Origin of the sequence: Hymenobacter sp. BT559 (assembly GCF_017571525.1) — a bacterium.
Classification (GTDB): Bacteria; Bacteroidota; Bacteroidia; order Cytophagales; family Hymenobacteraceae; genus Hymenobacter; species Hymenobacter ginsengisoli.
In genome coordinates this window covers 57054-103946 of record NZ_JAGETY010000017.1, presented here as the reverse complement: position 1 = coordinate 103946, position 46893 = coordinate 57054, and the positions used below count along the sequence as shown (strand labels likewise).

Annotated in this window: 36 protein-coding genes (1 of these 36 cut by a window edge); 16 read left to right on the top strand and 20 right to left on the bottom strand. The window is 56.7% G+C overall.

Translation table 11 applies throughout. The annotated features are described in order from the left end of the window. Positions 1-290: 290 nt before the first annotated feature. Positions 291-962 (bottom strand): recombinase family protein, encoded by a 672-nt coding sequence (locus J4D99_RS19405; protein ID WP_208133402.1) that lies wholly within the window; start codon positions 960-962, stop codon positions 291-293. Positions 963-1072: 110 nt separating this feature from the next. Here J4D99_RS19405 and J4D99_RS19400 point away from each other — a divergent pair, with 110 nt between their 5' ends. After that, positions 1073-1735 carry a recombinase family protein gene (locus J4D99_RS19400; protein ID WP_208133401.1) on the top strand — a complete coding sequence of 221 codons (663 nt, stop codon included), beginning with the start codon at positions 1073-1075 and terminating at the stop codon, positions 1733-1735. Positions 1736-2074: 339 nt separating this feature from the next. Here J4D99_RS19400 and J4D99_RS19395 read toward each other — a convergent pair whose 3' ends face one another. The 9 genes from J4D99_RS19395 to J4D99_RS19355 form a co-directional block, all read right to left on the bottom strand. After that, positions 2075-2815 (bottom strand): DUF6602 domain-containing protein, encoded by a 741-nt coding sequence (locus tag J4D99_RS19395; protein WP_208133400.1) that lies wholly within the window; start codon positions 2813-2815, stop codon positions 2075-2077. After that, on the bottom strand, positions 2802-4949 hold the full coding sequence (locus tag J4D99_RS19390) for a ThiF family adenylyltransferase (protein ID WP_208133399.1): 2148 nt from the start codon (positions 4947-4949) through the stop codon (positions 2802-2804). The genes J4D99_RS19395 and J4D99_RS19390 overlap by 14 nt, the downstream gene beginning before the upstream one ends. Next, a complete protein-coding gene (locus tag J4D99_RS19385; RefSeq protein WP_208133398.1) occupies positions 4942-5931 on the bottom strand; it encodes a nucleotidyltransferase family protein in 990 nt (329 codons plus the stop codon). The genes J4D99_RS19390 and J4D99_RS19385 overlap by 8 nt, the downstream gene beginning before the upstream one ends. 124 nt (positions 5932-6055) lie before the next feature. Continuing rightward, positions 6056-6277 carry a DUF2188 domain-containing protein gene (locus J4D99_RS19380; protein WP_213019589.1) on the bottom strand — a complete coding sequence of 74 codons (222 nt, stop codon included), beginning with the start codon at positions 6275-6277 and terminating at the stop codon, positions 6056-6058. A 322-nt stretch (positions 6278-6599) separates the two neighbouring features. Beyond that, a complete protein-coding gene (locus tag J4D99_RS19375) occupies positions 6600-7124 on the bottom strand; it encodes a hypothetical protein (protein ID WP_208133397.1) in 525 nt (174 codons plus the stop codon). Positions 7125-7132: 8 nt separating this feature from the next. Beyond that, positions 7133-7888, bottom strand: a complete 756-nt coding sequence (locus J4D99_RS19370) for an ImmA/IrrE family metallo-endopeptidase (protein ID WP_208133396.1) — start codon at positions 7886-7888, stop codon at positions 7133-7135. A 4-nt stretch (positions 7889-7892) separates the two neighbouring features. Further along, positions 7893-8249, bottom strand: a complete 357-nt coding sequence (locus J4D99_RS19365) for a helix-turn-helix domain-containing protein (RefSeq protein WP_208133395.1) — start codon at positions 8247-8249, stop codon at positions 7893-7895. 279 nt (positions 8250-8528) lie between these two features. Continuing rightward, on the bottom strand, positions 8529-9764 hold the full coding sequence (locus J4D99_RS19360) for a hypothetical protein (RefSeq protein WP_208133394.1): 1236 nt from the start codon (positions 9762-9764) through the stop codon (positions 8529-8531). Next, the gene (locus J4D99_RS19355; protein WP_208133393.1) at positions 9742-12285 is read right to left on the bottom strand and encodes an N-6 DNA methylase; all 2544 of its coding nucleotides are present in this window, start codon (positions 12283-12285) and stop codon (positions 9742-9744) included. The genes J4D99_RS19360 and J4D99_RS19355 overlap by 23 nt, the downstream gene beginning before the upstream one ends. A gap of 136 nt (positions 12286-12421) precedes the next feature. Between J4D99_RS19355 and J4D99_RS19350 the strand changes: the two genes are divergently transcribed. The 9 genes from J4D99_RS19350 (at position 12422) to J4D99_RS19310 (ending at position 28997) form a co-directional block, all read left to right on the top strand. Next, complete coding sequence (locus tag J4D99_RS19350; RefSeq protein ID WP_208133392.1) at positions 12422-13438, top strand: helix-turn-helix transcriptional regulator; 1017 nt, start codon at positions 12422-12424, stop codon at positions 13436-13438. Between the two features lie 125 nt (positions 13439-13563). Continuing rightward, positions 13564-15705, top strand: coding sequence for a class I SAM-dependent DNA methyltransferase (locus tag J4D99_RS19345; protein ID WP_208133391.1), 2142 nt, complete (start codon positions 13564-13566; stop codon positions 15703-15705). After that, entirely contained in the window at positions 15705-16841 is a 1137-nt protein-coding gene (locus J4D99_RS19340; RefSeq protein ID WP_208133390.1) for a restriction endonuclease subunit S, read from the top strand. The genes J4D99_RS19345 and J4D99_RS19340 overlap by 1 nt, the downstream gene beginning before the upstream one ends. 32 nt (positions 16842-16873) lie before the next feature. Then, a complete protein-coding gene (locus tag J4D99_RS19335) occupies positions 16874-20197 on the top strand; it encodes a type I restriction endonuclease subunit R (RefSeq protein WP_208133389.1) in 3324 nt (1107 codons plus the stop codon). A 33-nt stretch (positions 20198-20230) separates the two neighbouring features. Next, on the top strand, positions 20231-21058 hold the full coding sequence (locus J4D99_RS19330) for a DUF2971 domain-containing protein (protein ID WP_208133388.1): 828 nt from the start codon (positions 20231-20233) through the stop codon (positions 21056-21058). Positions 21059-21060: 2 nt separating this feature from the next. Continuing rightward, entirely contained in the window at positions 21061-22860 is a 1800-nt protein-coding gene (locus tag J4D99_RS19325) for a DUF262 domain-containing protein (RefSeq protein ID WP_208133387.1), read from the top strand. Positions 22861-22871: 11 nt separating this feature from the next. After that, on the top strand, positions 22872-23912 hold the full coding sequence (locus J4D99_RS19320; RefSeq protein WP_208133386.1) for an HNH endonuclease: 1041 nt from the start codon (positions 22872-22874) through the stop codon (positions 23910-23912). 273 nt (positions 23913-24185) lie between these two features. Continuing rightward, entirely contained in the window at positions 24186-28277 is a 4092-nt protein-coding gene (locus J4D99_RS22270; RefSeq protein WP_208133385.1) for a DEAD/DEAH box helicase, read from the top strand. 18 nt (positions 28278-28295) lie between these two features. Continuing rightward, the gene (locus tag J4D99_RS19310) at positions 28296-28997 is read left to right on the top strand and encodes a hypothetical protein (RefSeq protein ID WP_208133384.1); all 702 of its coding nucleotides are present in this window, start codon (positions 28296-28298) and stop codon (positions 28995-28997) included. A gap of 234 nt (positions 28998-29231) precedes the next feature. Here the strand turns inward: J4D99_RS19310 and J4D99_RS19305 are convergent, their stop codons facing one another. The 6 genes from J4D99_RS19305 to J4D99_RS19280 form a co-directional block, all read right to left on the bottom strand. Beyond that, positions 29232-29498 carry a hypothetical protein gene (locus tag J4D99_RS19305; RefSeq protein ID WP_208133383.1) on the bottom strand — a complete coding sequence of 89 codons (267 nt, stop codon included), beginning with the start codon at positions 29496-29498 and terminating at the stop codon, positions 29232-29234. 92 nt (positions 29499-29590) lie between these two features. Next, positions 29591-30970: a Fic/DOC family protein gene (locus J4D99_RS19300; protein WP_208133382.1), complete on the bottom strand. Its 1380-nt coding sequence runs from the start codon at positions 30968-30970 to the stop codon at positions 29591-29593. Continuing rightward, positions 30970-31242, bottom strand: a complete 273-nt coding sequence (locus J4D99_RS19295; protein WP_208133381.1) for an antitoxin VbhA family protein — start codon at positions 31240-31242, stop codon at positions 30970-30972. The genes J4D99_RS19300 and J4D99_RS19295 overlap by 1 nt, the downstream gene beginning before the upstream one ends. Before the next feature lie 79 nt (positions 31243-31321). Then, the gene (locus J4D99_RS19290; RefSeq protein WP_208133380.1) at positions 31322-33574 is read right to left on the bottom strand and encodes a type IV secretory system conjugative DNA transfer family protein; all 2253 of its coding nucleotides are present in this window, start codon (positions 33572-33574) and stop codon (positions 31322-31324) included. A gap of 37 nt (positions 33575-33611) precedes the next feature. Further along, entirely contained in the window at positions 33612-34643 is a 1032-nt protein-coding gene (locus tag J4D99_RS19285) for a DUF5712 family protein (protein ID WP_208133379.1), read from the bottom strand. 50 nt (positions 34644-34693) lie between these two features. After that, the gene (locus J4D99_RS19280; protein ID WP_208133378.1) at positions 34694-35209 is read right to left on the bottom strand and encodes a BfmA/BtgA family mobilization protein; all 516 of its coding nucleotides are present in this window, start codon (positions 35207-35209) and stop codon (positions 34694-34696) included. An 892-nt stretch (positions 35210-36101) separates the two neighbouring features. Between J4D99_RS19280 and J4D99_RS19275 the strand changes: the two genes are divergently transcribed. The 6 genes from J4D99_RS19275 (at position 36102) to J4D99_RS19250 (ending at position 41004) form a co-directional block, all read left to right on the top strand. Further along, positions 36102-36869: a ParA family protein gene (locus J4D99_RS19275; protein WP_208133377.1), complete on the top strand. Its 768-nt coding sequence runs from the start codon at positions 36102-36104 to the stop codon at positions 36867-36869. Next, on the top strand, positions 36869-37312 hold the full coding sequence (locus tag J4D99_RS19270) for a hypothetical protein (protein ID WP_208133376.1): 444 nt from the start codon (positions 36869-36871) through the stop codon (positions 37310-37312). Before J4D99_RS19275 ends, J4D99_RS19270 begins: the two co-directional genes overlap by 1 nt. Before the next feature lie 870 nt (positions 37313-38182). Beyond that, positions 38183-39127, top strand: a complete 945-nt coding sequence (locus J4D99_RS19265; protein ID WP_208133375.1) for a replication initiation protein — start codon at positions 38183-38185, stop codon at positions 39125-39127. A 54-nt stretch (positions 39128-39181) separates the two neighbouring features. Further along, positions 39182-39553 (top strand): hypothetical protein, encoded by a 372-nt coding sequence (locus J4D99_RS19260; RefSeq protein ID WP_208133374.1) that lies wholly within the window; start codon positions 39182-39184, stop codon positions 39551-39553. A gap of 116 nt (positions 39554-39669) precedes the next feature. After that, positions 39670-40083 (top strand): hypothetical protein, encoded by a 414-nt coding sequence (locus J4D99_RS19255; protein WP_208133373.1) that lies wholly within the window; start codon positions 39670-39672, stop codon positions 40081-40083. A gap of 456 nt (positions 40084-40539) precedes the next feature. Further along, positions 40540-41004 (top strand): hypothetical protein, encoded by a 465-nt coding sequence (locus J4D99_RS19250; protein WP_208133372.1) that lies wholly within the window; start codon positions 40540-40542, stop codon positions 41002-41004. A 448-nt stretch (positions 41005-41452) separates the two neighbouring features. Here J4D99_RS19250 and J4D99_RS19245 read toward each other — a convergent pair whose 3' ends face one another. From J4D99_RS19245 to J4D99_RS19230, 4 genes are all read right to left on the bottom strand, one after another. After that, the gene (locus J4D99_RS19245) at positions 41453-42547 is read right to left on the bottom strand and encodes a DUF3500 domain-containing protein (RefSeq protein ID WP_208133371.1); all 1095 of its coding nucleotides are present in this window, start codon (positions 42545-42547) and stop codon (positions 41453-41455) included. A 271-nt stretch (positions 42548-42818) separates the two neighbouring features. Further along, entirely contained in the window at positions 42819-43508 is a 690-nt protein-coding gene (locus tag J4D99_RS19240; protein WP_208133370.1) for an MlaE family ABC transporter permease, read from the bottom strand. Positions 43509-43652: 144 nt separating this feature from the next. Next, entirely contained in the window at positions 43653-44834 is a 1182-nt protein-coding gene (locus J4D99_RS19235) for a glycosyltransferase family 4 protein (RefSeq protein ID WP_208133369.1), read from the bottom strand. A 281-nt stretch (positions 44835-45115) separates the two neighbouring features. Continuing rightward, a protein-coding gene (locus tag J4D99_RS19230) for an efflux RND transporter permease subunit (protein WP_208133368.1) crosses the window boundary here: on the bottom strand, positions 45116-46893 show its 3' portion. It continues 571 nt past the right edge of the window; 1778 of the gene's 2349 nt are visible here — the last part of the coding sequence; the start codon falls outside the window, past its right edge — the gene reads right to left on this strand; it ends in the stop codon at positions 45116-45118.

Genomic DNA, 46893 nt, shown 5'->3' with positions numbered 1-46893 from the left:
CCCCATAACATTAGAATCTTACTCCGCTCTTTTCCTTTACTGACCCAAATTAGGGGTCGTGTCTGAACATAGGATAATTCTTACTTATCAAGCTTGCGTGTGCCAAACCGATGCAAAGCATAAGTTTAGGTACGATAAGCATTGGATACCGTACCCAAGTAGCTGGTTTCGCTTAGCCCAGATAGGTAGCGATAAGGAAACAGCAATGCTACCTATCTATACTTCTAGGCACTGACTTAGCTAGATTGCAGGAAGTCAAGTAGAGGCCCTACGTCAGAGCCAGAAGCTTATTAAGCCGTAGCAGCAGGTAACAGGCGCTGCACCGTGGTGGCCTGAAACGCCTTTCCGCGCCGGGTACGATAGCCCGCCTCGTTCAGCTTGGTGGCAATTTGCCACAAGGTCTGCCCTTTGGCCCGCAAGAGTTCCGCTAACTGCGCCGCTTGCCGGTTAGCCTGGTGCTCACGAGCGTTGCGCTGCATCGCTGCCTGTCCTTGGGCAATGACGGCCCTCGTAAAATTCTGCGGGCTGCCCAACTGCGTGCCTCGCGCCTTCTTGGCGGCGAGCGCGTCGATGGTCCGCTTGGAAATGGTCTCCCGCTCGTGCTGGGCAAGCACGGCGAATAGGCCTACGGTAAGGGTGTTCGCGTCGGGCATGTCGCAGCAGACGAAGTCTACCCCTGAATCGCGCAGGGCGAAGATGAACCCCGCGTTGCGGCTCAACCTATCCAGCTTCGCAATCAGCAGCGTGGCCCCTACCCGCCGGGCCTCGGCGATAGCCGCGTGCAGCTGGGGCCGGGAGTTCTTCTTACCACTTTCAATCTCGACGAACTCTCCCACTAGCTGGGCCGGGTCGGCGACGAACGCTTGCACCGCCGCCCGCTGCGCTTCCAGCCCTAACCCAGAGGTGCCTTGCTTTTGGGTGGAGACTCTATAATAAGGAGTGTAGCGACGAGCGGTCGACATCAAACGGGAACGAAAGGGAAGAAAAACCCTGGCAAGTTACGGATTTTACATATTGTAAACGTCCGTTTAACTTTTGTGACAAAACTCAAAACCGGGGTAGTTTTGTACCAATGACCACCTATGTCGCCTACTTCCGCGTCAGTACCGTCCGCCAGGGCCAGTCCGGCCTCGGCCTCGAAGCTCAGCAAGCCGCGGTGCAAAACTTTCTGCGAGGTGACGCCCAACTCGTGGCCACCTTTCTCGAAATCGAGAGTGGCAAGAAAAACGAGCGGCCCCAATTGGCCGCGGCTATTGCCCGCGCCCGGCAGGAAGACGCGGTGCTGCTGGTGGCCAAGTTGGACCGACTCGCGCGCAACGTGGCTTTCCTCGCGACGCTTATGGAAAGTCGGGTGCGCTTCCAAGCCGTTGACTTGCCGGCCGCCGATGAGTTTACCCTGCACATTATGGCGGCCGTGGCCCAGAAGGAGGCCTCAGCGATTTCCACTCGCACCCGCGATGCCTTGTCCGCCAAAAAAGCGCGGGGCGCGCAACTCGGTACGCCCGCTAATTTGACCCAGGCCGCGCGAGAGAAATCGTGGGCAGCGATGACCCAGAATGCCCAATCCAATCTGAATAATCGGCAGGCGGCACAGCTGGCCGCGCTGTTGCGGGCCACGGGGGCGACGTTGCGCAACATTGCCGAGCAGCTCAACCAGTCTGGTTACCACACACGGTATGGAAAGGCGTTTCATCCTATGGGGGTGCAGCGCCTACTAACCAAACCGGCGCAGTAGTCTGTATTATGTACAGCAAAGCTCCCAGGCGCCATTGTTCTCAATCTAGGGCTGCCGTGCTGGTAGTCTAGGATGCGGTGATTCCTTCCAGGTGCTCGTTTAGAAAACGCTAGACCCCACTGAGACGCCTTGCAGAGGTAAGTTCTTCCTATTTTATGTCGGTGCTGAGATTATTGCAACGATGAATGCAGCAATAAAACTATTGCAATTTGCAGTTATCTCTCGTAATAACTGGCTTCCGATTTAGGGAAGCGTACATGTTGACCTAAAACTGAATAGTGACCCGCGCAGCGGAGATAGTAACTAAAAATTGTTTTGAAGCAACTCTACCTTAGTATTTTAAAGCGAACTAAGGACTCGTGCATATTCCTCAATTTCAATAGCTGGCACTGTGCCCAGACGTTGTAAACGGGCGAGTAATTTTAGGAAGAAATAAATCAATGCTTCTTCTTTCGTGCTGAATTCACGCTTATGATTTTCCTCTTTGCGGTATTCTAAATTGAATGTTCCCTTTTGGAGTACACACCCTATATCAAGCCGACCGTATGACTCATAGCTATCAATAGCCTTTACGAAGGGTTCACCAAATGTATCTTCCCATTCACTATCAAGACATAATAGTCCACCGAGGATAGTAAATGGTTTGCGTGGATCGGTGATGCAGCCGTCAGCATGATAAATTGGTGCATTAGTTCGGTGAAGTAAGCGGACTGACTTAATCTTATTGGCAGTATAATCCAAGTACTTTTTATTCATTGTCTGTTTTACTTCAAATACTGCATATACACTCTCGGCAGGAATGTACATTGCTCCGCCCATTTTAAATACAAAAGGTGAATACTGGCGGTCATAAATAACCAAATCAATCTGGTCGCTAAGCTTTCGGTTAGAATCGACAATAAATGCTTTATCCACGCAATAACGTTTTGGCAAATACTCAGAAAGCCAGTTTCGCCAACTATCTTCCGTAACATCCCCCTTTGTACCAGGATGACTAACAAACTCGCGGTTTGTCACAAGGTAATTAGTCATCGTATTCTGCATACTTGCAAATGCGCCGCGTAAATCAAAATCTGCCATTGTTCTGATAGGCGTACAATTGCCCCTGATAATGAATAAAAAAATGATGTTGTACTTTATGAGCTCGGGTTTGCACTATTAATAGCAGTGGCGACTTGATGCCAACCTGCGCATGATTCGCTACTTGAGCAATAGTGCGCTTATCGGTTGGGCTTGGCTGCGCTGGCCCGTTGGGGTGTGAGTGCCAGTCTCCGAGATATTGTAGTGCAGTTGGCAACTCTCGTAACTGCCTGTTAATACATCCTGCATCAGGCGTAAACGAAGTTGCCGAACTGCGGTACTTGGTTGGCACAATAATGCGGCTGACAATGGCCCCTTTACCGGTTGCAGAATAGCTGCCGACGAGCACACCTCCAAATTCGCTTGGTTGATGCAAAAGGGTCAGCCGATGGATTTCATCCAAGCAATGGCTTGTCACTACTAGGTGCAGGCCTAATTCTGGCTGGATGTAGTGGTGGTCGTGGCTGACTAAAATTCCCTGGCCAAGTTTACGATGCAGGCTAAAAGAACGAAAATCCTCATCGCTTTTTCCCATTGTAGAAAGCTCACCCACAGCTACTCCTATTAGCGCATCAATATTGGCGGCTGTAGCTCGAAAAGTAGAATGCCAACAACCTGTGCCCTCCCGAAATTCTGGGTGTATCGGCCGTTGTAGCTGAGCTAATAACGCGGCACGTCGCTCCTCCAGCGGAAAACTGGTACTACCTGCTACTACAATTAATTCCTCCGCGCCTTCAGTGACAGACAGATGTATTACTTGCTGCGCCGTTGTTGCAGCTCTTTGCAGGGTCCACAGGGCTTGATTGTTTGCTGAACAGTCGAATATTAGGTCAAAACCGCGTAGCCCCTCTACCAACTGCTCCCACCCCTGCCCACCGGGTGCAGTAGCTGGCATTGACTTGTGTAACGCAACTGTTACAAAGGGAGAAAGTGCGAATAGGTGCTGTCGCAAAGCTCTACCCTTTGGGGCCATTGCATCACGAAAGCGTAGGCGACTGCGACAAACATTACCAGGCGCAACCACATCAAAATCAGCCAAACCTACACGACGTAATCCACCGCGAACCAGCTGTTCAGCTAGCGTACTGCCTACTGCCCCGATTCCAACGATGAGTACCCGTGGCTGTGTCAATGCTGGTGCTAGTTGCCCCCTACCAAAGAATCGAGCATATGCCGCATTACTAGAATCTCCCCAATCGAGGGCCTGCTGGTCTAAAGTTTTCAATCGCTTCTCCAGTTCCTTCGGCGATTTATCGTGTTTCAGTATATTCAGCGGTATCGAGAGCACGTCCCACGTTATTTCTGGCCCGTCAGTGCCTGGAATATGGTAGCCTACTGCTAACAAGAATCTTCTGCCTAACGCTGGGGAAGACTGCTTACGAAAAGTTGGACTGATTGCCTGCTGGCGCAGTACCACAAAGAAATCTTCGGGAAGTAACGGCACCAATTCATCCCATCGACTGATACGTAGTTTACGCTCTATTACTGGCTCTTGCCGCAATAAGGCCCACAAGCCAGTGTAGGTAGCTCCTTGGCATTGGTCAGAAGTCCAGCGAGCTTTTAGATGCCCTAGCCCACTGCCTAAGAAAACGGCTGGATACTTGGGTAAAGCTACCGGGTCGCTTGCCGCTCGCAAAAGCCAATATTGAAATGTTCCGCTTTGGCGGGCCTCAAACCTAGTCACCGAGTTATCAGCTGGTTCTTCATCAAACAACAGTTGACCTCCGCCCGCTTCTTCTAGTGGAATGTATTCGTAAAGTTCATCAGCTACTTCGCGCACGTAGTATTGGTCTAGCCATCCGTGCAGGCGCTCCAGTTCTAGCGTTAATCGGGTATGCAAGTGATTTACTACTGGCGTTGCTAAGCAAAGCGTCCCCCCGTGCTCTGGTAATCGAGCTACATTCTGGTGGGGATAGCCCCGAAGTTCCTGTGGATAAAACAGAACCTCGCCTTGAGGATATGCTTCCGGCAAGTGTACTGTGAACGTAACGGGTTCTTTGGCCGTGGCAACTACTACACGCCCGACGTACCGCGCCGCTGCTTGTTCAAATACGAACGGTATAAGCAGCGATACGTCGGGCAGCTCCGCGAAGAAAGCATTGTAAAACGCTACGTCTTCATCGTGGTTAAGCATAGGTAGCGGGCGGATAAATAGTCTCGCGGACGTTTGGCTTCTGGCTGTAGCGATTGCTAGCCGAAGAGTCCTCAGCCTTCTTCTCTTCGCAGGGAAATTTAGGATTTTCGGGAAAGTAGAATTTTAGTTTAGATGCGTCACTATCAATCTGAGTAAGTGCCCGCTTCATATCCCGCGCTAACTCTGTTTTGTGCTCGTCCGAGAGGCTGGCCGCAACGTTGTTACTGGAATTGCCAGGGTCAGCTAAATTGATGGTTTCGATGTTATCTCGAATAAACTCCATCGTTAATTTTAGCCTTTCCCAACGGGCGGCGGGCACATTATCCTCACCTTTAGTATCGAAAGCCTTAATTGTCAGCAACTCCAACAAAAAGGACTTTAGATTCGGGAAGTGCGCAAACTTCCATGCTTTCAACAGTCGAATAGTTTCACGCTCCTTTTTACGACCCTTGATATGCTCGACCTGCTTAGCAATATTCGTCTTCATGCGCGTCGATGACTCCTCTGTTTTCAGGTGCAGATTCAGGTCGAAGCAGTTCGGGTCATCGTCGCTGATACGGCGGCCGGGGGTGATGTCGAAGTTGAGAGTTTCACCATCCACCGAAAAAAACAGGCCCACTGATACTTTTTGGGGGCGAGTTTGAAGTAAGTCGCCTACATCATCGCTAAACTCGTTACTTTCCAAATAATCAAGTACTGCATCGTACATACTTTGCAGCGTTTCAAAAGCTTTGCGCTTAAAATTGAGGCACAAGTCCATATCGAACTTGATATTGATTGCCGTGTGCTTGGCATAGGAGCCCGAATGCTGAATACAGGCTAGAGTGGTGCCGAACTTCTTATTAAGCGCAGCTTGTACAGCATCGCGCTTTTTGCGGTATCGGTCTGCTAAGCTGTTGTTGTCGTTGATAAGGTCATCTTCGAGGTTGATGCCGTAGGAGCGGTGAACACAACCGAGATACTCGTCTTTATTTAAATCCATTGTCGGGTTATTGCAATTGGTTTAAAGTCTGGCCAATATGAGCCACGTTTGTAGCATCAGCCAGATGAAACAGACAAGAGTCTACCGTCAAGGCATGCCCCTGCCTGCTCACCGTTATGAAAAACTAACCCTTGATGCTGCGAGGGTCATGGCCGTGGCTATCGGATGCTCGGATGCGGCCGTTAGGGCGGTGAATGACCAACTCGCTGCCGTTACGGGCGGCCTGCGGTCGGGCTACTGCGATGGCCTGGGCCTGCGTGGGCTTGATGACGGATGCGCGCTGAGCACCGGCCGTGATAACGGCGAAACCGTTGGATCGGGGGGTAACGTGGACGTTCTTAGGCATGATTACTGACTGTTTTAGAAGGAATTACTACCCCTGACGGAGGGGCACACCGAGTCAGACAATCGAACGCGATAGTGCTAGTTGCGTAAAACGCAATTACTTTCGCAAAACGAATTGTCGAAAGAGAGAGGACCACGGGCAATAAGCTGGTGGGCCTCGACGAGGGCAAGCAGGTGCTGACCTGAGAATCTAGCCTGTTGCGCTTGTGCAGTAGAAGCCGGCCGTCACACTCCCGTGGCGGGCGGTTTTTTTGTGAGTTGGTGATGCTTACATGGGCAAAGGGGGTTACCTAAAGTGTACTATAACTGGGGCTATTTCTCAACTATAGGCCGTTGGCCTGCTTGAATTGTTGGTAAGTAGCGTAGGGCATTTTACCCCCAGCGGCTCGTACTTCCGCGATGAACTCGTTACACTCTGGTATAGTGAGGTGCTGGCCAATAACGGCTAGGTGAAGAATATCTGAGGTAGTGTAGTACTTAATACTATACTGTTCGCAGTAAGCGCGAATGTCGCGCAGGTTGCTACTGGCAATATAGTGGGCGTGGTGGCGGGCTAGTGCCATGCATGCGCTTTCACCTTTACCAAACGTGCGCTGCAGCATAGCGTATTCCAACGCTAAGGCTAAGTCATTATCGGGCAGCGCTATCTGCTCAACTTGACAAAAGCGAATGAAGTTGTCGAGGGTTGTATTGAATTTGCGCACTACCCGCAGTTCGTCTTCCACCTGGGTCAGCAGAGCCAAGCGGCCAGGAAACACGACGTTGAGCAGCGCCATTCGGTTGCCAGTTAGAAAATGGCTGACTACGTCGGCATCAACCAGCACCTTGGGTAGAGGGTTAGGGGGCATGGAAAAGATTAGGCGTCAGCGGCGGAGTCGAGGTCGGCACCGGAAGGCAGCGCGAAATCGTGCAGAAAGGTGGCGTGCTGGGTTTCGGAGATGCGCTCCTGTTCAAAAAGGCGTGAAGACAACGGCAGGTAGTCGCCGATGGCTTCACGCTTAGCGGGGCGGGTATTATCGTAGAGGTCAGTGGGGTACCCAAGGTTGCGAGCCGAGAGTATGACATTTTTGCCATAGTCCTCCTGCTCCTGCGGCCGGAGGTAGTCCAGCTCAACCAAACGCATAAGCATGGCTTTGCGGGAGCACTGAAACTCCTGCTCTAATTGCACGATAGTGGACAAGGGCAGGCTGGCACCTGGGGTGAGGTCGGCAGCGGCCTGCATTATGCGGTACTTGGGCATAAGTAGGCAGGCAGCGAAATAGTCAGCATTGCGCTCCTCCGGGTCATTCTGACCATTGAAGCGAGCAGTATGACAATAACGAACGTGAAAATCGGCTTGCACGAATAGGTGGTACAGTTCGTGCGCAATGGTGAAATTTTGCCGGCCGCGGGCCACACTAGAATTAACGAGCATAAAGCGCTCGCCATCCTGCTTGAGAGCCATACCGGAGAGTGCACCTTCGGAGCCAAGCGGCTTGAATACTGCCACTACGCCTAACTGATGAAGCAGTAACTCCAGGTTGAGACCCAAGCCCTGACCTAGACCGTGGATAGCCCGGAATTTCTCGGCCTGGGCCTCAATGGGCCGGATATCGAATTTGGCGGTTTTCATGGACTTACTCAGCGTCTTCGATACGCTTCATCTTGAGATAGTTGGAAACAATGCGACGAAACCCGGCGATGTGCTCTAAGTCGGTGGGCTGAAAGTCACCCGCGGCCCGGAAGGCAAAAGCCGCATTAAGGGCAAGCGCTTCAGGGCTGGGGGATAATAGGTCGGCTAGGTCAACTCCGTAGAGCGTGGCGAGTTTCTCAAGTAACACAAGCCCTGGTTGACGCCGGTCGTCTTCAATATGCGCCAGTAGAGAGCGGTCGATATCTAGGTAGGTGGCGAGCTGTTGCTGGGTAAAGCCATTGCTGAGACGCAACTGCTTTATATTGGCGCCCAGACTGTTAACTGGTGCTTTTACTGACATAACTGGGGCGGGCCCTATGGCCCTCTATTACTGTGGTGTCACAAACATACACAATAACTCACAAAAAAGTTGCAGTCAGTGTGACAGGAAGATTTTTACCGGAACCCAGCTGCAGGACAGTATGCACAACCTATTGAGCGGGCACGACTGTAAGATGCGGCACTTCAATGGCAGCAGTTATGGATGCAGATGGTACGGGACCGGTGGCCGCGAGTGAGAAATCCGGCGTTGCAGCACGGATATTAGACGGAGTATGAAATCGCTAGTAAATCAATAGAACTATGCCCCGGCTGGTCGAACAGTTTTGCGTAAGCTTTGTACCACCTGCTGATACCTACCTGGTCTATCGCTCAGCTTTAAGACGGCTTCAACTTCATCCCCGATTTGTAAGGATTGAGCTTGCATAGCACTTTGATGAATTAGCGCTTTTTCACCGGATGGAACAGCGGTAAACTCACCACTACCGTTAAGAGGAGAAATCCCGGTTACAGTGCCAGAGGTATAGCTGTTTGTGCTGGTAGTGATAGTATCCCAGGCATTCTGATAGGTTTGCAGCAGCGCAGGCTTATCAATTACCTCTTTGAGCCACACTAGCAAGTCGAGTAGCTGGTAGGTTAGAGCTGCCAGCAAATAGGGCGTTCTTACTGTTTCGCGCAGCGTTTGCAACTGGATTTTAGCCTCTTGGCGCTGCCCCTGCGTAATCAGCGCGTTTTGCTGATAATGCGACCCATTGCTGGTCAACTCAATGAGCGTGTGCAGTGATTCGGTCAGGATTTTAGGCAGCGTTGCCTGGCGCAGTTTGACACTATCGCCCCCGTGGGGAGGGTTCATGGGTTGGCCGGAAGCGCTGGCAAAGAAATAATACGCAGCCGTTAGGTTAACCTCGCTACCTTTGAGGCATTGGTCGGGCAGCAGCTGCTGGCTGTGGGCAGCGTAGAGAAATGCTTCTACTAGCTTCCGCAGCGTATTAAATAAGCTGTCGTCGTCATGGTCGGTAGATGGTTTCTCTAGCCCCTGCAATACCTTAATGAGTAGAGAACCTGCGTTTTCACCAAGCAACTGTTTGCTACAGGCGGCGAAAGCGGGAGCATAACGGTGGCGTAGCTTGGTTTCGGGTAGCTCGTCAACGGCTTTTTTAATATCGTTGAACAGGCGGTCTTCGTCGTCGCCACCTTTCTGGTAATAGTTCTCGTAGGACTCGCCAAACGATGGGTCGCTAACCAGTTTCTCTTGCCCCGTTAGGATGAACGACGGAAAATACTTCCGGTGGCTCAACTCAGCTAGTTTTTGGAGTGCTTTACCTAATGCGCGTTCGTGCTCAGTACCAGCAACCTGGTCTTCTCTTTCGAAAGAAATAGCATCCAGTAGCACCGCGTCAAAATCAGTTAGATGCTGTTCCAGGTAAGCAAAACCTTCTTGATTAGAGCGAAAATGCGTAATATGAATGTCGGCATCAAGGGCGTCGCCTACTAGCCCTTTTGGTGGATTATCGTCAATCCAGAGAACTCGGTACATCATCGGAAGAAATAGGGTCGGGGGTTTGCAACTCAGACGCAGCTACTGGCAGCGTAATTACATAGGCTACTGTATAGCCGTTTAGGTTAGAGGGCTGCACCGTGATGGAGCCGTTGAAATAGTCTACAATTTCTTTTACCTCGTAGCCACCGATGCCTGAGCGGCCAGTAGCACCGGCCTTGGCACCTCTAATAAATAGACGGTCTACCTCCCATCCGGCAGGCAGAGGCGCGCCGTTGTTGTGGATAGCAATAGTAAGCTTATCACCAAAGGAACCCTGGACCCAAATCTGCACGCTATTCTGCTCAGCGCGGGTGTTAGCGAAGCCGTGCCGGGCGCTGTTATCGAGGATATTATCGAACAAGCGATTGAGTAGTGACTCATTAGCCTGCACGTAAAATTTGATGAGGCCGAAAAACGTCTCTTCATTACCAGCTACGCTAGCTAAGTCCAGCAGGGCAAGCGTGAAACACTGGTCAGTTGCCTGCTTCCGTTTAACCAGCCGGTCAAGGAAATCCAGTAGGTCGATTGACTCGAGCGCATAGCTCCGCACATTGAGCTCCGCCTCGTCGCGGTGAACGGTTTCGTAGATATAGTCGCGCGCCTGCTTCATCGCTTCAATCGTGTGGCGCACAGTGGTTACGGCATCGGCAGGATGCATGAGGCTATCCAGAGCGAGCAGTTGGCCGGCCATATTATAGCGCTCGATAACGCGCTCTAGCCGCCGGAGCCCGGAAGCCAGCTCCTGCAGCGGGGTACCGAGCGCGTGCTTTAGGGAAGCAAACTGGGCGTAGGCCTCCTCCTTGACCTGCTGCGTGGCTTGCACTGCATCCTTTTCCTTTTCTTTGATTTGGAGCACCTGCTCGCGCGCATGGGCAACAATCTCCTGCTGCTCATCCAGGGGGGGTAGACGCAGAATCAGCCCTAGCAAATCGTCCTTGCGAATGGACGGCATAACGGCCCCGGTATTGAATGCCTTCACCTGTTTGCGAACGAATTCGGAGTTGAGCTCCGAAATCAGATAGGCCAAGTCTACCGCGTCCGAGTGCAGGTGCAGCGGCTTGATGTAGGGCGGCAGGTACACCACCTGCTCAGGCTGATGCACATACCAGGTCGGCTTGAGCGAGCCACCCTGCAAGGCCACCAGCAGGGCAGTCTGGGTAAGCGGCACGAGCTGGCGCCGGCCCAACTCCTCGACCGGCACCAGGTCGGTGGTAAGGGTGAACTCGAAGTTGTCGGACCTCAAATCACGGATGCGGATAAGGCGGCCTTCGGGCGGGAGGACGCGCTCGCTACGGGTGGGCAGCTGGCTAACTACTTGGATAAGCCGGGCTTGCTTTCCGACCGGCTCCTGCGGAGTAAGGTAACGGCGGGCACTGAGCTCGAAATACTGGGCGGCCAGCTCCTCAGGAGCGACGTAAAGCGCAGCCTCTGAGCTGGGCTGCCGGAAAGCCTGGAGCAGGCCGGGCACATCGAGCACGGCTTGCCGCCCCTGGCGCTTGGTGTACTCTTCGGCGTCTAGCAGCAGGACTCGGCTTTGGGGCCGCTGGTTTCGATTGAGCAGCAGCAAGGCAAAGGAGGCCGTCGTGTTGTGCAACAGGCCAGCCGGAAACTCAATGACGGCTTCTAGCACATCGGAGGTCACCAAGCTTTCGCGCAGGAGACGGTGTTCGCGGATGCTGTGCCAGAGGAAACTAGCCGGAACCGCGATTATGGCCTGCCCGGCAGGGGCCAGGCTCTGCATGATTTGCTGGACCAGCGCAATATCAAAGGCCTGGGTTACGGAAGAGCCACTCAGGCCCTCAATCCGGTCGGTTCGGAACATGGGCCGGGGCACCAGAATCATATCCCAGCGTCGGTGGGAGGGCCACTGGCGCAGGGGGTCCTGGGGCGTGATAAAGGCGTGAAGGAGCCCGTGGGCCGCTAGGCGCAGCGTGCCGAGTGCCTGCTCTAGCCGGAGGGGCTCCTGGCCATAGTACTGCACAGTGGCAGGCAGGAAACCGGCTAGCTGGCAGGTGCCGGCATACGGGTTATACACGCTATCGCCCTCGTGCACGGGGTAAACCTGGGTGATGAACTCCAGCAGCTCGGCGGGTACCAGGTAACTTCTATTGGGGCCAGAGGCCGCCTGCGCGGGGTAGTCGAGGGCATAATCCAACAGCGCCGCGTACTCGGCTTGAAGCAGGGTGGGCAACTGCAGCGTGGACAGCAGCTCGGAAACGCGCGATAGAGTGCGGCTGCTTAGCCGCAGGCGGATGTCCTCTAACAGCTCCAGCGACTGCGCCAAGTCATGGGAGTAGGGCAACTCCTCGTTGCCGGAGCCGGTCGTAGGCAGGGGAAAGCGTAGGGGTCCGGAGGCTAGGAAAAGCTCCAGCGGGGCATTATTCCGCAGCCACAGCATCAGGTATGGAATAATCGCCGTTATCTCGGATTGCAGCTGGAAGCCCTCGCTGGAAAGCACCTGGTAGGTGCGCTTGATAATACTGGTAGCAGTGAGAAAGGCAGCGTTGCGGTTATTCATACACGGAGGGCCTTAGCGGTGGCCTGAAACCTGCTTAAAAAGGGGAAGTGGCCAGCGTGAATTACAACCACGGCACAAAGCAACAGGGCGGGTGTGCAGCCAAGCTGCATAGGGTGTAATTTTCCAAAAAAAGATTATGCCGCCCTCAAATAACGCTCTGCTGCGCTACGCCACACTAGATGAATGCCTGCAGCGGCGAGCGCGGCGGTGGACGTTTGCCGAGCTGCAGGCGGCGGTGGCCGAGCGGCTGGATGCCCAGCTGGGGACCAGGGGCAAGGTAAGCGTGCGGACGCTGCGCGAGGACCTCAAAAATATGCGGCCGGGGGGCAGCACGGGGTACGAGGCCCCGATTGCGTTTTCGGCGGAGCAGGGGTACTACTACTCGGAGGCAGGCTATTCGATATTTAATATGCCGGTGACGATTGAGGACCTGGCGGTGCTGCACCAGGTGCTGCGGACGCTACGTCAGCTGCAGGGCCTGGGCATGGCCGACGAGCTGCGCGAGCTGGTGCAGCGCTTGGAGCTGCGGCTGAGCTACCAGGAGCGGCTACAAGACCGCGTAGCGGTGCAGTTTGAGCAGGCGCCGCAGTACCAGGGGCAGCAGTGGCTGAAGGACTTGTACGCGGCCATCGGCGCGCAGCAGAGCGTGTGGGTGGCGTACCAGCCGTTTGGAGCGGAGATGGCTACGCGAGAGGTGGTGTCGCCCTACTTACTGAAGCAATACAACGGGCGGTGGTTTGTGGTGGGGCAGCGGCACGGGCGGGCGGCCTCGGTGTTTGCGCTGGACCGCATACAAGGGCTGGAGCCAGCCGATGAGCCCTACCAGGCTAGCCCGAGCGACCCGGCCACCTGGTTTGAAAAGCTGATAGGCGTATCGCTGCTACCTGATGCGCAGGAGGCGGTAGTACAGTTGCGGTTTACGCCGGGGCGGCTGCCCTACGTGCTGACCAAGCCGATGCACGCTTCGCAGCAGGTGCGGGAAACGGAACACGGGCCGGTGGTGGAGCTGCGGGTGGTGCCCACGCGGGAGCTGCTAACGCTGCTGCTAAGCTTTGGCGGGGCCGTGGAGGTGCTGGGGCCAGCAGAACTACGGGAAATGGTGCAGCAGGAATTGTGGCGGGCAGTGGCGCACTACGGGGAGGAAGTAACGTAAATTTTCTTATCCGGCTAGTAAATATTCACCCTTGTTAGTTGGCGCACTACATTTACTTTTCGCTGTGGTAACTCGGCTTTTAGCAAGACGAGATTTATAACATTTCTACCTCAGGGTACTAGATTTTGGATACTATACTGTTTGACCGGGTGCCCCGCGCCTTGGTGTTTGAGGAAAACCTATGGGCCTCGGCTGACCGGCTGCGGGCGAAGAGCAAGCTAAAGGCCAGCGAGTACGCGGCCCCGCTGCTAGGGCTATATTTTTTGCGGTACGCCACCAACCGCTTTGAGAAGCTGAAGGCGGAAGCCGACGCGCAGAACGTGGCCAAGCGAAGCGGGCGCAACGTGGAGGAGCCGGCCCAGACCTACGCCCGCGTGATTGGCTTTACGGTGCCCGACACTGCGCACTACGACAAAACCCTGCTACAGCTGAGCAAGACGGACGATGCGCCGGAGGTGGTGATTAAGGCGATGGAGGCGTTTGAGGAGGCCAACAATAAGGCGCTGGACGAGAACTCCAAGATAGAGTTGCCGAAGGCCGACTACCGGAAGATACCCGACGACGTGCTGCGCGACATTCTGGCCAACGTGGCGGAGCTACGGGTTGCGGAGGGCGACGTGTTCGGGAAGATTTACGAGTATTTCCTGGGCAAATTTGCGCTGAGCGAGGGGCAGAAGGGTGGCGAGTTTTACACGCCTACCTCGGTAGTGCGGCTGATAGTGGAGATACTGGAGCCGCATACGGGGCGCATACTGGACCCAGCCTGCGGCACGGGGGGCATGTTTGTGCAGTCGGCTAAGTTTGTGCGGAGCCACGAGGAAGCGGGGCACCTGTCTGTGTACGGGCAGGAGCAGAAGAAGGAAACTACGATGCTGGCGCGGCTGAACCTGTTTGTAAACGGATTGAAGAGCGACATTCGGAACGTGTACTCGTCACTGGCGGCCGGGGCGTACACTGACGAGTACGCCGACACAGAGGGCAAGTTTGACTTTGTGATGGCTAACCCGCCGTTTAATGTGGACGACGTAAGCGCGGCCGACATTAATGGGCATCCGCTGTTTACGATCTATGGGCCGGCGCTAGCTGCCAAGGCCAAGGGCAAAACGGCCGAAACCTACGGCAACGCCAACTACCTGTGGGTGTCGCTTTTTGCCATGGCCCTGAATGAGAAAGGGCGGGCTGGCTTCGTGATGGCCAACTCGGCCAGCGATGCACGGGGGGCCGAAGCCGAGGCGCGGGCCAAGCTAGTGGAGGCCGGCATGGTGGACGTGATGATGACCATTGCGCCCAACTTCTTTTACACCGTGACCTTGCCGGTGACGCTGTGGTTTCTGGACCGGGCCAAGACCGACGTGGCTCACCCGCGGCACGACGAAACGCTGTTTATTGATGCGCGGCGCACCTACCACCAGCTCACGCGCAAGCTGCGCACCTTTACGGAGGCGCAGCAGCAGAATCTGACAGCCATAGTATGGCTGTACCGGGGCGAAACGGACAACTTCCGGGCGCTGCGGCTGCGTTACCTGGCGGCGATGGCGGCCTGGCGCGACACGGAGATAACAGACACCGATGGCAGCGAGGCCCCGCGCCACTACCGGGGCGTGGCGGCGCACCGCGCAGCCTACGCGGCAGCCCTAGTGGCGCTGGCCGAGCGAGTAGCTGACTGGCGGGCTGGCACCGAACTGCTGCTGAGCGCCGAAGCGCGGGCGGCTGAGGCTAGCCACGCCACCTGGGCCACCGACCTAGCGCAACTGGCGGCGCTCACGGCCGATGCGCTGCCCTCCGACAAGGCGGGGCTGCTGGCCCTGAGCCAGCGGACCGAGGCGCTGGTGAACTTTGCGGATAAGGAATTGCGGCCGGCCAAAGACAAAACTTGGGCGGGGGCCGGCCTGCGCGGGGTGCTGCGGCAGGCGGCCGAACAGCGAGACCTGCTGCTGTTTGTGCTGGAGCGCGTGGCTTACTTCGAGGCGCAGGTGGCGTGGCTAGATGGGCACTTCCCGGCGGGCGAGTACCGCGACGTGGAGGGGCTTTGCTACCGGGCCAGTCAGGCCGACATAGCGGCGCAAAACCACTCGCTGAATCCCGGCCGCTATGTGGGCGTGGCCCTAGACGACGACGGGCGCACGCCGGAGGAATTCCGTGACTTCGTCCAAGAGCAGGCGGGGCTACTAGCCAAGCTACACGCCGAAGCCGACGCGCTGCAAAGTGACATTGTGCGGGATGTGCAAGGGTTGTTTGTTGACGTCTTGCGAGAGGAGCTAGTATAATGTGGGAAAAGAAAGAACTTGGTCAAATTATCAACCTTCAACGTGGTTATGATTTGCCGCATTCGGCCCGAAGTGAGGGTAAATATCCCGTCATTTCATCATCAGGCATTACGGATTACCACGCTGAATATAAAGAAAGCGGCCCTGGCGTGATAACTGGTCGATACGGTACAATTGGTGAGGTTTACTATGTTGAGGGAGATTATTGGCCCCACAATACGACTCTATTTGTAGAGGATTTCAAAGGAAACTATCCCCGCTTCATCTACTACCTCTTACAGACTCTTGGGCTTGAAAATAACAACGATGCAGGGGCTGTCCCAGGAGTGAACCGACAGTCTTTACATGCTATCAAAACCTATCTCCCCCCCCTGCCCCTGCAACGGCGGATAGCGACGGTGCTGGGCCGCTACGATGCGCTGCTGGAGAATTACCAGCAGCAGGTGGCAGCGCTAGAAGGGCTAGCGCAGGAGGTGTACCAGGAGTGGTTTGTGCGCGGGCGCTGCCCTGGGGCCGAGGCCGGACCGGAGGGCGAATTACCGGCGGGGTGGCGAACTGCAACACTAGACGAAGTCGCCTATGACACACGGCGAATTATCAAAATCGATGACATTGCCCCTGATGCCGCTTACGTCGGGTTAGAGCATCTGTCAGTAAAGTCAATCTCAATTACCGTAACTGGAACGCCCGACGACATCGGTAGCGACAAATTAGCTTTTGAGGAGAATGACATTCTATTTGGGAAAATTCGCGCCTATCTGCACAAGGTCTGCCTAGCTCATTTTGCGGGGATATGCTCAACAGACGCAATTGTTATTCGGCCTCGGATTGAGAACGCCCTCAGTTTTGTCTTGTTCACTGTATTCAGCGAGCGTTTCATAGAATACGCGGACCTGATTTCGAACGGAACAAAGATGCCACGCTCTGAATGGAGCGTGTTGAAAACGTATCAAACTATATTACCTGATAACAGGGCCTTAGCTGCTTTTGAGGAAGTTGTACGCCCAATGTTAGATAAAATAGCCAACATACAAAAGCAGTCTAAGTATTTGCGCGCCACCCGTGCCGCGCTGCTACCGCGCCTGCTAAGCGGCCAACTGACAGTAAATGACGCCGAAGCTAATCTAGCCGACTAACCCTCTTTTCCCGCCCGACCCAACCCCTCCCGATGGCGTTTATTACGGAAGACCAGATTGAAGACGCCTGCGTGCATGTGTTGCGCAACGAGCTGCACTATGACGAGCACCTGAACCTTTACAAGCAGCATCAGCAGAACGAAGGCGCGGCCAACATCAAGTTTGGGCGGGCCACCACGCAGGAAGTGGTGCGGTTAGGGCAGCTGCGCGACAGCCTGCGCCACCTCAACCCAACGGCCCCCGAAACGGTATTGGCCGACGCGGTGCGGCTGCTAACCAAGCCCCGGCCGGGGAACTTGTTTGAACGTAACCGGGCCGTGACGGAGCTGCTGCAAAAGGGCGACAGCTTCGAGCACAAGGATGCCAAGGGAGTGACGGTGAAAACGCGTGTGCGCTACGTCGATTTTGAGAACCCGGCCAACAACCACTTCGCGGTGGTGCAGCAGTTGACCATCAAGGGCAAGACTACGCGCCGGCCCGACCTGCTGGTGTTCGTAAACGGGCTGCCGCTGGTGTTTGTGGAGCTAAAAAACGCTAACGAGGAGACCCGCCAGGCCTATGACAAGAACCTGACCGACTACAAGCGTGACATCGGGCAGCTATTCGACTACAACCTAGTGGTGGTGCTCAGCAACGGGCTAGTGACGAAGGTGGGCAGCCACACCGCCGATTGGGAGCAGTTTTTTAACTGGGAGAAAGAGAGCGAAGACGACCCCACGGTGGTGGCGAAGGGCGAAACCGACATTGAGCGGGTGATGCGGACGCTGTTTCGGAAAGAAACGCTGGTGGACCTGCTGGAAAACTTCGTGCTTTTTTATGCCCACCGGGCCAAGATAGTGGCCAAAAACCACCAGTACCTGGGCGTGAACCAGGCGGTGGCGGCGCTGGAGCGGCGGCAGGAGCTGGCGGGTAAGCTGGGGGTATTCTGGCACACGCAAGGCTCGGGCAAGAGCTTCTCGATGGCCTACCTGGTGCAGAAAGCGCGGCGGGTGGTGCGCGGGGGCAGCACCCTAAAGTTTGTGCTGGTGACGGACCGCGACGACCTGGAGGACCAGCTGTGGAAGACGTTTGTACGCAGCGGGCTGCTGGATGAAAAGCAGCCAGCGCGGGCCGACAGCGCCAAGCACCTGGCTGACCTAGTGAGCAAGGGCACGCCGATAATCTTCACACTGATACAGAAATTCAAGAACCCCAGCGGCCGGGGCGGCGGGGCCTTCCCGGAGCTAACGGCGCGGGGCGAAGACTACGTGGTGCTGGTGGATGAGGCCCACCGGAGCCAGTACAAAGACCTGGGCGAAAACCTGCGGCGGGCGTTTCGGGGGGCCAGCTACCTAGCCTTCACGGGCACGCCCCTGCTCGACGCAGTAGAGACAACCAAAGAGTGGTTTGGGGGCTACGTGAGCCAGTACAACTTTCAGCAGAGTGTGCTGGATGGCTCGACGGTTCCGCTGTTTTACCACAACCGAGTGCCCAAAATGGGCTTGCAGAACAACGAGCTGAACGAGGAATTCGCGGAGATAATGGCCGACGAAAACCTGAGCGACGAGCAGCAGGAGCGCCTGACGCGGAAGTACGCCAGCATGATGACCGTGCTGACCGACAACGACCGGCTGGACGCCATTGCGCGCGACGTGGTACGGCACTTTCCAGCGCGGGGCTATCTGGGCAAAGCCATGATGGTAAGCCTAGACAAGCCCACGGCCGTGCGGATGTATGACCGGGTGCAGCAGCACTGGAAGCAGGCTCAGAAAGAGCTGCAAGGCCGCCTGAACGCGGCCCCCGCCGGCAGCGCCGAGCGGCAGGAGCTGGAGCGGCAGCGCAAGTGGATGCGCGAAACCGAGATGGCCGTGGTGGTGAGCGAGGAAGGCGAAGAAGACCAGAAGTTTCTGAAGCTGGGGCTGGACATTAGGCCGCACCGCGCGCTGATGAACAAAACCTGGGGCGACGACCACAAGACGATAGAAGACCGGTTTCGGGATGAGCACGACCGGTTGCGGCTGGTGTTTGTATGCGCCAAGTGGCTGACTGGCTTCGACGCGCCCACTGTGTCGACGCTGTACCTGGACAAGCCGCTGCAAAACCACACGCTGATGCAGACCATCGCGCGGGCCAACCGCGTGGCGGTGGCGCTGGACGCGGCGGGCGAGGTAGCCACCGATGCCACCCTCTACCCCATCGGCAAGACTAATGGGCTAGTGCTCGACTACTACGGGCTGATGGCCGGGGGCCGACTGGAAAAGGCGCTGGCGAAGTACGCCAAGGTCAAGTCCGAGGGCGACGAGGCCGCCGGTCCCGGCGCCCCGGCCGAAGACTTCGAGGTGCTGCTATCATATTTGGACGCGGCCATTGCGGAGGCGGTCCGGTTTCTGGCCGCGCAGGGGCTGAGCCTGGACGAGGTGCTGGCGAGCGGCGCGACGTTTGACCAGCTGACGCAGCTGGAAGACATGGCTGATACGCTGTCGAAAACTGAGGACCTAAAAAAGGAATTTGGGGTGTACCAGACGGCGGTAACATCGTTTTACCAGGCCTGCAAGCCCGATATTCTGACTGAGGAGCTGCTGAAAGGTAGCGGCCCCTACCTGGGCCGCTACCGCCGGCTGAAAGATGCGCTGGAATATGTGCGGCGCATCATCACGCGCACCAAGGACAACAGCGGCGACTTTGACGGGGCGCGCAGCCGGGCCGACAGCCTGATTGACGAGGCCATCGTGGCGCACGGCGACGCGGGCGCGGGCTACCACATCGAGGCGCAAGGCCAGGAAATTAACCTGAGCGGGCTAGACCTGGAAAAGCTGCAGGAGCGCTTCACGGCCCGCCCCCACAAGAACCTGGCGATAACCGACATGGTGGACTTCCTGACTCAGAAGGTGCAAGGGCTACTGGGCCGCAACGTGGGCCGGGTGGACCTGGCGGCCAAGCTGCACGACATCATCCAGAACTACAATTCGTCGAGCAGCGACGTGGAGGCATTTTTTCAGGACCTGAAGAAATACGCCGAGCAGCTGCGCGAAGAAGAAAAGCGGGCCGTTGCCGAGGGCCTGAGCGAGGAGGAGCTGGAACTGTTTGACCTGCTGTTCGTGGGCGAGCTAAAGCCTGCCGACAAGGTGAAGGTGAAAGCCGCCGCGCAGCACCTACTAGCTAAGCTGCGCACCAACGAAACCAAGCGCGAGGTACTCACGCCCGACTGGCACAAGAACTACCAGCTGCAAATGAAGGTGCGCGACATGATAGGCGGCGTGCTGGATACCGATTTGCCGGAAGAGGGCTACCCTACCCCGGTATTTGTGGAGAAGCGCGATGCAGTGTACACGCATCTGCTGAATCAGGCGATGCTGGGGGGGCGGTACTGGGCGTGAGTTAACAGGTTTTGAACACATTTCACTGCCACCATGAATAAACAATTTGAATCACAAATTTCAGAGAACCCGCGGCCCTCTGATGGCCTACCCAATACTATTTATAAGTATCGCAATTGGGCGAATGAGTACAACCAGAAAATTCTAACAAACAGAGAAATATATTTCTCTGCGGCTGATGATTTTAATGACCCCTTTGATTCTAAATTTCCTATTAGGTATGACCTGATAGGCGATGATGAATTAAAGCAGCGTCTTACTAATAGTTACTTGCATGGAAATACTAATGCTAGTCAGAAAGAGGTAGAAGAACAAGTATTGATGGCGTTCAACAATTTGCGCAATACCGATTATCTCAATGATTTACACGAGAGGAAGTATGCTGCTAATAATGAAGTCATAGGAGTTTTCTCCCTAACAACTCAGCCTACTAATATTCTCATGTGGTCGCATTACAGCAATTCACATAGAGGGTTTGTGGTTGGCTTCGATACAGACTCGTTGTTTACTGATATTCAGTGCACGATTTTGCCAATTAACTATCAAAATGAATACCCTAGCATACCACCTGGGCTCGGTACCGAGGAGGGGCCATTAGAAATATATGGTGTTTACGGCACTAAATCAGGTTTGTGGGAATACGAGGATGAAGTCAGAATGATTAAGGTGCATGGGGCCAAAAAAACTTTTCAATACAAGCCTGAAACTTTAAAAGAAATCATATTGGGCTGTAAGATTTCAGAAGAGCATCGAGATGAGGTTTTAGGCGTTGCCCGAAGTTTTCCTGATGTTAAAGTCTATCAAGCTTCCATGAGTAAGACTGCATTTGAATTGGACATCCAACTTATCAATTACCGCTAAACATGACTGCCAACGAAATCAACCTACTTGGTCTGCTACAAGGTCCGCGTCATTTCACCATTCCAATTTACCAACGGCCATATAGTTGGAAACTAGAGGATTGCGAAAAGCTATTTAATGATATTTTGCAGGTGGGCCGTGATGCGAGCCGAAAGAGCTATTTCATGGGTTCTGTAGTGTATTACCAAGCAACGGCCCACGCTGCTATAGGAACTGTACCGGCCTCGCTAGTAATTGATGGGCAACAACGCTTGACTACCAGCATTTTACTGCTCACTGCTATCTATCGGCTGCTAAAAGAGCAAGGTGAGCCGGTACCGGGTGTTAGTAGTGAGGAAATACGAGCACTGTATCTAACAAACCAATTTAAAACTGGGGAAATGTCCCAACGCCTACTGCTCACGAAGCGTGATAAAGAGACGCTGATTGCTGTAGTAAATACTAATCCGCTACCTGAGCATAGTTCGGAGCGTGTACGGGAAAACTTTGAATTCTTTCAAAAGAAGGTGACAGCTGACAATGTAGCGGATTTGTGGAATGGCATCAACAAGCTAATGGTCGTGGGTGTATCCTTGGAAGCAGGAGTGGATAACCCGCAACTAATCTTTGAGAGTCTCAACTCAACAGGCCGCCCTCTAGACCAAGCCGACCTTATCCGCAACTACGTGCTGATGGGTCAGGTGCCCTCAGTGCAGACTGAGCTGTACGATAAGCATTGGTACCCGATGGAATCGGCATTTGGGGAGGCCTACAGCACAATGTTCGGGGAGTTTATGCGCGACTTCCTTACCATGAAAGCCGGCGATTTAGTGAGTATCTGGACTGTTTATCAGCACTTCAAAAATAATTATGCGGCCGGGCGAGTGGGCGCGGAGCAAGTAGAAGGGCTTGTGGAGGAGCTGTACCACCACGCCACCTACTATGTACGCCTGCGCCAGCCGGAAAAGGAAGAGCATGCTGGACTTCGAGCGGCGCTAGAACGTTTGATAAGCCTCGGCATTGGGGTAGCCTATCCGTACCTGCTGAGTGCCTACGCTGCCTCGGCAGCGGGCCTAGTGAGCAAGGACGGCCTGGTGGAAATAGTAGAAATCATTGAGGCGTACCTGATGCGGCGAGCAGTTTGTGGCTTGCCTACTAATACGTTGAACAGCACATTTGCCAGCTTCGGTAACCAGTTGAAAGGCAGCGATTACCTGACTGACGTAAAGGCCCATTTCTTGGGTATGGGCTGGGCGCGGCGCTTCCCGAATGACATGGAATTTCGTCAGCAGTTCATAGCGCGTGATGCTTACCACTTCGGAAAACGTCACTTCTTGCTATCTAATCTGGAAAACTACAAGCGGAAAGAATTTGTGAACATTGGCGATTATACCATTGAGCACATCATGCCGCAAAACGAGAATATATCGGAAGCATGGCAGACTGAGTTGGGCCAAGAATGGGAAGCTGTCCACCAGAAATACCTGCACACGATAGGTAATTTGACATTAACGGGCTACAATTCAGAGATGAGCGACCGGCCGTTTGCGGAGAAAAAGATGCTTGAGGGTGGGTTTATCGACAGTCCGATAAAGCTCAATAAGTCGGTAGCAGCAGAACCAGTCTGGAATGAGACAGCTATTTTGAAGCGGGCTGATATGCTAGCTGATTGGGCCATTGCCATCTGGCCTGCTCCACAGGTAGCGGAGCCAGTTGCTGTGACTGAGGAAGAAGTAGATGAGGAAGCAGAAGAAGCCGCGCTGGTGGAGGCGGGCTTGCTCGAACCGGACCCCTCGGATGAGCAGGAGCAATTGGCCATCTAGCCTTATTGAGCATGAAAAACCCTGACCGCTACGGCATCCTGGCTTCTATCATGTGGAACAGCACTGATTGGACCAAGCCTTTCGCGCAAGAAGACCTTCGCAATACAAAATACGATTTTGTACGGGACAACGGAGAAGGCGCTGACTGCCTGAATTTTGGGTATAAACTTTACCCGGCTGAGAAAGATGGTACGTACATCGGCTACACCCCAATGTTTAAGAAGCAGCCACGGGAAAAAGACCTAGGGGCAGTGTTTTTTCTAAGTTCAGATTACCAGCACGGCAACCGCAAGTGCATTGTGGGAGTGTATGCCTTTCCTGAGATTGGCGAATTTTGGCGCAAGGCAAAGCACCGGGGTTTTCAGGATTACACCTATGGCAACGTGCGGGCACAGGTTGAGGACATCATGTTCTTTGCCAAACCGGTAGTAATTGATGCCGAGAGCGTCAAGAGCAAGAACCTTTTGCCGGTAGGTCGGAAGATATCGCAGCAGGGCTTCAACTACCTGACTGAGGAGAACGTGGTGAATATCCTGCGGCTGGCGGCCCGGCAGAACCCACGTGATGCCAAACTTGCATCCTTGTTAGAGAGACTGGGCAGTGAGGAAGTAGAAGATGATGGAGATGGGCTAGGCGGCTTGGTTGATGACCCAGACGCGGGCACCTTGAGCGGCATTGCCGACCTAGAAGCCAAGATGCAAAAGATGAAGCCGGAGCAGAAGCTGCGGGTATCGGCCTATATCGAGCGGGGGCGCATTGCTACGTTGGCGAAGCGACATATGGGCTACAAGTGCCTACTGTGCGAGGCAATGAAGCTTAACCCGATTGGGTTTTTGAAAGAGAATGGCGACCCTTACGTGGAGGCGCACCACGTCGACCAGGTAGCTAACCTGGCGGTGGGGGCTCTGGGGCTGGCGAATATCATTACGCTATGCGCTAACCACCACCGGCAGATGCACTACGGCAACGTGGATTTGCTTAGCTCGACCAAAACGCAGTTTAAGTTTCAAATTGATGGAAAAGAGTTTGTGATAAAGAAAATCAAGGTTTGATGCTACTGAAGTGCGAATAAACCATTATCAACTACTTACGCTGTATACTTCGCACTTATGGGTCAGCTGCATGCCGGTTACTTTATTGAGGAGCTACTACCTTTTCTAGTCAAAGGTGCCAAAGAGGACGAGCCAGGAAGTGCGCGGGAAAGGGTACTAGGCCTACTGCGGGACCTCAGCTACTTTGAAGTAGAATCGAGCAGCCCGCTGGAGGGGCATGGTACGGAGCCGGAAGGGTTGCTGGCAGTGGCCAGCAATCTGATAGCGCGTGGTATGCCCACCCGCGCACCGTTGAGCTTGGCGGCGCACGTGTTGCAGCATACTTGGCCGGCGGGAGTCGCAGAAACGGTAGATTTGGGCACAATCCGCTACGAACTAGGCGGTGTAACGGCGGAATGGGGGCAGCTACTGTGGCGGGCGCTGCACGTAGTAGAGCCACGCATTCAAGACACAGCGGGCACCCAGCAGCAGCTGGCGGGGTGGGCCAGCCACGGCAGCGACTTTGAGCGGCGCTTTTTTACCCGCATGGTGCCGGAGCTGTTCGGGCCGGAGTTGTGGCAGGTGCTGGCTCCGCAGACGATGCTACGCCCACTGCTGGAGTTTGCGCCTGATGAGCAGGAGCAGCTGCACAAGCAGTTGCTGGTAAATGGGTCGGAGTTCACGGAGCAGACGCTGGATTTTACGTTGGCCCTCCCCTACCCGTGGTACCGCAACGAGGCAGCCCTGGGTAGCCCACCAGTGCGCGGGGTGGTGGTAGAAATTGATGGCTCGCAGCATCGTACCGATGCCCGGCAAAGCATCAAGGATAATCGGCGCGACTGGGCCACTGAGCAAGCGGGTTGGCTAACGGCCCGGCTGGCCACGGCGGACTTCAACGCTCCGGAGAAATCGCTGAAGCCGTTGCGGGAAGTGGTGAGCCAGTATGCCTACCTGCGGCACCTACGCACCAACTTTCAACAGCCACTGCACGCAGATACGGCCGGTCGACAAGCTTTGCAGCTGCTGCTGACCCCGTTGGCCGTGGCGCGGGTGCAACGGACGCTGGTAGAGTGCATTGCCAGCGGGGTACTGCCCCTGCACAAGCCGCGGTGGCGCGTGGCCATCATCGAGCGCGACGTACCCTGTGGGCACTTGGCGATGGAGGGGCTGCAAGAGCTTTTCCTGGAGTTGTACGAGCTGGAAGGCCGGGAGCGGCACCTGCCCGAGATTGACTTACGGGTGTATACTACGGCCGAGTACGCGACAGCGGAGCTGCACCAGGTAGCCGGGCACACAGTTAGGTCGCTGAGCCAAGCGAGTAGCGATGGGGAGGTTGACCTAGTGCTCGACGTGGCGATGTTGCAGCGGCTGGGGTTCACGGCGGGAAAGCTACCGGTGGCGGCTCTGGTGCGGGTAGCTATTCGCACGGCCTACGCGCCACGCACGGCGCGCCGCTTCCAGACGGCTCCGCTGATTCCTTACTTGCCCATTGTGCATTCTACGCCAGAGAATGACGAAGAGGAGTATATAGAAATACCGGAGCGCAAGGAGCCGATGCTGTACTTTTTGCGCAACATCTTTCGTAAGAATGACTTTCGGGCGGGGCAGCTGGCTATTCTGAGCCGGGGCATTCAGGGTAAAAGTGTGCTGGGCCTGCTGCCCACGGGCGGGGGCAAGTCGCTAACCTACCAACTGGCGGTGCTGCTGCAGCCAGGGGTAGCGCTGGTGGTGGACCCCATTAAGTCGCTGATGCAGGACCAGTTTGAGGGACTACACAAGAACTGGATTGACGCGACGAGCTACGTGAACTCCTCGGTGCGGTCGGTGACACAGCGCGAGCTGCGCCTGCGGCGACTGAGTCGGGGGGAGTTGCTATTTTTCTTCATCTCGCCGGAGCGGATGATGATACAGTCGTTCCGCGACCTGCTCCAGCGGATGCGCAGCCCGAATAATCCGTTGCGCCGCGTGGGCTTTAGCTATTGCGTAATTGATGAGGCGCACTGCGTATCAGAATGGGGCCACGACTTTCGGACGCAGTACCTACGCCTGGGCGATAATGCGCGGACGTACTGCCACACGTTTACCGATGAGAAGCCGGTGCCGCTGTATGGTCTGACGGCCACGGCCTCGTTTGACGTGCTGGCCGATGTAGAGCGCGAGCTACGGCTGGACCTAGACGCGGTTATCAGAACGAGAACCAACCGGCGCGACGAACTGAGCTATCGAATAATCGAGGTAGAGGCTGACGCGGAACACAAGAAGCATTGGGACCCGGTGGGCGCGGCCAAGCACCAGCGGCTGCGGGAATTACTGTACGAACTGCCGGATGAGCTGAAGGAGCGCATTGAGGCCGCGGAAGTGGCCGCAGGCTTTGAGGCACGGTTTGTTCCTAGAGGGTTTGAAGCCGACACCTTCTTCACAGCGCAGCAGGAGCGCTACCCACACGCGGGGTTAATTTTTTGCCCTTATAAGTCGGAAAAGCACGCGGCGGGCGTTCGGAACGTGCATACCATGCTGCAAGGCATAGACGGACTCCCACTAAAGGTGGGCTACTTTATGGGCAGCGACCAGAACGACCCAGACGCGGAAGCGGGAACTGCTGAGATGGAATTGATGCAGAGCCGCTTCGTGGGCGACCAATTGAATCTACTGGTGGCGACCAAAGCATTTGGGATGGGCATTGACAAGCCCAACGTGCGGTTTACCATTCACTATAACTACCCTAGCTCGATTGAGAGCTTCGTGCAGGAAGCCGGGCGGGCAGGACGTGACCAAGCGTTTGCACTGAACTACGTGCTGTTCCACGAGAGCGATAGCCACATTCCGAAGCAGTTTTTTCAGCGCAGCTTCAAGGGGCGAACCAAGGAAGCGCTGATTATGCATGAGCTGCTAACGACGGTGACATTTCCGGCGGGGCAGGCCATTAAAGAGCTGGCCGAAATGCTAACGGGGATATTCCAGGTGCCAGTAACACTAAACCTATACCCGAAACCGGGCGCCGGCGTGCCGCGCTCTATCTATGTCAATCAGGCATTTGGGGTGGGTTACGGCCGGATTGACTTTGGGAACCCGACAGCTCCAGTCAAAATAGCTGACCATCACCTGAGTATAGAAGCTGGGCTAGCCGATACTATTCTGAACGAGTTGGTACGCTACCTGGAGGAGGACGCGCCCGCTGAGGCGCGGGCTTCGCAGCAGGCAATGGGCGACTGGCTGGCGACGCATACCACGGCTTCCTCAACACCAGGCGTAGCTCCCCGGCTGGCGCGGGTGGCGGTGGGGCAGCAGCCGGAGCCGTTGACCATCGGGTTTACCAACGGCGCACTAAGCGAGATGTCAGAGGTGGCAGCGGCGCACGGCTGCACGCTTCCGGAGCCGCTGTTACGCAGCGCAGCGATGTATGCTACTTCTGCCACGGAGTTCTTGAATAAGCTCAAGCCAGCGCTTACTCCACAGCCGGCGGCCGAAGTGACCGATACTATTCGGCGCAATTTCCTACGCATTCGGGATGAGCAGGACACGTACAAGGCCGTGTATCGGCTGTGTCTGCTGGGCGTGGTAGAAGACTACACGATTGACTACGGCTCCCGGACCCTGACACTGGTGCTGACACCTAAGCCGCAGCACCAGGAAGTTTACCTAGACAACTTGGAGCGCTACTTTGGCCGCTATACCAGTGGCGGCCGGGCGCGAAAAATGCGAGATGAAGCGGCGCAGCGAGAGAAAGGTGACTCGCTGCTGGAAAAATGCTTGGGACAAATTCTGGATTTCACTTACCAGGAGGTCAGTACCAAGCGTTTACAAGCCATTATCGAAATGGAGGCAGCCTGCCGCAAAGGGCTGACGGGAGATGACCTGATAGAGTACTTTGACTTGTACTTCAACTCGAAATATGCCCGTGCTGAGCATCTGCCCGAGGATTTGAAGCAGGGCACCTTCTTCAGCCAAGAAATAGTGTGGAAGTACCTGCGCTATATGGGCGACCCGCCCGATGGCCTAGGCCAGGAAAAAGACAATATCAAGCACCTGCGCGGAGCCTGCACACGCCTGATACAGAGTGCGCCCACCAATGGGGCGCTGCTATTGCTTGACGGGTTCGCCACCTTGTTTCTGGAGCATCACAAACCAACTGGCAAGGCCGATGCTAAGCTGGTAGAAACCGGCCAGCAGAAAATGCGGGATGGGCTGGTAGCTTTTTATGAGCAGACAGACCTGACTGAGGAAGAATTAGAGGCATTTGGCCAGCGCTACGCGGAGGAAATCAGCCGCTACGATTCAGCGCTGGGCACTTATGTGCTTGACACGGTAATCAACGAGATAATTCTTGATATTAACAGCCGCTGGCTGGCTGACTTCAACCAGAAATTTGATAACCGCCGTTCCTAACCCACTTTATTTACTTCTATGTCTGACAAGTCTACTTCTTCGCTGGATATCTTAAAGCGAGAGTTGAACCGGCTCGTAAGTTTCACGGACACCATTGGCACGGCCAAGGCCAGCGTTCTAGAGTCGCAGCAGGCAGCCGAAGCAGCTATCCAAGCAGCTGAAGCGGTTCACGAGCAACAAAAAGCCCTGCTGGTAGACCTCAGACGGGAGCACCAGAAAAGCATCGATGGGCAAAGCGAATTGCTACGTACAAACTCACGGCAGTGGGAAGAAGCCCTAAAAAAGCAGCTGGCGGTGGCACTTCAGGAATATGGCAAACAGACTGCCGAACTTGAAAAGGTAGCTGAAATGCTGCGCAAGGATGGCCAAAAGCAAGGAGACGTGCTCACGGGTGTAGGCGACCGGTTACAGGTGATTACAGCGAGCTTAACTGCCTTTCGGGATGCTATGAATGCAGCCCGATTTTCAGATCGGTTAGAATCTATTGGTACGCAGCAAGATGTGTTACACCACACAGCGCAGACTAGCCAAGAAGTACTGCTCAACTACTTCGCTACCATTGAACAGGCCATGTTACGGCAGCAAGAGAGCGTGGATGGCCAATTACAAGCTTTGCAGCATCAACTGCGTGAAGTCGGCACCCGAAGCCTAGTGCTGCAGGGCATTATTGCAGCTGGGGTGATTACGCTTGTTGTATTACATTTCATCAAAGCTGTTTGATGAATGAAATACTATCGAATAAGTAGATAGCGGATTTACCAAAATTTGGCCAACTTAACATTGCCTCTGACCTTTATCCTTGGTCGAGATATGGGCGTAAAGGGCGACGATTATCATGCCCCGAATGTACTCCAATAAGGGTCAGCAAAATACGCCTGAAAAATGTGCCTCTACGAGCTGGAAACGCCATCTTAAAAACCATCCAATAAAGGCCCATTTCCGGCATTTTCCCTTCTAGACCCGACTTTTTCCCGCTCGGGTAACCGCTGCCAGTATCGTGTCTCGCCCGACCCGTTCTGCTTCTCTTGGGTAAGACTTGAGATAATGGTCCGTCAGGTATTCCGCGAGCTGCCCAGGCTCCATTGCATCAGCATCGACCCGCGACACACCTACGCCAAACATCACATTCTCGACCAGCGAGCCTTGAAAGATAAAAACTAACGGGTCGGCGTGGGCATCTTCTAAAAAGACGCTAATAAGAAAGCGAGTGCTTGATTCCATATGCGCCAAAGGTAATATACTGTTTAAGCGTGGGCAAGGTCCCAACGCTTGCTAAGAGAGCCGGCTTACGCTTGGGCTCCGTTTTACAAAGTTTATCGCTCTAGCTCCCCCGAACCACGTTTTGCGGATGGAGCCGTTCTGGCATCTTGTTCCACTCCCCGGTGTACTTTTTCCAACACCTCCACCGCCCCTTTCAGCTTAGTTAACTCCGTACTGCCGCTTATGCCCGGCATCTGCGCGGCTAAGTCGAGGGCCTTGCCCACGTTCTCCCGGTTTAGTCCACCCAAGTAGGGGTTGCGTTCCACATGCGCTACTACTGCCTGTAACCGGGTCGCGGCTAACACTTGATTGCGTTCACGCAGCCCCAGAGCTATCTGTGCAGCCGCCACTTTGAAAGCAGTCTGTGCTTCCTCTCGGGTAAGCGGCACTGCGCCAGGGCTGCGCTGTTCTCCTACAGCAGTACCCCTGTCCATGGCAATTTCACTTACTTGCTCGGCAGCCGCACGCAACCGCTTAGCATCCAGCTGGTCCTGCCGGGCATCGGGTCCCTGCAATGCTGGATGCTTGACAACCGTCTCTGCCGCCTGCTTAAACTGCGCCAGGTGGGTCTGAACAGCCGCGGGGTTCAGATTGGTTGCCTCCACCCCCTTCCCTACTGCGACGCCCTTCTCGTAATTACCAGCTCCGGGCATGTTGGCCACGATGTCCATCACCCGGTAGCCCGTCACCTCTAGCTCGCGCCGGGCATCCATAGCCTTCATTTGCGGGGATAAGGCAGCCAGTGGCCGCGCCTGACTGGGGTCGCGTAGCCTCTCGGCTTCAAGTCCCGGCGCCGGGCTAATCACCTGCTCAAACATGGCCTTCAACGCCTGCAGATTCTTCTCTGCTTCCTGGGGCGCGTGCGGACGTACCATCGCCAGGTCGCGGGCCCGGTTCAGCGTAGCCGGGTCGATGCGGGCGAAGTCCACCTGGTAACCGGCTTCCTTGCCCAGCTGCACAAACGTGGCCTGCAGCGTGCGCCCGTTGCCGTCCCGAAAGGCGTGGGTATGGTTGTACTGGTCGAGGTAGTAGGCCGCACGCTCGGCAAACTTCTCCTTCGACAGCCCCTTGAGGTTATTCTCCTTGCCCAGGTGCTCGCCGATGGCATTCAGGCGAGACTCAATCTCCTGGTAGGGCGCGTAGGTCATCGTCTCCTTGAAGCCGGTGACGTAGGTAGGCTTGTGCCCCTGAAACTCCCGGTCGGCCCGGGTTTCGCCGGCCCATTGGTAGACGCCCTCAAACAGCTTCTGGTGCACCTCCTTGAGATGGGCATGGTCGTAGCGCCCGCCGGGAATACCGCCCTGCACATTGAGCCGCTGCAGGCGCAGCAGCGAGGAGTCGGTTTCGGCCAGGGCCAGCTGCTGAGGGTCGGTAATGCCCAGCTTGTTTAACCGCACGCCGTTCTCGTCGCTGAATCGGTCGCCCCTTACCATCAGCGCGCGGGGTTAATCTCGGTAGTAGCGGAACTGGCACCCGGCCGGTAGCGGGCCAGCAGCATGACATCGGTCAGCTCAATGGCCTCCTCGATGCTTATCTCCCCGTCTACGTGCCGCTGCATGATGGCTAGGGCCTCCGGGCTGGGCGCGGGGCCATTGCTCATCAGGATGGCGATGGAGTTGTTAGCGTGCCGCTCCCGCTCCTGGCGGGCGGTCAGCTGCTCAGGCGTTAGACCGTCCGGGGCGGGGGTGAAAAAGCTCTTCATCATGGGTCTAGGGATGTGGATGACGGGTACTTACTTAACAGCAAAAAGGGCCTAAACGTCGCTTTTTTCAGGGTTTTTGAGGCTAATCCACCTCATTCTTTGTACCTCCTGCTAAGGTGTTTACATGCAGGGCCAGGGTTTCTTTTACCTGCTGACTGACCCGCCGGTAGTTCTCCTGCACCACCGTCGACAACGCGGCGGCGCTGTCCTCTTCGCTCGTCCCAAACGTAGCCACTGGGTGCAGCGGAAACCGCTCCGGGGTCGCATCAGTCCGGGAGATGACGCCCTGAAAGAAGGTTTGCTTCGTTTCCACGGTCTGCCCGATAAACTCGCCCTGCTGCAGGCCGATGGCGTCCTGCACCCGCACCAGGTTGCGCTCCTGGTAGCTGGTGCTCAGGTTGGAGCTGTGGCTGCCGTGGCTGCCGGCCCCACCCTGGCTTTTGCCGGTGCTGGTGCTGTGCATCTCCTTATCCTCCCGGCCCACGAGCTCGGAGATGAACTTGGCCGTGTCGAGCGAGTTGACCTTGCCGAAAAACTGGTTGTTGAGGTTGGAGACCATAACCTTCATCTTCTCAGGGCCATAGGCATCGGTCATTTGCGCCAAGTCCTGGGTCATGTAAATGGTGGCCACCTTGTTGCTGCGGGCCGTAGCCGGCAGCAGCTCCAGCCCCGGCACGTACACCGTGGCCGCTTCGTCGAGGAACACGTAGCTGCGGTGCTTGTGCTGCTGGTTCATAAGCTTGATGGCCACCGTGATGATGCAGCTCACCACGGGCGAGAAGGTTTCCTTGAGCGTGGGGTCATTGCCGATGCAGAGCAGCGCGGGCTGCTTGGGGTCATTCAGGTTGAGCGAGAACCCCTCCCCTGCCTGCTCGTCGGGCGTAAGCACCCACACGATTTCCGGGGAGTTGATGCGGTTAAGAATCACCTGCAGCGTTCCCACGACGGCGGCCACCTGCTTCTCGGCCCGCTGCTCGACGGCCGTGATAATGCTGCGCACCATGCCGGCGCACTCCGGGTCGGTTTCCAGCATGGAGAGCACGTGCTTGAAGTCCTTGTGCACGGCCGTGGCCACCACGTGGGGAATAGTGCAGTAGCGGGGAAAGTGCTTTTTGTAAAACCAGATGATGCCCGTCAGGTAAGCCACCGCGCTGATGTCGAAGAACTCCATCTTTCGGATGCTGGCCGGGTTGAGGTTGTTGATGATGGCCCTAGAGTATTCCTCGGCAAAGGCCACCACCGGCATGTCCTCGGCCCGTAGCGGGTTCACCCGCTCGCTGCGGGTCAGGTCGCGGAAGTTGATGACGTGCAGCATCACTGCCGGCTCGGGCTCCCCGTTGGGCAGCAGCCGCGGCGGGCTCTGCCGGCGCCCGGCCAGCTCCAGGGCCTTCTGCGCCGTCTCGGCCAGCACCGGAAACTTAAAGTCGTAGATGAGCCCGGCAAAGTTCTTGGCCGCCAGCTGCTCGATGACCGGCTCCCCGATGGAGTAGGTCTTGCCCGCCCCGGCGCCCCCGAGCACCAGCACGCCGCGGTAGGGATTGGGTACGTTCACCCAACCACCCCCTTCCGTGGGCAGGTTGAACCCGTCCGGGGTTTCCACTTTCCGGCGCTCCACGCTCAGCCCGAAGTCCGGGCTTTTGGTCAGGGCCCGCAGCAGTCCGACCACCAGGCCGCTGGCTAGCGCCAGCGTCGCCGCAGTGGGATAGCCGGCACGGATAAAGCCGGGCGGATACGAAGCCATAGTCAGCAGCACGTAAGCACTGAGCAGAAACAGCCCCGCGCAGCTGGCCACCACGATGCGCACGGCCTCGGGCCGCAAGGGCTTGCGCCGCGCCTGTCCGGGCTTGCGCTCGGGTGCGGGCAACCCGAAGACCAACCCGAGGGCCAGCAGCAGTAACAGCCCCCGCAAGTAGTTACCGGCCGCCTCATAGAATCGTCCGGCCCTGACCAGCAGCTTGTCTTTGAACCCCTGCCCGACGCTAGCCACGCTCCGGGCGGCGGCCCCTCCCCTGCTCACCACCTGGTCGCCGGCCTGGCCGGTAGCTGTGGCCAGCTCAGCGGCTGACTTACCTACGACCGGTACCGCCTGCTGCAGTCGCTTACGCTGGGCTTCGGCCCGCTCCTTGTTAACCACCAGCAGCCGGGCTGCTAGTCGCTGCGCCGGGGTCAGGACTGGGCCAGCTTGCTCCTGGCGCTGGGCGGCACGGGCCGCGGCCAGCTCGGCCGAGTGCTGCAGCACATACCATTCGCCAGCCAGCAAACCCAGGAGCAGCAGCCCCAGAAGCAGGAGGATGTTTTGGGTGTTAGCCGTAGGTCGGGGCGCTTGACTACTCATAAGAAAACGGAAAATGGTGATAGTGGACTGGCCGGGCTTACATCTCGATGTCCAGCTCGGCGCTGCGGCGTCCGGTCTTTTCGGCCACCTGCTCGGTGCGCTCCTCGCGCCCTTGGCTGCGGTGCACCAGGTGCTGCACCGCTTGCAGGGCCGTGGCCGCCTGCCCTGGTGCAGCGGGGGCCTGCTCCCTGCCGGTCGTCAGCAGCTGCACGGCGTTGTCGATGGGGCGGCCGTCGCGAGCCCGCTCTTCCACCCGATTCAGCATCCGGTAAAACGTCTTGTCAAACTGCCGGGCCACGGCAATGCCCTGCACCTGCTCGGCCGCCAGCCGCTGCGGGTGGGGTACCAGCAGGTTGATGCGAGCCACCCGCTCGGCAATCATCGCCAGCCGCCCGGCGTCGTGGGTGGTATCCCGCGTCCGAGCCGCCGTGGGTCGCAGCTTTTCGTGGTCCTGGGCCACATAGCCAAACTGCTGCTCAAACTGCCGGCCGGCCGCCGTCTGCCAGCGCATCAAATCAAACCGCTGCCGACGTCCGCCGGGGTTGAGGGTAATCTGCTGCTGCGCGTCGCGGGCACTCACGATGACGTGCACGTGGGCCTGCTGGCCCGCCCGCTTTTGCCCGGCCTTGGCAGTGCCCGCCACTACTTCGGGGTCGGTGCCGCGGTGGGTACGGTCCTGGTGCAGGATGGCGCCCCACTTGATGTCTTGTCTGCTTAGCTGCCGGCCGCCGGGCAATACGAAGTTCTGCGCGTACTGGCTCATCACCTCCCGGGTGTAGGCTTTGAGCTTATCAGGGTCGCTGCCGATGTGGGCCAGCTCCTGCTCGCTCGGGCTCAATACCAGGGAGTAGAATTTAGACTCCGTGGCCCGCAGTCCCTTCACGTTGGTGTCAATGGTTTGCAGCAGCTGCGTGGCACTCACCTCGTCAGATTCGGCGCTGAAAAAGGTGGCTTCCTGCCCCTCCCCTACCGCCTCGTGCTGCAGGTAATTGAGCGTTTGCGCGCAGCTGCCCGTGTTGGTATAGGCGGCTTTGCCGTGCGTTTTGGGGTTAATAAGCTTGGCGTACATCTGGGGTCAGGTGCTGGTATTTCGGCGGCGTTATGGTTGCTTTCTTCTCCCTACTGCCCCTGCCCTACCGGGCTTTCCGCAGGCTTGGTGCGCTTGCTCGGCCCGTTCATTTGGGCCGCATCCAAGGCTTCCTTAACCTGCTTATCCACCGCTTCCTCGTTGCGCTGCCGCAGTACTTTCAACGCTTCCTGCTGCCGCTGCAGCTGCGCCGGGCTGAGCGTTTCCAGCTGCGCGTTGAGGTTGTTGACCAGGATTTCATTCAGGCGCAGCACCCGCTCCACCGTGAGGCGGGTGCGCAGCATCTCTTCCAGCATGGCCGTGAGCAGCGTTCGCTCCTGCTCCTGCAGGAACCCAAATACCCGGTCACCCAGCTTCTTTATCTGCTGCATGATGAGCTGGCCCTCGCGGGCTTCCGTCTCGCGGGGGTCCAGGCCCCGGGTCGCAAAGTATTCCACGGCCGCGCTGGCGTATACCCCCAGACTGGCCCCCACTTCAGCCGCGGCCGCTTCGGCTTTCCGGTGGGCGATGTTATCCAGGGTGACCCGCTTGCGTAGCTCGGTGCTCATCGTATTTTTCAGATTTAGCAGCCTTGCGGGCCACATTCTTTGCTTTAAGTCAGATACTTAGCCTTACATGGCCCATAAATCAGCTCTGCTGATTTACAAAAAACTCAATCACAGTGCGTTAGCACTGGATTTGAGTTGTTCTTCTTGCTGAGACTATTCTAAGATTAGTAAAAAGTTAGTCAGAAGCTAGTACGCAACTTTGCATCTCCGTGTTAGCAGCTGGTGCTTTTTCCTTAACCGTCCAGCTCATTCACGCTCGGCTAGCTTGCGGATCGGGCAATTGCTTGTGGTTTCGGTCGCTGGTCAAGCGTCATGATTTAGCGTCAGGCTGGGGCTTCGTTGCCTTCCAGATCCCTCCTTAGCGTCAACTAGCCAGATTTTCAATTCATGGTCTGCTTTCTCTAGTTCTGCAATCCTGTATTTCTGTTGCTGCTCATAAACTGGCTGCATAGCATCCCAATCATAGCGTCACTACTTTTCTATTTTCTGTAGTTCTGCTTTTCTGCAGCTCTGTGAGCATGCTAGCTACCCAGGAGGAAATGTAGCCTTCTGCTTTTATACAATTCTGCTTTCCTGTATTTCTGTTGTCATAAAAAAGTAGCGTACATTGGTACGGGTTGCAGGTTTACCCTTCTGCAGCTATACAGTTCTGCAAAACACTTCTTCTGTTAATCTGCCTTTCTGTTTTTTTATTTTTCTGTTATTCTGTTTTTTTTGTATTTATGATTAGCAACAGATTGACAGAAGTATGATTCTGATTTCTTGTGTAAAAACATTTCTGCTTTTCCGCAAAAGTGGTGTTCTGTTTTTCTACTTTTCTATTACTTTTGGCTCACCGTCCAACTGGTCGTCGTGACCGGCCTCCACGCTCGCCCTCAACCCCGCACCAACTATGTCCAAGGTTATCAGCTTTGCCACCCAAAAGGGGGGCTCCGGTAAATCCACCCTGGCCCTCGTGCTCGCCGCCCCGCTGGCGACCGAGTACGGCCTGCGCATCGCCGTCCTGGACTGCGACTACCAGCAGAGCATTGTCAAGACCCGCGAGCAGGTGGACGCGGCCAACTTCGCCCGGCTGCGCGAAACCAACCCTGATGCCCAGTACCCCTATGACGTCTACCCCTGGCAGCTGAACCGGATTTTCGACTTCATCGACAACCCCGAGCATAACTACGACCTGATTATTATCGACGTGCCGGGCCGGGCCGATGGCGATGACGTGTTCAACGCCCTGACGGCCTGCGACGCGGTGATTGTGCCCCTGGTGTCGGATTACCTGGACCGGGCCTCCACGGCCGAGTTCATGACTATCCTGGAAGCCATCAAGAAAGCCGCCGACGACGCCCAGATTGACTTTCAGTACTACGGCCTGCCCACCAAGCGCGTGGCGGGGCAGCGGGAGGAAAAGGAGATGGACGACTACATCGACGGGCTGGGCCTCTCGCGCTTCAACTCCTACCTGGGTCACCGCAAGGCCTACACCCGGGCCTCCACGCTTTACAGCCTGCTAAATCCGGCCTGGGCGCGCTACGCCGGCGGCACCAAGGACACCAGCGACGAAATCCGCCGGGTCTGCGAGGAGCTCATCGAGCGCCTGGGCCTGCCCGACCGCCGCGCTACGGCCGTCGCTTCTGTATCCACCGCTTCAACCTCCACGAAATAATGGGCTTCGAGAAACCACAAATCACCCCGCGCCGTCGCATTGAAGTGCCCGAAGAAGCCCGCCAGCAGGCCCGGGCGGGGATGGGAGGGGAGGCCACCCGAACGGCTACCGCGCCGCCCGCCCCGGTAGAACCCATCGCGGCGCCGGTAGCCATTCCTGCAGCGGCTGTTTCAGCCCCGGTGCCTGTTCCTGCTGCCGCACCCGTACGAGCCTCCACCCGGGGCCGGAAACCGGCGGCAGCAGCTGAGCCCGTGCTGGAGGCCGAAGTGCCGCTGCACACGGTGCAAATCGCTAAATCCGTGGTGCAGGAGATTAAGATGAGCCTGCTGCTGGCCAGCCCCGGCCCGGAAACGCCCACCACCATCAAGAACTACCTGGAAGCTGCTCACCGACACTACGACGCGCACCTGCGCAAAACCGGTAAGCTGCCGCCCGCTAAGTAGGGGTGCTTCGCAGCAGAAACAACCAAACAGCCCCTTCGGGGGCTGTTTTGGCTATGGGGCGGTGGGGTAGGGGAGGGGCCATCAGTCAACTTCTCCATCTCTCACATTTTATAAGCTCTCGCCTAAAGCTTCGCATGAGGGCAGGGTGGCAGACGTACCGTCGCAGGTTGCTTAATCTTCCCTGACTTCGCGCAAAGGCCTCGTGAAGCGTTCTGGAAAGGCAAAATCGTGGGTTTACTGTAGGTAGCGAACCGGGGTTTCACTTATAAAACGTGCTAGTTCGCTACTGCAGGGACCCGAAAGGCTTATAAAAAGTGGTAATTCACTGTTAGTTAATAATTAGTAAAAAGTTAGTAAGACCTGTTGGCCTTCTGAAAATAACCGAAATGGCTTATAAAAAGTGGTCCAGGAGCTGCGTAGGCTGGGGGCCTGATTGAAACTGGAGCTACTTATGAAACGTGGTTTTAAATGGGTATTGTTTATATTTAACTTGTAAAAGTGCAATCCCTGTACGCGTTAGGTCAATCTGCTCTTTTTGTTGTTTTCTTGTTTGTTCTGGCCTTTGGTTTGGACCACCACCCTAAAAAGCTCTTCGGCAGAGGTATCAACAACCTTTGTGAATTTATTTGTTAATCCTTGTCTATTTGTAGGGTTCGTAAGTCACTGATATTCAGTAGTATATAAAGGTATAAAACCACTTTTTATAAGCGAAAAACCACTTTTTATACCTTTTAATACCACGTTTTATAAGTGAACTACCACGTTTTATAAGCCTGAGCACCACGTTTTATAAGCCAACTACCACGCCCAATTAGCACCGTGGTTTTTATATCGGCTACTTGCTTACATTTGCGACCTAACCCCCTCGCAATGGAGTCAGTAGATACTTCCGTAGCCGTGGTGACGGCCGTGCCCGTCGTCCGCCAGCACAACGCCATCACGCAGGCCCGCTACGACTACACCGCCTGCCAGCTGGACATCTTCTTTTACCTGCTGTCCCGGCTGCGCCGGGATGACACCCCGGACCAGGAGTACACCATCTACGTCAAGGACGTGGAAGCCCTGACGGGGCGGCAGTGGAACTATCAGCAGCTGCGCGAGGCGACGGCCGACATGGGCTCGCGCATGTTCGAGGTGGAAAACGAGCGGACCTACCAGCAGCTGTGGATGTTTCAGCGGGTAGAGTACATCAAAGGCAAAGGCTGCCTGCAGATTCAGCTGGCCGCGCCCATCCGGCCCTTTCTGTTCAACCTCAAGGAAAACTTCACCTCCTACCAGCTGCACTCGGCCCTGAAGCTGAGCAGCAAGTACGCCAAGCGCATTTACCAGCTCGTCAGCCAGTGGAAGGACAAGGCCACTACGCGCACCTACCCACTCGACGAGTTCAAGCAGATGCTGCACCTGAAGGACCCCAAGGGCAGGGAGCCGGAGCTGTTTCAAAACATCAGCCAGCTCAAAGCCCGGGTATTGGACATTGCCGTGCGCCAGGTCAGCGAGCACACCGACCTCAAGGTTGACTACCAGCTGGTGAAGAAGGGGAGGGCCTATGATGCGGTGCGCTTCACCATTGCCCGCCAGCAGCCCCAGCAGCTGCCCATTCCTTTTGAGCAGCCCGCCGAGGATGCCCGGGCTACTGCGGCCCGCCAGCACCTGGAAACGCTGGGCATCACCCAGCCCCAGCTGGTGGCTACCATCCTGGGCGACCCCAAGCACCTGGACCAACTCTTCAAGTTCACCTATCAGCTGAAAACCGACAAGGTTAAGGCCACGAAGAACCCAGGAGGACTGTTCCTGAAAATCTGTGGCCTGCGCTAGCCCCTCGGCAGTAAGAATAACAGCTGTCTGTAATGCGCAATATAAGGAGCGAAATTGCGTATAATTGCTCCTTATATTGCGCTTTATGCCGAAAGACTCCGTCGTCTTACTTCCCCGCCTGCAGCCGTTGCTGACACAAACCGGCGAGCATATCCGCCTGCGGCGCGCGTAGCGGGCGCCGTTATCAGCCGCAACACCCTGCACACCATCGAACAGGTGAGTGCCACGGTGAGCATGGGCGGCTACCTGCAGGTGCTGTTCGTGCAGGGGCTGGAAAAAACCATGCTGGAGCTGGCGGCCGACGATATACTGGGCCGCCAACTGCAGGACGCACACCACGGGCGTTCAGGTGGCCGACTTTGCCAAATCGGTATTGGCCCGGTTGACGGCCGGCGTGGTACTTTTCCGGTTTTACACACTAAATAATCGGCTTTTTTATTTATCATTAGCGTCGATGCAACGATTTACGCTAAATAGCTATCATTTCGTTATCTATCAAGCTTTTGTAGCCAACTACCCCTTTTTACCACTTCGTGCCTGCTATGAAAGCTGTTTCACTACCCGCCCTAGCCACCGCGAGTTGGCTGACCATCAGCAGTGGGTGCCAGAAAGGCGGCGATGCGTCCCCTGCCTCGGACTTAACAAGCGGACGGCTGGTCAAAGTAGAAACCACCCTTGATGGGACTGGGCAAAACCCGCGCCCGCGCTGGCGCATTGACGTGGCCCCGCTGTCTCTTGCGGGCTACCAGGGCACACTTTACCAGCAGGTGAAAACGTTCTCGCTGCCCGCTACCGCCGATTATCAGGTGGGCCAGACTATCACGTTTCAGTATCAGCTCGTGCCTTACGCGCAGCAAACGCCGTGGAAAACCGGGTACGAATGGAACGCGGTCCCCGCGATGCCGCCCGGGGCTACGGCATTGCCTGAAATCACGCTTATTGATACATATAAGTGATTAGTTAACAGGCTACTACTTGAGGTTATACGGGTATTTTGCACTTGCAAAAAGGAAGGTATAAACCCCCTCTTGAAACCAATGCGGGGTTAAAGTTCTGGAAATGAGGGCCAAGAATGGTGTTTTAAGGGGGTAGCTGTGTTTTTGCGTAGGCACCTACCTGCTACTACAACGAATACGCAAAACATTGGCTCCTAATTTCGTTGCTGCGCTTACACGTATTCCGCTCCCCATGAAAACCTCCTTACTTTGACTTTTTCCGCGCTGCTAACCACGCCCCCCCTCGCGCAACATACCGAAGTACCAGGTCGAATACAGCTCGGCTTATTCCGCTTCGCCGGCGACGGCACACAGCGTGCGACTACGATAAATAAGGATTTTTCTGAGCAGGCCTCTCCGGCGGCCTATGCCTCTAATCCGTATGGCCCTAGTTAGGGGACGGGCGTGGGAGCCAGTGTGCGGGCACAATACGTGGGGGCGAGGGACTGGCTCGCGACTCTGGACCTGGGGTATGACTACGCGCGCAGCCGGGCGGCGGTGACGCGCTTTGATTTCCCGCCTCCCCACTACGCCGGGCCCTTGACGGTTGCGGCCACGGGCGCGGCGCACTTGCGAATGACGCAGCTGGCGGGCTTCGGGCAGCGGCTGGGCCACGGAAGGGTGCAAGTCGATGCCCTGGCCGGCCCGGAGCTAGCCGTGCTGCTGGCCGCCCGCGAAATGGGGGAGGACACCCACGACGACACGTTTATCACCACCAGCCCCGCCTGGACCATCAACACGCCTTACTCGTTGGCCCACCAACTGGACTGGCGCGTGCGGGCAGATGTGACGGGGTGGTACCACCGATGGGGCCTCTCGGCGAGCTACGCGTGGGAGCTGACCGACCTGCGGAATGTGCTGGCCGACGTACCCGATTACTAAGTGAACGGGGCCGTTCACTCGCGCACCCTCCGTTTCGGCTTAGCTTACCGTCTTTAGTAGCGTTCCGTCGCACGGCGACCCTAGTTAAAAGTCTAGCTCAAAGGAGTGGCCTCAGACTGATAACGTGTTGCAAACGGTCGTGGCTGTTGCAGAACGCTGCGGATAGCTCGGAAGCAGGCCGCATCGCTAATAATAGACTTAAATGAGCTTAGTTAAGGTGGGTTGCTAGCTTATCTTGGCCGCCTGAGGCGTCAGTGGATAGCTAGTTCAGAGTTTTGCAACAGCCACCCGCGTTCTCGGACAAGCTTCGGCTACGCCTGCGTCGCCACGCTGAGCGCCTCCAAGTGCTGCTCATGGTGCCTTCCCCATGCTGTCAACACCTCAGTTACGCCCTTAGTTCTTCTGGTAGGGCGCTGGGATGACCCTTCACCCTCAGCGACCCGGCCGCCTAGCGCCCGCCGTAGTCGGTGCTACGGTCGCGCCAGACCGAGTGCGGGTGCACGGTGCCCGGAAAATCGCGGCTGGGCTGGCCCGAGTACTCCAGCCACAAGCTGGGCCCATCGAGGCGCACGTAGTCGTGGGCATGGCTCATGGTGCCACCGCCTACAAAAGCCAGGTAAGTGGCAGGCAGCTCGGCGGCGTAGCGAGCCAGGATGGGGGCGGCGGTGACCGCATCTAGGTCGCCGACGTAGCGCTGGATGGCTTGCAGGGCTAATTGCTGCTGCGCGGCGCTCAGCTCGCTGAGCCGCACGCCCTGCCGGGTAGTGGGGAACTGCCCATCCTGCCCGGGTCCCAGCAGCACGTCGTTAAAGGAGGTGGTGAGCCGGGCTTTGGCCCGCTCGGCGGTACTCAGGCTGCCCAGCAAGGCAGCCAGGGCGGCGCGCTCCTGCTCTAGCGGCTGGTAGATGTGGCCGTGGTCGGTAACGGGCGTCATCGGCTCGGCACCCCGGAAGTCAGGCGTTACGCCCGCAGTCTTACCGCCCTGGTACGTATTGGCAAAAGCAAAGTGATGCCCCCCGTACTGGAGCTCCCAGCGACCCGTCAGACTCGGCGTGCCCAGCAGGGCCAGATAATAGTTGCCCGCCCCAAAGGTTTGGGTCTGGTTAGTAGCCGTGCCCAGGTAGTTATCGGCGACCAGGTTACCCTCCAGCTCATCGTAGCCCTCGTTTGGTACGCCGGGCACCAGCACACTGGCCAGCAAGGCCTTGGCTGCGGCTAGCTGCGGCGCCGTAAGTGACCCCAAGGCAATGCCGACTCGCTGGGGCCGCGAAAATTGCTGCGGAAAGTTTGACCAGCAGGCAGCTTCGGTCTTGGAGTACGACCGCTGCAGCTCCGCCAGCTGACTAGGGCTCAAGGTGGCTTTAAAAGCCTCCGCTAGGCATACGACGCGCGCCAACCCTTGCGCCTTGGCGCAACCAGGAGCCGCTATTGGTTGGGTACTGATGATAGCTGTATTAGTCAGCCTGGGCGTTTGGTGCTGCCAGGCCAGCAGAGCTGGCAGGGCTAGTAGGACAAAGCATCCTAAGCGGTAAGAGTAGCGCATGTGAAAGTCTAGTAGGTTGGCCGGGCTGTTGAAGTTGGCCCTAGCGGCAGCGAATAAAAATACCGGTTCCTCTTTGATGCCTCCTGCGTTACTCGACTAATTCCAACTAATTGCCGCTGAAGCCCTTGAAGTTGTCGCAGCACTGCTAGGGTAGATAGCTGAACGTCGGCTGCTGGTATGGTTCCGAATCAGTTAGCGTTACTTCTTATTCTTGCTTGAACGAACGCCGATTAGTCAGTACCTAGTGGTGCTCCTCGGTAGGCTATGACCTTTATAATAGCAGGGCAGCCATCAGATAGTCGGCCAGCAACACGGCAATAATGGAATTTGTGACGGCCGCCGTACCGGCCAGGCCCACTTCCAGCGCGCCGCCGCGCATCGTGTACCCTTTATAGGCGGCAATACTAGCGATTAAAAACGCGAAGACGATGGACTTGATAAGCGCAAACAGCACTGTATAAGGCACAAAGTCGTAGCGAATTCCCGTGATGTAGTCGTTGCTGGCCATTAGCCCCGCGGCCTGACTGGCGGTATATCCTCCCAGAATGCCCACACTCATGGCCAGGATGACGAGCAAGGGAAATACAAACAAGGCAGCCAGCACGCGGGGTAGCACTAGGTAAGAAGCCGAATTAATGCCCATGACGTCCATCGCCGAAATCTGCTCGGTAATCCGCATCGTGCCGAGGCCCCCGGCGATGGAGGAGCCGACCTTGCCGGCGAGCACAATGCTGGTAATAGTGGGAGCCATTTCCAGAATCATCATCTCGCGCACCATGTAGCCGACCATACTGACCGGCACGAGCGGATTGACCATGTTATAGGCAATCTGGACGCAGGTGACGGCCCCGATAAAGAAGGCCACCAACCCGACAATAAAAACGGAGTCCGTCCCAATACTAACGGCTTCTTCCAGCGTGCGGTGCCAGAGCACCGGCCCCCGCTCCGGCTGCCTGAGCATCGCCTGCAGAAAGAGCCAGAAGCGGCCAAAGGCGGCTACTGGCCGGGGAAACTTAAACTTGACCACTCACTACGGGCTACACTAGCGCTACTTACTTCTTCGAATACAAGCCCCCTCTACCTGGCGCCGGCTGGGTTACCACACTTAGGCCAACTGCGAATGCCAGGACGGGAGCTCTCGGGCCGCTTCCGGGGTGGGCTGCTGGCTCCGGTCGGAAGAAACCCAGAGGGTTGCGCCGGTATAGGCCAGGTGGGCCACTGCTTCCGCATAGACTGCTTGCTGCTGGTCCAGGATAGCTTCCCAGGTCTGAGTTTGGGCGAAAACCAGGGCATGCGCGGCCATGCGCCGGCGCTGGGTTTTGTCGGCCACCAGCTCGCGCAGGTTGCTGGCCAGGCTATGGGCGCAGTGCGGTGTGAATTTGAGGCCCGTCACCCGGTGCTCGACTAAATCGGCTGAGCCGCCCGCATCGGCCACCAGGCAGGTTAGGCCCGAGGCCATCGCCTCCAGCGTCACGTTGCCAAAGGTTTCGGTAGCAGACGGAAACACGAGCGCATCGCTGGAGGCGTAGGCAGTGGCTAAGTCGTCACCCGTCTGATAACCCAGAAAGTGTGCCTGAGGCAGCTGCGACTGCAGAGTGGCGCGGGCCGGGCCGTCGCCCACAAAAACGAACGTTACATCGGGTCGGCGGGCCAGCAGGTCGGGCAGCACCTGGGCTAGCAGTGCCAGGTCTTTTTCCCACACCAGCCGCCCCACGTACAGTAGGATGCAGCTGTCCGCCCCAAAGGGCTTACGCCACGCCGCCGAGCGAAAGCGCGGCTGAAAAGCTGTTGTATCCACGCCGTGCGGCAGCACCCGCGTTCGCGCAATTCCATCGGCCGTGAGCATGGTCTGGGTGGCGCACGAGGGGGCGAGCGTCAGGGTGCACGCGTTATATACCCGGCGGTTGAGCCAGCGGATGCCGGGGGCCAGCCAGCGCGCGCCGTGGTAGCTGGCGTAGCTAATAAAGTCGGTGTGGTAGGTCGCTACGCACGGAATGCCCAGTTGCCGGGCCAGCCGCGCCGCCGCCCACCCGAGCCAGAACGGGGCATGGATGTGCAGAATATCCGGCTGAAAAGCGATGAGCCTGGCGCGCAGGGCCTGCGTCCAGCCCAGGCTCATGCGGTAGGGGGCGTACCCTGGCACGGGAATGCTGAAGGTGCTGAGCTGCTGCTCGGGCAAGTGCGGGTCGGGCACCGCGGTAATCCAGCAGAGGGTATTACCCAACTCCCGCTGATAGGCGGCAGCCCGATTTACGACCCGCGAAACGCCGTCCTGGCCGGGCAGCATACATTCAGAGAAATAGGCGATGCGCATGAACGGTGACCGGCTTGCTAATGAGGGAATAAAGACAACCTCCCCAGCGCTCAGCTACTGCGCGGCCTGGGAATTAAGCAATAGATACTGTTGAGCTTATATCCCCCTACGCCCTTGCTACATTTATTTTAGCTAGTTGCGAAAAAATAGCGAATCAGCAGGTTAGTAGTCAGTTGCCTAGGGGCGTCAGGTCCGTGCCGCCAAATTTTGCGGCGCAGCTACTGGCTATTCTGTGTTGTCTAGCTATTCGCCACTCACTGTAGGAGAGGTAAGCCACTTGCTACGGGCTCCCGCTGGCGGGCTGGCGCAAACGTTAGCAGCAGGCAGGGCAGCAGCACCAGGTTCGAAAAGTTGGTCAGTAGTAGGGACGCGCCCATCAGGATGCCCAACGCCTGGGTGCCGCCGAAGTCGCTGAAAATAAAAACCCCGAAGCCCAGCAGCAGGATAATGCTGGTAAAGAGCATGCTGGTGCCCGCCTCGCGCAGGGTAGTGGCAATAGCGGCCCGGGCCCACCCGCCGTTAAGAACCAGCTCCTGGCGGTATTTGGCCAGCAGGTGAATGGAGTTGTCGCCATCAATGCCCAGCGCAATGCTGAAGATGAGGGCAGTGCTCGGCTTGAGCGGAATGCCTAGGTACCCCATCAACCCGCCCGTGAGCAGCAGCGTGACCAGATTCGGCACTAAAGCAAAGAAAACGGTCGGGAAGCTGCGAAAGAGTAGGTAGACCACGAGCCCCACCAGGAGAAAGGCCAGCAGCAGACTATCCTTGAGCGTATGAATGAGGTAGGCCGTGCCCTTCGTGAAAATGAGCGTCGTTCCCGTCAGGTGAGCCTTCAGGCTGGAGCCGGCAAACAGGATTCGAGCCCGGGAGTCAATCTGCTGAAGCAGGCTAGCTAACCGAGTGGAGCCTATGTCCGCCATGCGCAGTGAAAGCCGGGCGCGCTGCCCGGTGGAGTCTACCAGGGTCGGCAGACCAAAGGCAGCCCGGCCACCCGCCCGCTGCGAGCGCGTCAGATACCGCTGCATAAAAACGACTTCTGTCGCATCGGGCAAGCGGTACGAACCGGGCGCGTTGTTGTAAAACGCCCGAGTCGCGGTTTTGAGCCCGGTCACTACGCTAAGCGAGGGCGTGAGGCCCGGTAGGGTAGCCAGATACTGCTCGAACTGGTCGATGCGCGCCAGATTCGGCAGCTGCTGGACGCCCCGCTTGTGGCCGGTATCCACCACAATTTCCAGGGGCATCACGCCACTGAATTGCTGCTGAAAGAAGCGCAGGTCCGCCCGGACCGGACTACCCAGGGGAATGTCATCCACCATGGTCGCGACCGAATTAACGCGCGTCAGGCCCAGCGCCGCAAGCACGAGTAAGCCGGCGGTGAGCGCATACACCCCGGGGCGGTGCTGCAAAACGACCCGCTCCAGCAGAGCCAGCAGCCGCACGAGCGGGCGGGCTTCGAGGCGCCGCACCTGCCTAGTGGTGGGCGGGGGTAGATGGGTAAAAAGGATGGGTATCAGAATAAACGATACCAAAAAGGCCCCGAAAATATTGAGCGTAGCCACCAGCCCAAACTGGAAAAGCACGGCAATGTCGGTGAAGCAGAACACGAAAAACCCGATGGCCGTGGTCGTATTATTGAGCAGCGTCACGACCCCGATTTTGCGCATCACCCGCAGCATGGCCAGAACTTGGTTGCCGGATTTGCGGTAGTCGTAATAGTAGCGGGCCAGCAGGTACGTACAGTTGGGCAGGCAAATCACGACCATAATCGTCGGCAGCAGCCCCGTGAGCAAAGTAATCTTATAGCCCAGCAGCACCAGCGAGCCGACGGTCCACACCACAACGACCAGCACGACCAGTAGCGGAATGACCACGGCCGCCCAGGACCGAAAAAACATGTAGAGCGTGAGGGCCATGATAAGCACGGAAAGCACCAGGAAGAACCGCATCTCGCTGGTGACCTTAGCCGTAACGACCGCCTGGATATAGGGTAGGCCGGCGAAATGCAGGTGGATACCGGTTTGGTGCTCAAACT

What these genes read in the sequence shown, in the direction of transcription:
- J4D99_RS19310 (WP_208133384.1), top strand. Translation starts at nt 28,296, where the DNA reads ATGTCTGACAAGTCTACTTCTTCGCTGGATATCTTAAAGCGAGAGTTG.
- J4D99_RS19360 (WP_208133394.1), bottom strand. Translation starts at nt 9,764, where the DNA reads ATGTACCGAGTTCTCTGGATTGACGATAATCCACCAAAAGGGCTAGTA.
- J4D99_RS19400 (WP_208133401.1), top strand. Translation starts at nt 1,073, where the DNA reads ATGACCACCTATGTCGCCTACTTCCGCGTCAGTACCGTCCGCCAGGGC.
- J4D99_RS22270 (WP_208133385.1), top strand. Translation starts at nt 24,186, where the DNA reads ATGCCCACCCGCGCACCGTTGAGCTTGGCGGCGCACGTGTTGCAGCAT.
- J4D99_RS19355 (WP_208133393.1), bottom strand. Translation starts at nt 12,285, where the DNA reads ATGAATAACCGCAACGCTGCCTTTCTCACTGCTACCAGTATTATCAAG.
- J4D99_RS19280 (WP_208133378.1), bottom strand. Translation starts at nt 35,209, where the DNA reads ATGAGCACCGAGCTACGCAAGCGGGTCACCCTGGATAACATCGCCCAC.
- J4D99_RS19235 (WP_208133369.1), bottom strand. Translation starts at nt 44,834, where the DNA reads ATGCTGCCCGGCCAGGACGGCGTTTCGCGGGTCGTAAATCGGGCTGCC.
- J4D99_RS19335 (WP_208133389.1), top strand. Translation starts at nt 16,874, where the DNA reads ATGGCGTTTATTACGGAAGACCAGATTGAAGACGCCTGCGTGCATGTG.
- J4D99_RS19365 (WP_208133395.1), bottom strand. Translation starts at nt 8,249, where the DNA reads ATGTCAGTAAAAGCACCAGTTAACAGTCTGGGCGCCAATATAAAGCAG.
- J4D99_RS19300 (WP_208133382.1), bottom strand. Translation starts at nt 30,970, where the DNA reads ATGGTAAGGGGCGACCGATTCAGCGACGAGAACGGCGTGCGGTTAAAC.
- J4D99_RS19270 (WP_208133376.1), top strand. Translation starts at nt 36,869, where the DNA reads ATGGGCTTCGAGAAACCACAAATCACCCCGCGCCGTCGCATTGAAGTG.
- J4D99_RS19380 (WP_213019589.1), bottom strand. Translation starts at nt 6,277, where the DNA reads ATGCCTAAGAACGTCCACGTTACCCCCCGATCCAACGGTTTCGCCGTT.
- J4D99_RS19405 (WP_208133402.1), bottom strand. Translation starts at nt 962, where the DNA reads ATGTCGACCGCTCGTCGCTACACTCCTTATTATAGAGTCTCCACCCAA.
- J4D99_RS19305 (WP_208133383.1), bottom strand. Translation starts at nt 29,498, where the DNA reads ATGGAATCAAGCACTCGCTTTCTTATTAGCGTCTTTTTAGAAGATGCC.
- J4D99_RS19390 (WP_208133399.1), bottom strand. Translation starts at nt 4,949, where the DNA reads ATGCTTAACCACGATGAAGACGTAGCGTTTTACAATGCTTTCTTCGCG.
- J4D99_RS19265 (WP_208133375.1), top strand. Translation starts at nt 38,183, where the DNA reads ATGGAGTCAGTAGATACTTCCGTAGCCGTGGTGACGGCCGTGCCCGTC.
- J4D99_RS19320 (WP_208133386.1), top strand. Translation starts at nt 22,872, where the DNA reads ATGAAAAACCCTGACCGCTACGGCATCCTGGCTTCTATCATGTGGAAC.
- J4D99_RS19295 (WP_208133381.1), bottom strand. Translation starts at nt 31,242, where the DNA reads ATGATGAAGAGCTTTTTCACCCCCGCCCCGGACGGTCTAACGCCTGAG.
- J4D99_RS19350 (WP_208133392.1), top strand. Translation starts at nt 12,422, where the DNA reads ATGCCGCCCTCAAATAACGCTCTGCTGCGCTACGCCACACTAGATGAA.
- J4D99_RS19330 (WP_208133388.1), top strand. Translation starts at nt 20,231, where the DNA reads ATGAATAAACAATTTGAATCACAAATTTCAGAGAACCCGCGGCCCTCT.
- J4D99_RS19325 (WP_208133387.1), top strand. Translation starts at nt 21,061, where the DNA reads ATGACTGCCAACGAAATCAACCTACTTGGTCTGCTACAAGGTCCGCGT.
- J4D99_RS19395 (WP_208133400.1), bottom strand. Translation starts at nt 2,815, where the DNA reads ATGGCAGATTTTGATTTACGCGGCGCATTTGCAAGTATGCAGAATACG.
- J4D99_RS19290 (WP_208133380.1), bottom strand. Translation starts at nt 33,574, where the DNA reads ATGAGTAGTCAAGCGCCCCGACCTACGGCTAACACCCAAAACATCCTC.
- J4D99_RS19340 (WP_208133390.1), top strand. Translation starts at nt 15,705, where the DNA reads ATGTGGGAAAAGAAAGAACTTGGTCAAATTATCAACCTTCAACGTGGT.
- J4D99_RS19255 (WP_208133373.1), top strand. Translation starts at nt 39,670, where the DNA reads ATGAAAGCTGTTTCACTACCCGCCCTAGCCACCGCGAGTTGGCTGACC.
- J4D99_RS19245 (WP_208133371.1), bottom strand. Translation starts at nt 42,547, where the DNA reads ATGCGCTACTCTTACCGCTTAGGATGCTTTGTCCTACTAGCCCTGCCA.
- J4D99_RS19285 (WP_208133379.1), bottom strand. Translation starts at nt 34,643, where the DNA reads ATGTACGCCAAGCTTATTAACCCCAAAACGCACGGCAAAGCCGCCTAT.
- J4D99_RS19275 (WP_208133377.1), top strand. Translation starts at nt 36,102, where the DNA reads ATGTCCAAGGTTATCAGCTTTGCCACCCAAAAGGGGGGCTCCGGTAAA.
- J4D99_RS19385 (WP_208133398.1), bottom strand. Translation starts at nt 5,931, where the DNA reads ATGGATTTAAATAAAGACGAGTATCTCGGTTGTGTTCACCGCTCCTAC.
- J4D99_RS19370 (WP_208133396.1), bottom strand. Translation starts at nt 7,888, where the DNA reads ATGAAAACCGCCAAATTCGATATCCGGCCCATTGAGGCCCAGGCCGAG.
- J4D99_RS19375 (WP_208133397.1), bottom strand. Translation starts at nt 7,124, where the DNA reads ATGCCCCCTAACCCTCTACCCAAGGTGCTGGTTGATGCCGACGTAGTC.
- J4D99_RS19240 (WP_208133370.1), bottom strand. Translation starts at nt 43,508, where the DNA reads ATGCTCAGGCAGCCGGAGCGGGGGCCGGTGCTCTGGCACCGCACGCTG.